The sequence below is a fragment of the Mycobacterium sp. 852002-10029_SCH5224772 genome (assembly GCF_001667315.1).
Taxonomy (GTDB): domain Bacteria; phylum Actinomycetota; class Actinomycetes; order Mycobacteriales; family Mycobacteriaceae; genus Mycobacterium.
On the sequence record NZ_LZHT01000041.1, the window covers coordinates 281,444 to 334,682 of the forward strand.

58 protein-coding genes and 1 tRNA gene (1 of these 59 only partly in view) are annotated in these 53,239 nt (G+C 65.6%); 22 read left to right on the forward strand and 37 right to left on the reverse strand.

Annotated elements, in window-relative coordinates; all coding sequences use genetic code 11:
• Window positions 1–189, forward strand: partial view of a bifunctional 2-methylcitrate synthase/citrate synthase gene (locus A5775_RS09810; protein ID WP_067251245.1) — the end only. The gene continues 939 nt to the left of window position 1, outside the view; 189 of the gene's 1,128 nt are visible here — the last part of the coding sequence; the start codon falls outside the window, past its left edge; its stop codon occupies window positions 187–189.
• Window positions 190–194: 5 nt separating this feature from the next.
• A complete protein-coding gene (locus A5775_RS09815; RefSeq protein ID WP_067251247.1) occupies window positions 195–3,578 on the forward strand; it encodes a pyruvate carboxylase in 3,384 nt (1,127 codons plus the stop codon).
• On the opposite strand, the gene A5775_RS09820 is transcribed toward A5775_RS09815, so the two are convergent.
• Genes A5775_RS09820 through A5775_RS09830 form a run of 3 tightly spaced genes read right to left on the reverse strand, consistent with a single transcriptional unit; the run spans window position 3,575 to window position 7,045 of the window.
• A complete protein-coding gene (locus A5775_RS09820; protein WP_067251250.1) occupies window positions 3,575–4,486 on the reverse strand; it encodes a CoA ester lyase in 912 nt (303 codons plus the stop codon). The two genes, A5775_RS09815 and A5775_RS09820, sit on opposite strands and share 4 nt — an antisense overlap.
• Window positions 4,487–4,503: 17 nt before the next feature.
• Window positions 4,504–5,688, reverse strand: coding sequence for a CaiB/BaiF CoA-transferase family protein (locus A5775_RS09825; protein ID WP_067251252.1), 1,185 nt, complete (start codon window positions 5,686–5,688; stop codon window positions 4,504–4,506).
• A complete protein-coding gene (locus A5775_RS09830) occupies window positions 5,681–7,045 on the reverse strand; it encodes an LLM class flavin-dependent oxidoreductase (RefSeq protein ID WP_067251254.1) in 1,365 nt (454 codons plus the stop codon). Before A5775_RS09830 ends, A5775_RS09825 begins: the two co-directional genes overlap by 8 nt.
• Window positions 7,046–7,113: 68 nt before the next feature.
• On the opposite strand from A5775_RS09830, the gene A5775_RS09835 reads away from it, so the two are divergent.
• On the forward strand, window positions 7,114–7,764 hold the full coding sequence (locus tag A5775_RS09835) for a GntR family transcriptional regulator (protein WP_067251256.1): 651 nt from the start codon (window positions 7,114–7,116) through the stop codon (window positions 7,762–7,764).
• A 13-nt stretch (window positions 7,765–7,777) separates the two neighbouring features.
• Here the strand turns inward: A5775_RS09835 and A5775_RS09840 are convergent, their stop codons facing one another.
• The 5 genes from A5775_RS09840 to A5775_RS09860 form a co-directional block, all read right to left on the reverse strand.
• Entirely contained in the window at window positions 7,778–8,749 is a 972-nt protein-coding gene (locus tag A5775_RS09840; RefSeq protein WP_067251258.1) for an LLM class flavin-dependent oxidoreductase, read from the reverse strand.
• Window positions 8,750–8,765: 16 nt separating this feature from the next.
• Window positions 8,766–9,245: a VOC family protein gene (locus tag A5775_RS09845; RefSeq protein WP_067251260.1), complete on the reverse strand. Its 480-nt coding sequence runs from the start codon at window positions 9,243–9,245 to the stop codon at window positions 8,766–8,768.
• Window positions 9,242–10,480: an MBL fold metallo-hydrolase gene (locus A5775_RS09850; protein WP_067251263.1), complete on the reverse strand. Its 1,239-nt coding sequence runs from the start codon at window positions 10,478–10,480 to the stop codon at window positions 9,242–9,244. Before A5775_RS09850 ends, A5775_RS09845 begins: the two co-directional genes overlap by 4 nt.
• Window positions 10,481–10,494: 14 nt before the next feature.
• On the reverse strand, window positions 10,495–11,766 hold the full coding sequence (locus A5775_RS09855; protein WP_067251265.1) for a sulfotransferase: 1,272 nt from the start codon (window positions 11,764–11,766) through the stop codon (window positions 10,495–10,497).
• Between the two features lie 110 nt (window positions 11,767–11,876).
• Entirely contained in the window at window positions 11,877–12,263 is a 387-nt protein-coding gene (locus A5775_RS09860) for a DUF2237 family protein (protein ID WP_067251268.1), read from the reverse strand.
• A gap of 128 nt (window positions 12,264–12,391) precedes the next feature.
• Here A5775_RS09860 and A5775_RS09865 point away from each other — a divergent pair, with 128 nt between their 5' ends.
• From A5775_RS09865 to A5775_RS24745, 4 genes are all read left to right on the forward strand, one after another.
• Window positions 12,392–12,841 carry an NINE protein gene (locus tag A5775_RS09865; RefSeq protein ID WP_067251420.1) on the forward strand — a complete coding sequence of 150 codons (450 nt, stop codon included), beginning with the start codon at window positions 12,392–12,394 and terminating at the stop codon, window positions 12,839–12,841.
• A gap of 254 nt (window positions 12,842–13,095) precedes the next feature.
• Window positions 13,096–14,229 (forward strand): cellulase family glycosylhydrolase, encoded by a 1,134-nt coding sequence (locus A5775_RS09870; RefSeq protein WP_067251270.1) that lies wholly within the window; start codon window positions 13,096–13,098, stop codon window positions 14,227–14,229.
• A 142-nt stretch (window positions 14,230–14,371) separates the two neighbouring features.
• The gene (locus A5775_RS09875) at window positions 14,372–16,015 is read left to right on the forward strand and encodes a DUF4185 domain-containing protein (protein ID WP_067251272.1); all 1,644 of its coding nucleotides are present in this window, start codon (window positions 14,372–14,374) and stop codon (window positions 16,013–16,015) included.
• A 35-nt stretch (window positions 16,016–16,050) separates the two neighbouring features.
• Window positions 16,051–16,572: a hypothetical protein gene (locus A5775_RS24745; RefSeq protein ID WP_082952944.1), complete on the forward strand. Its 522-nt coding sequence runs from the start codon at window positions 16,051–16,053 to the stop codon at window positions 16,570–16,572.
• Window positions 16,573–16,614: 42 nt separating this feature from the next.
• On the opposite strand, the gene A5775_RS09880 is transcribed toward A5775_RS24745, so the two are convergent.
• From A5775_RS09880 to A5775_RS24750, 4 genes are all read right to left on the reverse strand, one after another.
• Window positions 16,615–17,088, reverse strand: coding sequence for a CAP domain-containing protein (locus A5775_RS09880; protein ID WP_197512481.1), 474 nt, complete (start codon window positions 17,086–17,088; stop codon window positions 16,615–16,617).
• A gap of 131 nt (window positions 17,089–17,219) precedes the next feature.
• Window positions 17,220–18,224 carry a glycoside hydrolase family 6 protein gene (locus tag A5775_RS09885; RefSeq protein ID WP_067251275.1) on the reverse strand — a complete coding sequence of 335 codons (1,005 nt, stop codon included), beginning with the start codon at window positions 18,222–18,224 and terminating at the stop codon, window positions 17,220–17,222.
• Between the two features lie 319 nt (window positions 18,225–18,543).
• A complete protein-coding gene (locus A5775_RS09890) occupies window positions 18,544–19,215 on the reverse strand; it encodes a hypothetical protein (RefSeq protein WP_231995137.1) in 672 nt (223 codons plus the stop codon).
• Between the two features lie 370 nt (window positions 19,216–19,585).
• A complete protein-coding gene (locus A5775_RS24750) occupies window positions 19,586–20,752 on the reverse strand; it encodes a hypothetical protein (RefSeq protein ID WP_231995138.1) in 1,167 nt (388 codons plus the stop codon).
• Window positions 20,753–21,095: 343 nt separating this feature from the next.
• Between A5775_RS24750 and A5775_RS09900 the strand changes: the two genes are divergently transcribed.
• From A5775_RS09900 to A5775_RS09910, 3 genes are all read left to right on the forward strand, one after another.
• Window positions 21,096–21,440, forward strand: coding sequence for an amino acid aminotransferase (locus tag A5775_RS09900; RefSeq protein ID WP_067251279.1), 345 nt, complete (start codon window positions 21,096–21,098; stop codon window positions 21,438–21,440).
• Window positions 21,441–21,571: 131 nt separating this feature from the next.
• Complete coding sequence (locus A5775_RS09905; RefSeq protein WP_082952946.1) at window positions 21,572–22,309, forward strand: serine protease; 738 nt, start codon at window positions 21,572–21,574, stop codon at window positions 22,307–22,309.
• Window positions 22,310–22,428: 119 nt separating this feature from the next.
• Window positions 22,429–23,520, forward strand: a complete 1,092-nt coding sequence (locus tag A5775_RS09910) for a hypothetical protein (RefSeq protein WP_067251283.1) — start codon at window positions 22,429–22,431, stop codon at window positions 23,518–23,520.
• 53 nt (window positions 23,521–23,573) lie between these two features.
• On the opposite strand, the gene A5775_RS09915 is transcribed toward A5775_RS09910, so the two are convergent.
• The 4 genes from A5775_RS09915 to A5775_RS26045 all read right to left on the reverse strand — a co-directional run bounded on the left by A5775_RS09915 (window position 23,574) and on the right by A5775_RS26045 (window position 28,583).
• On the reverse strand, window positions 23,574–24,206 hold the full coding sequence (locus A5775_RS09915; protein WP_067251285.1) for a hypothetical protein: 633 nt from the start codon (window positions 24,204–24,206) through the stop codon (window positions 23,574–23,576).
• Window positions 24,203–24,391 carry a hypothetical protein gene (locus A5775_RS09920; RefSeq protein ID WP_067251287.1) on the reverse strand — a complete coding sequence of 63 codons (189 nt, stop codon included), beginning with the start codon at window positions 24,389–24,391 and terminating at the stop codon, window positions 24,203–24,205. The genes A5775_RS09915 and A5775_RS09920 overlap by 4 nt, the downstream gene beginning before the upstream one ends.
• Before the next feature lie 130 nt (window positions 24,392–24,521).
• Window positions 24,522–28,361: a DEAD/DEAH box helicase gene (locus A5775_RS09925; protein ID WP_082952947.1), complete on the reverse strand. Its 3,840-nt coding sequence runs from the start codon at window positions 28,359–28,361 to the stop codon at window positions 24,522–24,524.
• Between the two features lie 99 nt (window positions 28,362–28,460).
• The gene (locus tag A5775_RS26045) at window positions 28,461–28,583 is read right to left on the reverse strand and encodes a hypothetical protein (RefSeq protein WP_255362111.1); all 123 of its coding nucleotides are present in this window, start codon (window positions 28,581–28,583) and stop codon (window positions 28,461–28,463) included.
• A 106-nt stretch (window positions 28,584–28,689) separates the two neighbouring features.
• Between A5775_RS26045 and A5775_RS09930 the strand changes: the two genes are divergently transcribed.
• Window positions 28,690–28,965 carry a hypothetical protein gene (locus A5775_RS09930; protein ID WP_067251291.1) on the forward strand — a complete coding sequence of 92 codons (276 nt, stop codon included), beginning with the start codon at window positions 28,690–28,692 and terminating at the stop codon, window positions 28,963–28,965.
• A 27-nt stretch (window positions 28,966–28,992) separates the two neighbouring features.
• Here A5775_RS09930 and A5775_RS09935 read toward each other — a convergent pair whose 3' ends face one another.
• From A5775_RS09935 to A5775_RS09965, 8 genes are all read right to left on the reverse strand, one after another.
• A complete protein-coding gene (locus A5775_RS09935) occupies window positions 28,993–29,325 on the reverse strand; it encodes a hypothetical protein (RefSeq protein ID WP_197512461.1) in 333 nt (110 codons plus the stop codon).
• Window positions 29,326–29,503: 178 nt separating this feature from the next.
• Window positions 29,504–30,067, reverse strand: coding sequence for a hypothetical protein (locus A5775_RS09940; protein ID WP_067251293.1), 564 nt, complete (start codon window positions 30,065–30,067; stop codon window positions 29,504–29,506).
• Between the two features lie 25 nt (window positions 30,068–30,092).
• Window positions 30,093–30,446 (reverse strand): hypothetical protein, encoded by a 354-nt coding sequence (locus tag A5775_RS09945; RefSeq protein WP_156660640.1) that lies wholly within the window; start codon window positions 30,444–30,446, stop codon window positions 30,093–30,095.
• A 22-nt stretch (window positions 30,447–30,468) separates the two neighbouring features.
• Window positions 30,469–30,633 carry a hypothetical protein gene (locus A5775_RS25340; protein ID WP_156660641.1) on the reverse strand — a complete coding sequence of 55 codons (165 nt, stop codon included), beginning with the start codon at window positions 30,631–30,633 and terminating at the stop codon, window positions 30,469–30,471.
• Entirely contained in the window at window positions 30,630–30,983 is a 354-nt protein-coding gene (locus A5775_RS09950) for a hypothetical protein (protein WP_156660642.1), read from the reverse strand. Before A5775_RS09950 ends, A5775_RS25340 begins: the two co-directional genes overlap by 4 nt.
• Before the next feature lie 531 nt (window positions 30,984–31,514).
• Complete coding sequence (locus tag A5775_RS25345; RefSeq protein WP_156660643.1) at window positions 31,515–32,318, reverse strand: hypothetical protein; 804 nt, start codon at window positions 32,316–32,318, stop codon at window positions 31,515–31,517.
• Window positions 32,315–32,494 carry a hypothetical protein gene (locus A5775_RS09960; RefSeq protein ID WP_067251302.1) on the reverse strand — a complete coding sequence of 60 codons (180 nt, stop codon included), beginning with the start codon at window positions 32,492–32,494 and terminating at the stop codon, window positions 32,315–32,317. The genes A5775_RS25345 and A5775_RS09960 overlap by 4 nt, the downstream gene beginning before the upstream one ends.
• Complete coding sequence (locus A5775_RS09965) at window positions 32,494–32,706, reverse strand: AlpA family transcriptional regulator (RefSeq protein ID WP_067251304.1); 213 nt, start codon at window positions 32,704–32,706, stop codon at window positions 32,494–32,496. The genes A5775_RS09960 and A5775_RS09965 overlap by 1 nt, the downstream gene beginning before the upstream one ends.
• A gap of 158 nt (window positions 32,707–32,864) precedes the next feature.
• Here A5775_RS09965 and A5775_RS09970 point away from each other — a divergent pair, with 158 nt between their 5' ends.
• Both A5775_RS09970 and A5775_RS09975 read left to right on the forward strand, forming a co-directional pair.
• Entirely contained in the window at window positions 32,865–33,506 is a 642-nt protein-coding gene (locus A5775_RS09970; RefSeq protein ID WP_156660644.1) for a helix-turn-helix domain-containing protein, read from the forward strand.
• Window positions 33,490–34,629 carry a site-specific integrase gene (locus tag A5775_RS09975; RefSeq protein WP_067251309.1) on the forward strand — a complete coding sequence of 380 codons (1,140 nt, stop codon included), beginning with the start codon at window positions 33,490–33,492 and terminating at the stop codon, window positions 34,627–34,629. The genes A5775_RS09970 and A5775_RS09975 overlap by 17 nt, the downstream gene beginning before the upstream one ends.
• 32 nt (window positions 34,630–34,661) lie before the next feature.
• On the opposite strand, the gene A5775_RS09980 is transcribed toward A5775_RS09975, so the two are convergent.
• The 3 genes from A5775_RS09980 to A5775_RS09990 all read right to left on the reverse strand — a co-directional run bounded on the left by A5775_RS09980 (window position 34,662) and on the right by A5775_RS09990 (window position 35,757).
• Window positions 34,662–34,751, reverse strand: a tRNA-Ser gene (locus A5775_RS09980).
• A 29-nt stretch (window positions 34,752–34,780) separates the two neighbouring features.
• Window positions 34,781–35,236, reverse strand: a complete 456-nt coding sequence (locus A5775_RS09985) for a nucleoside deaminase (RefSeq protein ID WP_067251311.1) — start codon at window positions 35,234–35,236, stop codon at window positions 34,781–34,783.
• Window positions 35,233–35,757, reverse strand: a complete 525-nt coding sequence (locus A5775_RS09990) for a tRNA adenosine deaminase-associated protein (protein ID WP_067251314.1) — start codon at window positions 35,755–35,757, stop codon at window positions 35,233–35,235. Before A5775_RS09990 ends, A5775_RS09985 begins: the two co-directional genes overlap by 4 nt.
• 129 nt (window positions 35,758–35,886) lie before the next feature.
• On the opposite strand from A5775_RS09990, the gene A5775_RS09995 reads away from it, so the two are divergent.
• A complete protein-coding gene (locus A5775_RS09995) occupies window positions 35,887–36,831 on the forward strand; it encodes a prephenate dehydrogenase (protein ID WP_231995141.1) in 945 nt (314 codons plus the stop codon).
• Here A5775_RS09995 and A5775_RS10000 read toward each other — a convergent pair.
• Genes A5775_RS10000 through A5775_RS10020 form a run of 5 tightly spaced genes read right to left on the reverse strand, consistent with a single transcriptional unit; the run spans window position 36,794 to window position 40,776 of the window.
• On the reverse strand, window positions 36,794–37,393 hold the full coding sequence (locus A5775_RS10000) for a putative glycolipid-binding domain-containing protein (RefSeq protein ID WP_067251320.1): 600 nt from the start codon (window positions 37,391–37,393) through the stop codon (window positions 36,794–36,796). The two genes, A5775_RS09995 and A5775_RS10000, sit on opposite strands and share 38 nt — an antisense overlap.
• Window positions 37,394–38,110, reverse strand: coding sequence for an ABC transporter permease (locus tag A5775_RS10005; protein WP_067251322.1), 717 nt, complete (start codon window positions 38,108–38,110; stop codon window positions 37,394–37,396). It abuts the gene before it with no gap.
• Window positions 38,107–38,793 (reverse strand): ABC transporter permease, encoded by a 687-nt coding sequence (locus A5775_RS10010; protein WP_067251324.1) that lies wholly within the window; start codon window positions 38,791–38,793, stop codon window positions 38,107–38,109. The genes A5775_RS10005 and A5775_RS10010 overlap by 4 nt, the downstream gene beginning before the upstream one ends.
• Window positions 38,793–39,887, reverse strand: a complete 1,095-nt coding sequence (locus A5775_RS10015) for an ABC transporter ATP-binding protein (protein ID WP_067251327.1) — start codon at window positions 39,885–39,887, stop codon at window positions 38,793–38,795. Before A5775_RS10015 ends, A5775_RS10010 begins: the two co-directional genes overlap by 1 nt.
• 1 nt (window position 39,888) lies before the next feature.
• Window positions 39,889–40,776, reverse strand: coding sequence for an ABC transporter substrate-binding protein (locus A5775_RS10020; protein ID WP_369827812.1), 888 nt, complete (start codon window positions 40,774–40,776; stop codon window positions 39,889–39,891).
• 159 nt (window positions 40,777–40,935) lie between these two features.
• On the opposite strand from A5775_RS10020, the gene A5775_RS10025 reads away from it, so the two are divergent.
• Entirely contained in the window at window positions 40,936–41,280 is a 345-nt protein-coding gene (locus tag A5775_RS10025) for a lipopolysaccharide assembly LapA domain-containing protein (RefSeq protein WP_067251332.1), read from the forward strand.
• Here the strand turns inward: A5775_RS10025 and A5775_RS10030 are convergent.
• Window positions 41,277–42,329, reverse strand: a complete 1,053-nt coding sequence (locus tag A5775_RS10030) for a phosphotransferase family protein (RefSeq protein ID WP_067251334.1) — start codon at window positions 42,327–42,329, stop codon at window positions 41,277–41,279. The two genes, A5775_RS10025 and A5775_RS10030, sit on opposite strands and share 4 nt — an antisense overlap.
• Before the next feature lie 63 nt (window positions 42,330–42,392).
• A complete protein-coding gene (locus A5775_RS10035) occupies window positions 42,393–43,031 on the reverse strand; it encodes a histidine phosphatase family protein (RefSeq protein WP_067251337.1) in 639 nt (212 codons plus the stop codon).
• A 121-nt stretch (window positions 43,032–43,152) separates the two neighbouring features.
• Here A5775_RS10035 and A5775_RS10040 point away from each other — a divergent pair, with 121 nt between their 5' ends.
• The 6 genes from A5775_RS10040 to A5775_RS10065 all read left to right on the forward strand — a co-directional run bounded on the left by A5775_RS10040 (window position 43,153) and on the right by A5775_RS10065 (window position 48,603).
• Complete coding sequence (locus tag A5775_RS10040; protein ID WP_067251339.1) at window positions 43,153–43,815, forward strand: class I SAM-dependent methyltransferase; 663 nt, start codon at window positions 43,153–43,155, stop codon at window positions 43,813–43,815.
• A 68-nt stretch (window positions 43,816–43,883) separates the two neighbouring features.
• Window positions 43,884–44,942: a phosphotransferase family protein gene (locus tag A5775_RS10045; RefSeq protein WP_067251342.1), complete on the forward strand. Its 1,059-nt coding sequence runs from the start codon at window positions 43,884–43,886 to the stop codon at window positions 44,940–44,942.
• A gap of 1 nt (window position 44,943) precedes the next feature.
• The gene (locus A5775_RS10050; RefSeq protein ID WP_067251345.1) at window positions 44,944–45,708 is read left to right on the forward strand and encodes an SDR family NAD(P)-dependent oxidoreductase; all 765 of its coding nucleotides are present in this window, start codon (window positions 44,944–44,946) and stop codon (window positions 45,706–45,708) included.
• Window positions 45,709–45,747: 39 nt separating this feature from the next.
• On the forward strand, window positions 45,748–47,031 hold the full coding sequence (locus A5775_RS10055; protein ID WP_067251347.1) for an acyl-CoA dehydrogenase family protein: 1,284 nt from the start codon (window positions 45,748–45,750) through the stop codon (window positions 47,029–47,031).
• Complete coding sequence (locus A5775_RS10060; RefSeq protein WP_067251349.1) at window positions 47,012–47,635, forward strand: TetR/AcrR family transcriptional regulator; 624 nt, start codon at window positions 47,012–47,014, stop codon at window positions 47,633–47,635. The genes A5775_RS10055 and A5775_RS10060 overlap by 20 nt, the downstream gene beginning before the upstream one ends.
• Window positions 47,635–48,603, forward strand: coding sequence for an NADPH:quinone oxidoreductase family protein (locus A5775_RS10065; protein WP_067251351.1), 969 nt, complete (start codon window positions 47,635–47,637; stop codon window positions 48,601–48,603). Before A5775_RS10060 ends, A5775_RS10065 begins: the two co-directional genes overlap by 1 nt.
• A 13-nt stretch (window positions 48,604–48,616) precedes the next feature.
• Here A5775_RS10065 and A5775_RS10070 read toward each other — a convergent pair whose 3' ends face one another.
• A complete protein-coding gene (locus A5775_RS10070) occupies window positions 48,617–50,533 on the reverse strand; it encodes an alkyl/aryl-sulfatase (RefSeq protein ID WP_067251353.1) in 1,917 nt (638 codons plus the stop codon).
• 137 nt (window positions 50,534–50,670) lie between these two features.
• Here A5775_RS10070 and A5775_RS10075 point away from each other — a divergent pair, with 137 nt between their 5' ends.
• Window positions 50,671–51,159, forward strand: a complete 489-nt coding sequence (locus A5775_RS10075) for a lipoprotein LpqH (RefSeq protein ID WP_067251356.1) — start codon at window positions 50,671–50,673, stop codon at window positions 51,157–51,159.
• Here A5775_RS10075 and A5775_RS10080 read toward each other — a convergent pair whose 3' ends face one another.
• A complete protein-coding gene (locus A5775_RS10080) occupies window positions 51,160–52,674 on the reverse strand; it encodes a cell wall metabolism sensor histidine kinase WalK (protein WP_067251358.1) in 1,515 nt (504 codons plus the stop codon). It abuts the gene before it with no gap.
• The coding region (locus A5775_RS10085) for a response regulator transcription factor (RefSeq protein ID WP_067251430.1) at window positions 52,652–53,239 on the reverse strand (588 nt) is incomplete at its 5' end. The genes A5775_RS10080 and A5775_RS10085, both read right to left, overlap by 23 nt.

The window sequence follows — 53,239 nt, forward strand, 5'->3', positions numbered from 1 at the left end:
CCGAACCTCGACTTTCCGACCGGGCCGGCCTATTACCTGATGGGCTTCGACATCGGGGCCTTCACGCCGATTTTCGTGATGAGCCGCATTACCGGGTGGACGGCACACATCATCGAGCAGACCGCGTCCAACGCGTTGATCCGTCCGCTCAGCGAATATGTCGGACCGCCGCAGCGCGCTCTATCGTAAATACCGTGCTGACGAAAGTCCTGGTCGCCAATCGCGGCGAGATCGCGATCCGCGCCTTCCGCGCCGCCTACGAACTGGAACTGGCCACCGTGGCGGTCTATCCCTACGAGGACCGCAATTCGGTGCATCGGCTCAAGGCCGACGAGTCATACCAGATCGGGGAGGAGGGCCACCCGGTCCGCGCCTACCTGTCGGTCGACGACATCGTCGAAACGGCGCGGGCGTGCGGGGCGGACGCGATCTACCCCGGCTATGGCTTCCTGTCCGAGAACCCGGACCTGGCGGCGGCGTGTGCGGCGGCCGGGATCACGTTCGTCGGCCCGAGTGCGGAGGTGCTGGAGCTCACCGGCAACAAGTCGCGGGCGATCGCGGCGGCCCGGGCGGCGGGACTTCCGGTGCTGGCCTCCTCGGCGCCCTCGACATCGGTGGACGAGCTGGTCACGGTCGCCGAGTCGATGACGTTTCCGCTGTTCGTCAAGGCGGTCGCCGGTGGTGGCGGCCGCGGGATGCGCCGGGTCACCGACCCGGCGGCGCTGCCAGAGGCGATCGAGGCCGCCAGCCGCGAGGCCGAATCCGCCTTCGGGGATGCCTCGGTGTTTCTCGAGCAGGCGGTGATCAATCCGCGTCACATCGAGGTCCAGATCCTGGCCGACAATCACGGCAACGTGATCCACCTCTATGAACGGGACTGCAGCGTGCAGCGGCGCCACCAGAAGGTGGTCGAAATTGCGCCGGCACCCAACCTGGATCCACAACTGCGCGAACGCATTTGCGCGGACGCGGTGGCGTTCGCGCAAGGCATCGGCTACACCTGTGCGGGCACGGTCGAGTTCCTGCTCGACGAACGCGGCAATCACGTGTTCATCGAGATGAACCCGCGCATCCAGGTGGAGCACACGGTGACCGAGGAGATCACCGACGTCGACCTGGTGTCCGCCCAGCTGCGGATCGCGTCCGGTCAAACGCTGGAAGAGATTGGTCTGAGCCAGGATTCGATCGCTCCGCACGGTGCGGCGCTGCAATGCCGCATCACCACGGAAGATCCGGCGAACGGCTTTCGTCCGGACACCGGCCGCATCACCGCGTACCGCACCCCGGGCGGTGCGGGAATCCGCTTGGACGGCGGTACGACGCTGGGCGCGGAGATCAGCGCGCATTTCGACTCGATGCTGATCAAGCTGACGTGCCGGGGCCGTGACTTCCCCACGGCGGTGCGCCGGGCCCGACGGGCGGTCGCGGAATTCCGGATTCGTGGTGTGTCTACCAACATTCCCTTCCTGCAGGCGGTTCTGGATGACGCGGATTTCCAGGCCGGACGTGTCACCACGTCATTCATCGAGCAGCGCCCGCAGCTGCTCACGGCGCGCAGCTCCGCCGACCGCGGCACCAAAATTCTCAGCTACCTGGCCGACGTCACCGTCAACAAGCCGCACGGCGAGCGCCCGTCGACGGTGTACCCGCACGACAAGCTGCCCGACATCGACCTGTCGACGGATCCGCCCGCGGGCTCCAAGCAGCGTTTGACCGAACTCGGGCCGCAGCGATTCGCGGCCTGGCTCCGCGAGTCGCGCGGCGTCGCCGTCACGGATACCACGTTCCGCGACGCGCACCAGTCGCTGCTGGCGACTCGGGTCCGCACCACCGGCCTGATCAAGGTGGCGCCCTACCTCGCGCGGACGATGCCGCAATTGTTGTCGGTGGAGTGCTGGGGCGGTGCGACTTACGATGTGGCGCTGCGGTTCTTGAAAGAGGACCCGTGGGAACGGCTGGCCGTGCTGCGGGACGCGATGCCCAACATCTGTCTGCAGATGCTGCTGCGCGGGCGCAACACCGTCGGCTACACGCCCTATCCGGAGACGGTGACGACGGCGTTCGTCGAGGAGGCGACGGCCACCGGCATCGACATCTTCCGGATCTTCGACGCGTTGAACAATGTTGACTCGATGCGGCCGGCCATCGACGCGGTGCGCGACACCGGCACGGCGGTGGCCGAGGTGGCGATGTCTTACACCGGTGATCTGTCCGATCCGGACGAAAAGCTTTACACGCTCGACTATTATCTCAAGTTGGCCGAACAGATCGTCGACGCGGGTGCGCACGTCCTGGCGATCAAGGACATGGCCGGATTGTTGCGCGCCCCGGCCGCCGCGACCCTGGTCTCGGCGCTGAAATCCCGATTCGACCTGCCGGTGCACGTGCACACCCACGACACCCCGGGCGGACAGCTGGCGAGCTACGTGGCGGCCTGGCACGCGGGGGCCGACGCCGTCGACGGCGCCGCCGCACCGCTCGCGGGGACCACCAGCCAGCCCGCGCTGTCGTCGATCGTGGCCGCCGCTGCCAACACCGACTACGACACCGGCTTGTCACTGCCGGCGGTATGCGACCTGGAGCCGTACTGGGAGGCGCTCCGAAAGGTGTACGCGCCGTTTGAATCCGGGCTTCCCTCCCCGACGGGCCGGGTCTACCACCACGAGATCCCGGGCGGCCAATTGTCGAACCTGCGCCAGCAGGCCATCGCGCTGGGCCTCGGCGACCGGTTCGAGGACATCGAAAACGCCTACGCCGGCGCCGACTCCATCCTGGGGCACCTCGTCAAGGTGACGCCGTCGAGCAAGGTGGTCGGCGACTTGGCGCTGGCGCTGGTCGGAGCCGGCGTCAGCGCGCAGGACTTCGCCGACGACCCCGCGCGTTACGACATCCCGGACTCGGTCATCGGCTTTTTGCGCGGCGAACTCGGCGACCCGCCGGGCGGCTGGCCGGAGCCGTTGCGTACCAAGGCGTTAGACGGTCGCGGGCCGGCGAAACCCGAGCAGCCGCTGACGGCCGCGGACGAAAAGGCGTTGGCCGCACCGGGCACCGGCCGGCAGGCGGCGCTGAATCGGCTGCTGTTCCCCGGGCCGGCCAAAGAACTCGAGGACCACCGCGAGACCTATGGCGACACCTCGGGACTGAGCGCCAACCAGTTCTTCTACGGATTGCGCCAGGGGGACGAACACCGCGTGGAGTTGGAGCGCGGTGTGGAGCTGCTGATCGGTCTGGAGGCCATCTCTGATCCCGACGAACGCGGCATGCGCACCGTGATGTGCATCCTCAACGGTCAGCTGCGCCCCGTCGTGGTGCGTGACCGCAGCATCGCCAGCGACGTGCCGGCGGCCGAGAAGGCCGATCGCGCCAATCCCGATCACGTCGCCGCCCCCTTTGCCGGCGTCGTCACGGTCACCGCCGAGGCCGGGGACCAGGTCGAAGCCGGACAGACGGTCGCGACGATCGAGGCGATGAAGATGGAGGCCGCCGTCACCACCGGCAAGGCCGGCAAGGTCGCGCGAATCGCGGTGTCGCGCACCGCACAGGTCGAGGGCGGCGACCTGTTGGTGGTGATCGACTAGCGGCTGCCGTTGATCAGGGCGGCGCGGGCCAGTGTCTGCTCCGCCTGCTTCACGTGGGCGGCATCGACCAGTACGCCGCTCACCCCGACGGCGCCGCGGCCCTTGGCCTCGGCCTCCCGGTAAGCGGCGACATTGGTCTCGGCGCGGGCGATTTCGTCGGGGGTCGGGGCATAAACCTCATTGGCGACGGGCACCTGGTCGGGGTGGATCGCCCATTTGCCGGTGTAGCCGAGCAGCGACGCGCGCCGGGCGTCGCGCTCGTACCCGGAGAGGTCCCGGTAGTCGGGGTACGGCGCGTCGATGGCGTCGATGCCGGCGATGCGCGCGGCGACGATCACCTTGTTGCGCGCGTAAGCCCAGAATTCGCCGGGATACTCGCCCAGCGGGACGAAGTTGGTGTCCACCCGGGCGCCCTGGGACAACGAGAAGTCACCCACCCCGAAGATCAGGGCGTCCAGGCGCGGGCTGGCGGCCGCGATCTCCTCGGCATTGGCCAGGCCTTCCACCTCTTCGATCAGCACCTCGAGCCGAATCTGCTTGCCCAGGCTCAACTTCGATTCCAGTTGCGTGAGCAGAACGTCCACCCACCACACGTCGCGGGCTCGGCACGCCTTCGGGATGATGATGGTGTCGAGGTTGCGGCCGGCCCTGGTCACCACCTCGATGACGTCGTCGTGGCACCACCGGGTGTCCAGGCCGTTGATCCGCACCGCCCGCGCGGTGCGTCCCCAGTCCAGGTCGTTGAGGGCGCTGATCGCCTTACCGCGCGATTCCTCTTTGAACGCCGGGGGCACGGCATCCTCGAGGTCGAGGAATACCAGGTCGGCGCCGCACCCGGCGGCCTTGTCGAACATGTTGTCGTTGCTTGCGGGCACCGCGAGCTCGGAGCGGCGGAGAAGATTCGTCATCGTTCAATGTCCTTCTGTCACAACACGCCTCGGGCGCGTAGGTCGTCTATTTCGTCGAGGCTCATGCCGAGCAGCTCCCCGTACACCTCGGTGTTGTGCTGGCCGAGGCGAGGCCCCAGATGCCCGACCGTCCCGGACTCCGCCGAGAAACGCGGAACGGGAGCCTGCACCGTCATGGGCCCGAGTTGGTGGTCGTCGACGGAGATGAACACCTCACGATGCGCCAGCTGCTCGTCGGCGACCAGATCGCTGATGTCATAGACCGGGGCCGCGGCCACCTCGTGGGCTTCGAACACTTCCATCGCCGCCGAAAGCGTCTTGGTGGCAACCCATTCGGCGACCACGGCGTCGACTTCGCGGGCCCGCGCCAGCCGTCGCTGCGGGTCGGTGAAGTCGGCGTCGTCCAGCAGGTCGTGCCTGCCGATCGCCCGGAACACCCGCAGCGCCAGCGCCGGCGAACTGCCGGACATGGCCAGCCACCTGCCGTCCGCGGTGCGATAGGTGTTGCGCGGGGCCGAGATGTCCCACCGGTTGCCGGCCCGCTCTGGCACCAGGCCCAACTGGTCATAGCCCAGCAGCGTCTGCTCCAGCAGCCGGGCCAGCGGGTCGATCAGGTTGACGTCGATCAGTTGGCCCGGCCCGCCGTGCACGTCACGGTGATACAGCGCCATCATCACCGCGTAGGCGGCATTGAGCGACGCGACACCGTCGGCCAACATGAACGGCGGCAGGGTGGGCGGCGCGCCGGCCTGGCCCGTGATATGCGCGAATCCGCTCATCGCCTCGCCCAGCGTGCCGAAGCCCGGGCGCTCACTCTTCGGCCCGCTCAGGCCGTAACCGGTGATGTGCAGCATGACGATCCGGTCATTGACCGCGCGCAGGCTCTCGTAATCCAGTCCCCACTTGCGCAAGGTCTGGGGGCGGGTGTTGAAGATGGCGACGTCGGCGTGTTCCACCAGACGGCGCACCAGCGCCTGCCCCTCCGCGCACCGCAAGTCCAGCGTGACCGACCGCTTGTTGCGCGCGATCGACTTCCACATCAGGCCCACGCCGTCGCGCTGGTTGCCCCAGCCGCGGATCGGGTCGCCGTGCCGTGGTTCTTCGACCTTGATCACGTCGGCGCCGAACTCGCCTAAATAGGTGGCCACCAGCGGCGCGGCGGCCAGCGTGGCGAGGTCGAGTACCCGCAGCCCGTCAAGCATGGGCACCGGCGGCCACCCGGGTGTTCGACGGACGCTGCAGGCCGAGATGCCCGCGCAGCGTCGATGATTCGTATTCGGTGCGGAACAACCCGCGGCGTTGCAGTTCCGGCACCACCATGCGCACGACGTCTTCGAAGGCGCCGGGCAGATGCGTCGCGGCCAAGACGAATCCGTCGCAGGCGCCGCTTTCGAACCAGTCGGCCATCTGATCGGCGACCTGTTCGCCGGTGCCGACGAAGCGGGGTCCCTGCAGGAGGGTGGCCCGATGGCTGGCGAGGTCGCGCAACGTGACCGTGTCCCCGCCGATATGGGTGCGCAGGTTCTGCACCAGGCCGCGGATACCGGAGACCGAGGCGAGTAGCTCGTCGGTCACCGGGTCGTCGAGATCGTGTTGGGCGAAGTCGTAATTCATCAACTCCGACAACAGTGTCAGCGACGCCATCGGGTGCACGAGATCGTTGAGGAACATCGCCTCGCGATCCTTGGCGTGGGATTCGGATTCGCCCACCACCGCGTAGGCCATCGGGCAGATGCGGACGGCGGCGGGATCGCGGTCGGCGTCCGCGATGCGGTCTTTTTGATCGGCGTAGTGGCTGCGCGCCACCTCGATGCCGGGGTCGCCGGTGAAGATCAATTCGGCCCAGCGAGAGGCGAATTCGCGGCCACGTCCCGACGACCCGGCCTGAATGATCACCGGTCGGCCCTGCGGGGAGCGCGGCACCGTCAACGGGCCGCGCGCGGAGAAGAACTGGCCGACGTGTCCCAACTCGTGCACCTTGGCGGGATCCGCGAACTGACCGGACACCCGGTTGTGCACGACGGCTTCGTCCTCCCACGTGTCCCACAGGCCGGTCACCACGTCCATGAATTCGTCGGCGCGGTCGTACCGTTCGTCGTGGCCGAGGTGCGCGTCGACACCGAAGTTCTGTGCCTCGCTGTCGTTGACCGACGTGACCACGTTCCACGCCGCGCGACCGCCCGAAAGGTGGTCGAGCGAGGCGAACGTGCGCGCCACGTGGAAGGGCTGGTAATAGGTGGTCGAGTAGGTGGCGCCCAGCCCTATCTTCGACGTGGCTTGTGCCAGCACCCCGAGGATCACACTGAGGTCCAACTTGACGGGGCGGGCGCCGTACTGGACCGCCTCGCCCACCGATCCGCCGTAGACCCCGGGCATGGCCAGGCGGTCGTCGAAGAACATCAGGTCGAAGCAACCCTCTTCGAGCTGGCGGCCGATCTTGGCGTAGTACGACGCGTCCAGGTAGCGGTGCTCGGTCGCGGGGTGCCGCCACGACCCCGCGTAGACCGAAGTGCTGCCGGCCTGCATAAAGGCGACGAGGGCCATCTTGTCGGTGCGCATGGCTTGAAACGTAACATCTGATATTTCAGATTTCAAATGCTAGACCTGTCGTTTGGTATTATGCCCAGGTGGCCGCGATCGACATCTCCGGAACGGTCCGAGAGCGCGCCGCCCGCGAGCTCCGAGACCGCATCCTCACCGGTGTCCTGCCCGCCGGCTCGCGGGTCGACCTCGACGCCATCACGGCGGAATTCGCGACCAGCCGCACGCCCGTGCGAGAGGCGCTGCTGGAGCTGTCGTTCGAGGGCCTGGTCCAGGTCGCCCCGCGCAGTGGTGTGACGGTGCTCGGCATCAGCCCCGACGACGTCCTGGACAGCTTCACCATTCTCGGGGTGTTGACCGGACAGGCCGCGGCGTGGGCCGCCGAACGGATCGAGCCCGCGGAGCTCGAAACCCTGCGAGAGCTCGCAGCCGATGTGGTCGCGCGATCCGGTGACGACAGCATCGGCGAGGCCAACTGGCATTTCCATCAGATGATCCACCGCGCCGCGCACTCGCCTCGCCTGCTGAACCAGATCAAGCAGGTCGCGCGCGTGGTGCCGAGCAACTTCCTGACCCTGTTTCCCGAGCACGAAAAGCATTCGCTGGACGAACATCAACAGCTTCTCGACGCGCTCGGCGACAAGGACGCCGAACTTTCCCGCACGATCGCCGAACGACACGTCTTGGATGCCGGCCGCTCGCTGGCCGAATGGCTCGAGCAGCGCCGCGAGGGTTAGCGGCGGGCCGGCGTCAGGCCAGGGCGGGCAGCACCTTGTCGGTGAGTAACCGGACCGACTTCCACGCTTCGTCGACCGGCATCCCACCGACCAGGGGGTGCATGACGAGCGGTCCGTAGTTCTCGGCGTCGCGCACCTCCTCGATCAGCTGATCCGGGGTCAGGAAGCGGTATCGCCCCGATGCCCTGACCTGGTCCAGGGTCGCAACACCCGGCAGGTGCATGAGCGAGCGCTGATCCGTTGACCATCCGCCGTAAGTGACCGCCTCCCACAGGATGTGGTCGCCGAGTTCCGCCCACGCCCGCTCGGGATCTTCGTGCAGATAGATCATTCCGCGATTGATGGGTCCCGGCATCAGAATGAACGGCGCCATGTCGGCCTCGGCGCACAGCTCGCGGTAGTAGGCGGCAATCTCGGGCAGGTGATCGGCCAGGCTGAGCGGCAGCCGGAACCGGGCTGCCCGGCGTGCCGTCGCGCGCGCACCGCCGCCGACGTACAGCGGTGGATGCGGCCGGGTCCACGTACCGGTGCAGATTCCCGCGTCCGGATCATCACCGGACCAGACCGCCAACATTCGCTCCAGCAGGGCGTCCATCAGTGCGCCCCGCCGAGCGAAATCGGCTCCCAGCGCATCATATTCGACGGTGCGGTATCCCAGGCCCACCGTGGTGTGCAGCCGGCCGTGGCTCATGTTGTCGACGAGCGCGATGTCTTCGGCGAGCCGGACCGGGTTCCACAGCGGGCCCAGCGCACAATCGACGCTGGCGATCAGCGTCGAGGTCCGGGCCAAGAACATCGCGGCGGCCATGATCGGATTGCAGCTCCACCCGTGACCGGTGGCGTGATGCTCGTCGACACTGATGGACGTGATGCCGTGCGATTCACCCCACTGCGCCAATTCCAGTGCAGCGGACAGCAGTTCGCCCTGCACGCGCGGATCCCCTTGTGGGGAGGCGAAGTTGAAACGCAGCACCGTCAAGAGCATGCCCGGCCCCGCCCCACTATGCTTCCGGCCCGGCCGCCGCCTGCAGGAACGCGGGAAAGTCGGGGAACAGTGTGCGGTCGACGATCTCGATGCGGGTCCCGGCCGCATCGACGTAGTAGGCGAACAGCGCGAGGTTCGGAGGGGCGGTGTCGGCGGTCGCCTCGAAGGCAAAGCCGTTGTCTTCCAACCACTGTGCCGTCCCGGCCAGGTCGTCGGTCCAGTAGCCGAGGTGGTGGATGGCGTTGCCGGGTGCCGCGACCCAGGGGGTTCCGGGCACCTCCTGGACCAGCTCGAGGTGCGGAGCCTGCAGCGAATAGACGAACCTCGACGTCATCTCCCGGGTTCCACTCGCGGTGCGAAAGGGCAGGGTGTAGCTCATCGGAGTGATCCACCGGTAACCGGCCAGCGCACTCAGCCGGGCCATCGCCGCCTCCAGGTCGGGCACGATGATGCCGGTGTGGTAGAAATCCTCGGGCCGTAGTGCGAATTCCGTCATGAATTCCTCGCTATCTCGTTGCGCAGCCAGGCACTTTCCCAGAAGTTCGTGCTGCTGGCGAGAAGTTTTTCATGGGCGTGCCGCAGCACATCGCGAGCCCCCGGATGCTCGGCGGGCACGAGTTGTGCGAGGTGAATCGCGTGCAGCGCACGGTCAGCGGCCAGGTGTCCCCGGGCGCGATCCAGCAGCGCATCGGCGCCGGCAAGCTCGACGACGTCGGCGGTGACGGCGTCGAACCCGACCGGGTACAGCTCGGTGGTCGACTCATGGTGGAACCAGCCGGAGTAGTTCTCCCAAACGGCCCGCACGTCCCAGGCGACCTTCCCATAGCCCTGGCCCACTTCGTATTCCGCGGGCAGGGTGATCTCGCGCATCAAGGTGCGGACATCCTTGCCGGCGTTCATTCCGGCGACCGTCTGATCGTGGATGTATTGGATGGCGTTGCGCAGCCGGGTCAGTTCGGCGTCGATGCGCTCGGCCCCCGCGATGGGCTCGAAGTGACCCGTCACCAGCAGCTCGGGCTGCAGGCCGCGCACCCGCTCCACCGAGGCAATGGCCGCCAACGCATCGCGATAGCGGTCGCCGCGCATGGTGACGAGGTTGGGGATGTGCCCGATCAGCGGGCCGAAGGTGTTTCCGCACAGGCAGATTCGCTCCTCCGGCAGCCAGACCACCAGCGAGTCGGTGGTCTCCCCGCCGGGCACCGAGATCAGTTCCATCCGTCGGCCGCCGAGCTCCACCGTCAGCGTGTCCTCGAATTCGAGGTCAACGACGGGCACGCTCTGGCCCGCCAGCCGCGTCGTCCCCAGACGCCGTCGGATCGCTTCGATGCCGCTGGCCAGCGTGTCTTTGAACGCGAAGGCGCTGCGGTTCGCGCGGTACGGGATCAGACGATCGTTGTCGTCTCGCCACGTCGTCCAGTTCGCTTGCGCGACAACGGTCGTGTCGGGGTCGCGCACGCTGTCCAGTCCGCCGACGTGATCCACGTGGCCCTGCGTGAAGATGATGTAGCGCACCGGTGACGAATCCACCGCGTCGAAGTTCGCGCGGTGCACCGGACCCTCGAAACCCATGCCGGTGTTGATGATCACCCGACCCTCGGGTGTGGTGAGCAGGTACGCGTTGGACAGGCCGGGCGAGCACCACAATCCCGGGGCGATCTCCTCGGCCTTCTGCGCGGACGCCGGGCGCATCGCGTCGGCACCGGGCCTGCCGCGGTAGACAGGTTCGGACATCGCTGCTGACTCCTTCATTCGGAGCGGACGTCGAACTTGTCGAAGTAGAAGCCGAATCGGCCGCGCAGCTCGTCGGCGGAGATGCCGAAGTGCCGTTGCAGGTCGTAATGGATGCGGCCATGCTTGCCGCGGGGATTGCCGTCCAGGTAGCGCTGGAAGCGGTCGCGCACCTGCTGCGGTAATTCGACAGCGCCGCACCGGTACAGCCGTTCGAGCACCGGCATCTCGTTGCCGCCCAACTGGTGGAAGCTGACGTCGATGCTGCGGTCGGCGGCCACCAGGTCGCGGTCGCGGACGCACGCGCTCAGCAGCCGATGCACGCGGTCGCCCCAGTACTCCAGCAGCCAGTGCGGGTCAATGCTGTTACGGCGCAGCCGATCCGAATAGGCCATCATGGTGATCGCGGATTGGATCACCGCGGCGGGGTCGCGGTGCGTGAAGGCCACCGTCGCGTCGGGGAAGGTCGCCATCAGCGGGCCGACCTGCTCGCAGTGCTGTGGACTCTTGAGAACCCAGGTCCGCGGTCCCCGCAGAAAGGTCAACGCCTGCAGCACCCGCTTCATGTAGGCGTAGTGGCGGGTTTGGTCGAGGCTCAGGTAGTAGTCGCGCCAGTCTGGTACCCGCGCATGCCATTCCAAGACATAGGAGGCCAGATCGAGGTCGAGGAGTTCCACCTCCTCCTCGATCGCCTCGGGGAACCGGTCGTGCATGGCGGCCACCACGGGCGCGCTGGCCATCAGCGCTTCGTGTTCCGATTTGGCTCGCGCGTAACGGGGGTCGACGCCGAAGATGTCGGGGCCCTGCCCGCGGGCGGGGATGGGATCCTGGCTCTCCCAGTACGGCAGCGCGCGCCGACGCGGGTCGGAGGCAATGAGATTCACCAGATGCGTGGTGCCCGAACGCGGCATCCCGACGACGATGAAGGGCCTCTCGATCGGGATGGACTCGATCTCGGGATATCGCGTGATCAGCTCGGTGAGCGACACCCGGTTGCGCAGCAGGCGGACGATTCGCTGCCGCAGCGAGCCGCGGGTGAGCTGGCGCAGTCCCTCGTCGGCCTCGATCGCCGCGACGTGCGCACGCAGGCGGTCAACGAAGCCGTCGGTGTCATCGAGATGGGTGGCTCCGGCTTCCAGACCGGTCTGTTCGATGGCCTCCGCAAGCATCCGGTCGATGTCGAAGGCGACGGCGTTGGCCTCGGTGAAATCCAGGATTTGACGCTGGACGTCGGTCAGCTGGGGTGCGGTCAGGTCGTCGAAGTCGATGTCGTCAACCGCAGAACCCACCGGAACCCCTCTTCGACGCATCGGGTGAGAAATATGACACCGAGGCTAGACGCGGCGGGATTTCTCGGTTCACCCACCTCGCCGGCGGACAACCCGCCCCCGCCCGGTGCCTACAGATTGGCCAGATCGTCGGGAACGTCGACCATGTGTTCCTGCAGCGCCGCCAGGGGCACCACCTCGAGGGTCCTTTCGTGCGTGGACGCCAGCACCACCGGCGCCGCGCAACCGTCGTGGTGAGCCCGCAGCCAGTTCAGCGCGGTCACACACCAGCGATCGCCGGGCAGCAGGCCCGGGAACCGGTACTCGGGAACAGGCGTCAACAAGTCGTTACCAATGGAACGCTGGTGCTCGAGGAATTCGGCGGTCATCACCGCGCAAATCGTGTGCCGCCCGAGGTCCTGAGGGCCGGTGGAGCAACAGCCATCGCGGTAGAAGCCGGTCAGCGGTTCTGTGCCGCACGGTTCCAGCGGACCGCCCAGCACATTTCGATCAGGCACCCGTCCAGTATTGCGCTCGCGGGGGTGAAGTTTGAAGTGATTTCCCGACTGCACCCAAACGATTTTCCCCTCGGCGCCCTCAGCGGCCGATGTCGACGGCCCGACGTAGGCCGTGTTAACTCGAAATGATGTCGACGCCGCCCAACCAACCCGGGGATCCCTCCGGCGAGCCGCCATGGGGATGGCAGCCGCCCGGTTACGGACCACCACCGAATCCGCACTCCCCGCCACCGGGATACCCGGGCTATCTGGGCTACCCGGGCTACCCGGGCTACGTCGACCCGCAGGCGCCGTTCGGCCGTGATCCGGCGACCGGGTTGCCGTTGTCGGATAAGTCCGCCACCACCGCCGGCCTACTTCAGCTCTTCCTCGGCCTGTTCGGTGTCGGCCGGTTCTACATCGACTCGACTCAGATCGCGGTGGCGCAGCTGTGCCTGGGTCTGTTCGGAATCCTCTTCAGCCTGTTCTGTTTTCTGGGATTTCCGGTACTGCTCGGCGGCATCGTCTGGGCGATCATCGACGCGATCTTGATCTTCACCGGCAGCGTCAAAGACAACCACGGTCGCAAGCTGCGCTAGCCGCTCCAAGAGCGGACAATGGTTTCGGTTGTCCCACAATGAGTCTGACGCACAGGCGGGACCCATTTTAACCGCCTTGGCTTTCACGAGGGCTCGGGCGCGCCGCCGTCGATGATTACGGATTGGTCACGATGACGAGTGGGGGCCGACGTTCGGCGGCGCCGATGAAGGCCCGGTAACAATTGTTATCTCAAGCTCTCGCGACGCGCTGAGCAAATCCCAGGGAAATCGTCCCGGAAACTTATCGTCACATCGTGGAACGACGAACGGCCCTGAAACTCCCTCTGCTGCTGGCGGCAGGCGCCGCAGTTACCCGGGTCCCCCGGGCCTCCGCGGAGGAAGCGGGCCGGTGGTCGCCCGATCGCGCCAACCGGTGGTATCAAGCGCAGGGCTGGCTCGTCGGAGCAAACTACATTCCCGCGAGCGCCATCAACCAGTTCGAGATGTTTCAGCCCGATACCTTCGATCCCCGGCGCATCGACACCGAGCTCGGCTGGGCTCAGTTCTACGGGCACAACACCGCGCGGGTGTTCCTCCATGATCAGCTCTGGGCTGCCGATCAGCGCGGATTCCAAACGCGGCTGGGGCAATTCGTCGACATCGCAGCCCGCCATCGCATCAAACCGCTGTTTGTGTTCTTCGACTCCTGTTGGGATCCGCAGCCCCGGGCGGGTCGACAGCGCGCGCCGCGCCCCGGCGTGCACAACTCGGGCTGGGCGCAGAGCCCCGGCGCCGAACGCCTCGGCGACTCTCGCTACGTTCCGGTCATGCGTGACTACGTCACCGCGGTGATGACCCAATTCCGCAACGACAGCCGGGTTCTGGGGTGGGACCTCTGGAACGAACCCGACAACCCTGCGAGCCAATACCGCAAAACCGAACGAAGCGACAAGGAGCAACTGGTCACCAACCTGCTCCCCCAGGTGTTTCGGTGGGCACGCGCGGTCGACCCCAGCCAGCCGCTCACGAGCGGCGTGTGGCGCGGCGACTGGGGACAACCCCAGGGCCGCAGCGCAATCAGCGACATCCAGCTCGCCAACTCCGACGTGGTCACCTTCCATTCCTACGCCGAGCCCGCCGGGTTCGAGTCCCGGATCAACGAGCTGACCCCGTTGGGTCGGCCCATCCTGTGCACGGAATACATGGCTCGGCCCCGGGGCAGCACCGTGCAGGGCATCCTGCCCGTCGCGAAGCGCCACAACGTCGGCGCCATCAACTGGGGCCTGGTCGCCGGCAAGACCCAGACCTACTTCCCCTGGGATTCCTGGGATCACCCGTACACCGCGGTTCCGAAAGTGTGGTTCCACGACTTGATTCGGCCCGAGGGACGACCGTTCCAAGACATCGAAGTTCTGACGGTTCGCAAGCTGGCCGGTAGCCAGGCCTGAAATACAGTGGCGGCCTCACCGGCCTGCCTTGGCTTCGTTCATTCGCAACATCGCCTCGGCCGCGGCCTCCCAGTAGTAGGGTTGTAGCAGCTCAGAAGGGGGCGGCGATGATCGTCGGTGTTGGCCATCTGCCCGCGACGCCATGACGCTGACAAACCTGAGCGAAGCGGAACTGATCGCGTCGGCCGGCGGCGATCCGTGGGCGATCAATCAGAGCTTGCAGGCGGGTAGCCCGTTTCAGATCTCGCAGTTGGCGGAGGCCTTTCACGGCGCGGGTCGACACACCGCCGAAGCCGACCACGCATTCGAGGAAGCGCGAAAACGCTTCGCCGCGGCGTGGAACCATCAGGATGGTGGCCACCCCATCAACGACTCCGCTGAAGTACAGCGGGTGACCAAAATGCTTGGTGCGCAGTCCGAACAGTTGCCGAAGATCGGTGCTGAATTGGAAACGATCGCCGCCGCGTTGGCCGATGCGCAGAAACAAGGGGCTCGAGAGATCGCCCTTCTGGACAGTGAGCTCCGCGGCCTCGACAGACTCATGACCGCCATCAAGACAGATTTGACGTTCGATCTGCCCCAGTCGGAACGCGAGAAGCTGCGGAGACTGTACGAAGACGCGCACGCCGATGCCGTGGACGACGTCCGTGATGCCGTCAAGCAAATGACGTCAATTCGCAACAGGTACTCCGATACTCTCCGTAAAGCCATGGGCGCCCTGCATGCCGACGGTTACGACCCACCGAAAGCTGTAGACGAGTGGATCGAGAGCCCGCTGAAACCGGGTGAGGTGAGAGATCTCGGGCCGATCGCCGGTACCGGCGGGATTCCCGGAATCCCAGGTATCGGTGCGGCGGATCTAGGGGAAGTAGTCGAGGTGCCCGGGCAGCCCGGAAAGTATCTGGCGATCTTCGGGGATTCGTTCTCCGGCAATAAAGTCGGCGAGGGCGAACATTATCGCTCTGTGGCCGTGCCGGTGACCTTCGACGCCGACGGACGTCCACATTTCGGTGCGCCACTAACGGGACCCGAGAATAGTGGCCACGAGCTCTTCACCATGCCGGGGGAGGCGATCAAGGCCGGAATCAGCGACACGCTGCCAGCCGGGACGATCACCCTGGGAGACAAAACGTACATGATGGTCACCGGCACGACGGGGAACCTTAAGCCGGCGGCTTCGTGGCTGGTCGAAGTCAGCGGCGATCCGGGCAAAGGATGGACGATGGTGCCAGGCTCATATCGGGCTGCCAGCGAGGCGCCCACCCAGATCAGTGGATACAAGGGTTCGGACGGCAAGGTCTATATCGCTGCGGATTCCTTCGACCGCAGCCGAGGCATCACCATGTACCGCGCGGATCCCGGGAGCGTATTCGATCGTTCAACCTGGCAGCCGTGGAACGGGAAAGACTGGGGCAAGCCAGGACAACAGGCCATACAGCTCACCACCAATCGCTACGGCGAGCTCAGCTTTCGGGAAATCGGTGGGAAGCCCGTCCTGTCAGGTTTCGATGTAGATGCGCACCAAGGAAGTATCGAAGTGCGGGTAGGTGCCAATCCAACCGAAATGTTCGGCTCGAACGTGCCGACGACTCTGGTCGCGCAGAATGGCGATCCAGCGGCTCCTAAATTCATCCCTCAACCGTACGGCGGGTATATCTTGCCGGGATCAACGCTGGACGATTTGAAATTATTTGCCAGTCAATGGAATACGCTCAAAGATGCGAACGGCGTGCCGTTTGGCACCCCGTACAACACCCGAGAGTTCCAACTCAGCCCCTATCACTGATCGCATCACAGAAAATCTGAACCGATAGGAAGCATATGGTCATCAAGAAGCTGGCCGGCATCACCACCCTGGCCGGCGCTGCGATCTCAGTTGCATGCACGGCCCACGCTGAGCCGCCAAAATTTCCGGATCTGAGCGCAGACGACCCGGTGAACGTCCGCGACTACACGATCGATGTTCCCAACCCCGGTCGGCCACCCCTGCCAACGGTCTATTTCCTCACGCCTGACGGCATCGTCTGCAACTTCGCGTCTGATCAAGCACAGTGCAGCGGGAATAACCTGCCCGCGGTACCCCCAGCGCCTTCAAATCCCAATGCCGGAATCACGGGTGTGAATTGGATCGGAACCACTACCGGACTAAAGCAGACGAATGAGGGCGAACCGTCACGCGTGATTCAAGGACAAGCCGTAAAACCGCTTCCACCGGGTCATTCCATCACAGTGAACGGCATCATCTGCGGAGTCGACAACTCAGGCACGACTGCATGCAAAGACCCACAAGGCCGCGGATTCGTGCTGTCACCGCATGGCTCCGGTTGGCTGCCTCACGTGTGATTGCCGGCGATTGCGATCCGAAAATGCTTGGTAGGGCATAGATTACGAAACCGCGAAGTCACCGACCACGGTCATCTTGTTGCCGTCCCGTGCGGTGGCGAAGCCGCCCGCGTTGAATGCGCAATTCAGAATGATCGCCCGATGCGGGGGACTTTGCATCCACATGTCGAGGGCCTCGCGGGGATTCGCAGCGGATCCGGTGCCCCAGAATACGATTTCGCCCGTGGAGCGGCTCCGATAGCCCGCCTGCGCGATCCGCGCCTGCGGCGACGAGCCGTCCGAGCCAATGTGTCCACTCACCCCGTTGCGCAGCATGTCGTCGGCGTGCCGCTGGGCCGCTTCGGTCAAACGAGGGTCGTCGCTGATCGGCCCGCATCCCTGGCGAAGCTGGTTGATGCCGCTGTACACCGCGGTCCCCGGATCGTCCGCGCGCGCAACGAACCCATCTGCACCGGAAACAGTGATGAAGGCAGTGCAGATCGAGAAGACTGCGAAGAACGCAACTTTCCTCGTCATGTTTGCCTCGTACCGCATACTTGGCTTATCTGTTTTCGATAACGAAATGTTACCCATTTGCAACCATCGAAGGTCGCGAATCCCGAATCCGTTCGGGTGCTGCCGGTGGCGAGGTTAGGCCAAAGCCCCTGCTAGTGGCCCGCGTTGCGGGCCAGATCGACGGCGTACTGATTCACGAAGTTGCCCGCCGGGGGATCACCCTTGCCGCACGTTCCGTCGGATTCGCCCGGACGTTTGATCCACAAGTAAGCGTCGGCGTGCGCGCCCGCGGTAGCGGCGGTGGGCGGGGTGCCCAACGCTCGGCCGCTGGGATTACACCAGTTGAGCCCGGAGTCGGGCGCCGGCCCGGCACCGTTGCGCGACGTGTCGATCACGTAATGCGAACCGTTGGTGAGCCCGGAAATCGCCTCGCCGTAACCGATTTCGTCCTCGGTGGTGAAAAAGTTCGCGGTGTTGACGCTGAAGCCCCGCGCGTGGCCGACACCGGCCTGGTTGAGCCTGGCAGCCATGTCCTCAGCGCTGTGCCAGCGCAAGTGACCGGCGTCGACGTATACGGCCGCGTTCGGATCCTTTGTCAGCGTGTCGACGGCGTAGTGAATCAGGTCGAACCGTTCTTGGCGCTGATCACCCGACAGGCAGTCGGCCATGGCGAGCGCATCGGGTTCGACGATGATCGCCACCCGCGAGGCGCCCACACCGCCGGCGATGCCATCGATCCAGCTTCGGTAGTCGGCGCCCGACCCCATGCCGCCCGCAGCGAAGCTGCCACAGTCGCGATGCGGGATTCCATAAATGGTGAGAACGGGGATGGCGCCGGCGGCGGCCGCGTCGCCGACGTACTTCCCGACCGTTCCTGCGGAGCCGCCCGGGACGATCCAGTAGGCCTGCGGCGTATTGGCGATCGCGGTCAACTCGGCACTCGGCGGATCGGCGCTGCTCGCGGCACGCATGGCCGCCGACGTGGGGTTGACGTAGAACGGGGCCCCGTCCAACGGGTTGCCGTCGGCGGCCAAACGCACCGTCGGGGCGGGACGGACCTGCACCGGGTCGGCAAGTTGACCGATGCCGGCAACGGCCGCGACCGTGAACAAGGGGGCGACCCAGCGCGCGACGGCGCCGGTAGCTGAGAACGTCACCCCAGGAAAATTAGTGGTTCGCAGCCATTCAGCGCCAATCGGCGGGGACGGCGGTCCTACCCGCAGTAGCCAGAGGGCGGCAACGGGGCGTCACGCGGAACCACCGTTTGATTACAGAGGCCTGATTCTGAGTGCGGGTTTTGGGGTGCGGTTGGGTTTGGCTGGGGGGTGTTTGGCGGCACGGGGTCTGCGTTGGCTACGGCCGCGGTCAGCCCCATACCAGCCAGCCCCAACCCGGCGGCGAGAACGGTTCTGGCGGCCAATTTCGTCAGTTTGAGCGCAGCGCTGCGGTCGAGGCGATCGGTGGTGGTCATGAGGTTCAGTACTCGAGCCCATATCCGCCGCGCAAGTCCTTGTGCGCGGCCTCCAGGGTGCGGTCACATATGTCCACGAGTGCGTCGAGGTCGAGACCCGATTCCCTGCCCAACCTGTCCAGAAACACCGTCTCCTGCTTCCTCAACTCGGACCACTTGAGTTCCCCCTCGTAGTACACGGTGGCGTCCTCCATTGGGGCAGCGCAGGCCGTAGTCTGCGCCAATTGCCGCTTGCACGAATCCAATTGGGTCAGTGAGTAGCCGTGCTCGCGGAACTGACGATCCCATTCGGCGAGTAGCAGGTTTACCAGGTCGCGCACCAGTGGTGCGGCGTAGACCAACAGCTCGGCTACCCCGTCGTCGAGGCCCAGACGCATGCGGAAGTCATAGAGCTCTCGGATGGCCTCGGCGCGCCGCTGGTTGGCGATCTCCTCGGCGGTGCCAGTGCCCTCGTATTGGGCCGCGCGTTTGACGTACATCGTTGCGGAGATCAGCGATTTCAACACGGCCTTCTTGTCCTCGGCCGCCCGCTTCTCGAAGTCGAGCACTCGTTCGTGGCGCCGGTCTTCCGCCTTGTTCTTGGCGTCGATGCGCTTCGTCCAGATCGCGACGGTGGCGCTCGAAATCACGGACGCAAGAGGGACGAGCGCAGTGGCGACTAACGTCATCCAGTTCATTCGTCGACCCTAAGCTCACGATTGCCGCTCCGCACGAGAACCGACGACGAGCGTCCCTCGGATCGGGGTGGGAATACCTCGGCAAAAACTGTTGGAGCTTTGGCGGTGGCGGAGGGATTTGAACCCTATTCATCCCCCACGTCATCGTCCCGAAATGGCTTCTAGCAGCATAAACACATACCTGTTGTTCACGCGAAATGCATCTGAATAGCCGGTAACTGTGGGCACGATGTGGGCACGGGGAGGTTCTCGGCTGGCCCGAGCGGCGCACTGCGACGCAATGCCGCGACGTGGCCGCGCCCGGCCTCGGATCTCGCTGGCGCAACCGGGGCCGGCAAGGCCGCATCAGATCTATGACACACAGAGCCTGCTATGACGAGAAGGTGCGCGGAGCCTCCGACTCGTTGTGGTTGCGTAGTCCAGTCACAATCTCGAACCTCGCTACGGAATCACCGACTACCAGCGGTCCGGTCAGTTCGGAAGTTACGCTCATCGCCTTCGATGTGAAACCGATCATCCGAATAGCTTGAAGCCCACGCAGTTTCGGAGCGTCGCAACTACCGGCGATGGTTCTCAGCATGTAGTCCGTCGTGTCCTCCTCTGGCGGTGTGGACGGTGACTCGACGGTCGTTGATCCCTCGGGCAACGAACCGTCTTCTCGGCTCATTTCCGACGCGTCGGATGCGAAAAGGGTGGCATCGGTGAGCAGCGGGTCGGCTAACATCGCCCATCCGTGTCTGTAGAGGAAACTGCGCCGAGCGCGCACGCCGAGATGCTTCTCGTTGAACGCTCTGATGTAGTCCCACAACTTTCCCAACGCTTCGATCAGCTCTGCCCTTCGTGCTTGATCCTGCGGCAAAAGGTATCCCCGGCCACGGTCCGGCTTCGCGTGCATCAGCCCCGACCGCTGCGCCTGGTACATGTTCTTGTAGATCCACTTTCGATGGTTCGTCACATTCGAGGGCGTCAGGGACGCAAGCGAAGCCAGTTCGTGCGCCTCGCTCAGCGCATCCATGAACCATTGCCGTTCGCTCTCCCATCTCTTCGGTGGTGGACCGCCGCGCCGCAGTACCTTCCACTTCCACCATTGCCAGGACCGTCGCGACTCGATCTGACGCGGCGGGCGTATATCACTCAGTAGGCACTCGAACGCCAGAAACAGGTTCCGATACGAGTCATACAGATCATCAGATGTTCGGCTTATTCGCATAAACCTGAACGCATCGTGGACCATTGGAGTTGGCGGTGGTGGCGAAGGAACCACGTTGCCGTCCGCATCCGTTACCGTCACGATCGGGTCGTTAACGCCTGCCCGCATCGTGTGGATGAACTTGGATCGCATGACAGTTCCGTCGCGGCCGGACCACCAAACGATGCAGTCGTCGAGTGCGTCACGGATCGCGCAGTGGGCCGCAGCCGTGGCCGATAGATAGTCCAAGCCTCGGTTGGCAGCACTCAAAGCCTCGTTAAACGCTGCTTCGAAGGTAGTCGCTGTCGATGGGCCGCAAGTCACGACGGCCTTGGTGCCTTCGACCACGCTCGTGACCCAACCGTCTAGCGATACCGACACCGACCGCCGGGGTGCCTCACGCAGCACAAAAACGGCACCGTTCCGCCACGTATCGCCCGAATCCTGCAGTGGGACGCCCGCATATTCACCTACCGGCACCCCGCAAGTATCCGTCACGTCCTTCCCCAGGAGCGCGAACCGCGCATCAGGTACAGCATTCGTGGCACGGTCGCGGCGTGATCGGTCGGGGGTGGCATTGGCGCCTCTCCAGGCATATGCGTAATTCCGACCACTTGCGCTGATTGCGACATATGTGCGACTTATGTTGCGACACTTGGTAATTCAATATATCTGCGGCTAGCTTCGGTGTATGGCATCCCCTATCAGCAACCCACCCGCCAACTCTGAATCTGCCGCGCTCGACCTCATCGTCAACGCCGCGGAAGCCGCTACGGGCAGCACCGCGTTCCGCGCCTTGTTGCAAGACCTCGCCGGTCTACTCCACGCCGAAGGCGCTCTCGCCGGCCTCAAGTGGCGCGCCGCTCGACTGGTCGCCAGCACGGTGTCATTCGACGTCTGCACTGAGGCGGATCCCGTCGGGTCGCTGCGCCGTCGTGCTGCCTCGGTGCGCGCTGGCCGCGGTCCCTGTTGTGCCGACCCGGCCGGCGTCGCCCAGGCGCTCGACCTCGCTGCGACCGTGCTGGGCATGATGTGAGCGGGCCCGCGCGGCGACCGCTCCCGCCGGCATGGGCCGGCCTGATCGGCGCGTACCTCGCCGCCGAAGCCGGCGCTGGCCGGTCACTAGCGATCCTCTCAAGAGGCGGCATTGCTCGATAGCCTAGTGCCGTGACGGACGGCGACTTTCACTCTTTGAATCCGCGAGACGTTGTCGTGCCGATCTTCGCGGCGCAACCAAACGGGCGAGCGGGGCCGTTCCTCGGCACGGGCGCTGTCGTCGGCGATGGCTCAATACTCCTCACCGCGAACCATGTCATATCTGCATGGGAAGGCTCGCTCGGCATCCTGCCAATGAGCGATCTGTCCCGTCCGCCGTACCCGATCGCGTTGATTGACCGCGAGCCGCAGCACGACTTAGCGCTCCTGCGCATCACCGAGTACCGACCGCCGCGTCCTTTGAAGCTGGAATTCGACAGGTCGGCCCTCCGGGAGAACACCAACCTGATGACCTACGAGTACGGCACCACGCGCCGCGAGGGCAACAGGATCATGCTCAATCCCGCGACAAGGATGGGGCACATGACGCGTCGGCTCGGTCGCGGCGATGGCCTGGAACAGATCGGGGTCGAAGAGGCGATAGAGCTGTCATTTCCCGCGTTGCGCGGGGCGAGCGGCGCACCCGTGATGATCAACGAGCCGACGATGTACTCATTGCTGGGCAAGGAATCGCTCGGCGTGGTGGCAGTCGTCATCGCCAACGCCGCATACCACCTGGCGCCGGCGCAGATAGAGGAAGTGATTAACGCCGATAACACTTCGTACGGCGAAACGCGCTTCATGCTGCCGCAGGGCCTTGCGGTGAGCGTCGACCACATTCGCGATAAGTACGAGCTCGCATTGAGCTAGGCTCGGCCGCCGAACACGGGATCCGCGGCGATCTGTGCGACGCAGTTACGGCACTGCGCCGGAGTGACACGCTGTGGCGATTGTCGAGAGCCGGCCGGACTCGCGGTTATCTTCGGCGCATGACGACGTTCGCCGAATGGCTCAGGACCATTCCCGCGGGCATCTGGGGCGCCCTCGCCGGCGCAGTGACAGCGCGCCTGCTGACGTGGCTCGCGGAGCGCAGACGCAACCGCGACGCGTATCGGGCGCCGCAACGGGAGACGATCGGCGCGATCATTGCCGCGGCCAACGACATGAAGGTCAGCTTGTCCGATGCGCTCGAACACATGGGACTCACCGGCCGGAAGACAACCGACGACGCCGCCGTCGCGAGCCTAAACACCTTCTTGCGCCGTCTGCTGGCACTCGATGAGCAGTTCTCGATCGGACGGTTGACGGTGGTCGACGGACCATGCCGGGACAAGATGATGACCGCCTACGTTCGTTTCTCCGAGCTGCGGAAGCTCGCGAACGATCCGGCGGTCGCGACGCCGGCCGGCTTCGGCGAGTTCGTGCGGCAGATGAACGACACGTCCAACGCACTCGACACCCTGCTCGCCGAGCTGGTCGACCTCGCCGAACGGCGTTTGTCGCCAGCGCGGCCGCTGCTGTCGCGCCGGCCAAAAGTCAAGGTGGCGAGCAACAAAGCGCGATCGCAGCCGAAGAAGCGGCGCGTGAGCCTGCGGAAGCCAGCCGAGCCGACGCAGCTCGATGCAGCGCTACCGCACGCGGATGCACCGACGCCGGCCGCGGGAGCAGCACCGGACGCCCGCGAAGGCGAGACTCCGGCCCAAAATGCGGCGGAGCTTCGCGACGCTGAGCGGCAGCCGGCCCCGCACACGCCACAGATCGACGAGCGCGAAGTCGAAGTCGTCGGAGAGCCAGACGCGCGGGCACGGATCCGGACCGAGCTGATCAAGGGCGAGCAGCTGACACTGCAGCACGTCGGCCGGCTGGTCACCGAAGGACGAGACGGCTACAACATCATGGGACGGATCCTCGACCTGACGCCGGTCATCACGGACACGGCCGGATCATGGCTCGTCACCGTTCACTGGGCGGCGCTTCCTGGGCAACGGCCGCGCGTCGACCGCCGGCGGATCCGCTTCAGCGATGACGTTGAGCTGGTCGAGATCATCGAGGACGACGACACTGAGCCGGAAGCCGAGTAGGGACCGGGGTCGACGCCGACGAGATACGGCCGCGACGATGGCTGCGAGCGTGCTTACTCGTCTGGTCCGCCGTCGGGGGTCTGAACATCTCCGTGGCGTAAGTACTCGGCCAGCTGACGTTGTGCGTTGCGACGCTGGCGACGACTGCGACGAGACTCCGCAGGAGTGACACGTTCGTTGGCTGTCTTCACCAGTACGGACACGGCTGCGCGCAGCTGGTCGGCGCGCTCCCCGATCCGAGCGACGAACTGCTCCGCGGCGTCGGCGGTCGAAATCTCTCCGCCGTTCGGCCCTTCGTCGAACCGAGAGAATGCGGCAGCCACGACGACCATTTCCTGCCAGCAGCGCACGTCGACCACGGTTAGGGAGCCGACCTCTAACGCGCGGCGCATTTCCAACAAGGCTGCCGCGTAAGCACTTTCAGTCTCACGTATCTGGGCGCTGATCGCCGGCAGGTTGTCCGCGCGGTCCTGTCGAATCTCTTCGATCAGGTCCGTCAGCACGCGACGCCAGTTGAGGACGCGCAGTTGAAGCTCGTGGGCCGCGGCGAGTATGTCGCCGATCGCCTGCCGTTGCGGGGCTCGGTATGCGTCTTGCATCCGCTTGTGCTCGCGCCACCAGGTGAACGCGTAGGTGAGCGAGCTGCCGACAGCGCCGCTGACGAACAGTTGCCAGAAGGGGGTCATGTGACGCGCCCTCGAAAGTACGTCTGCATTCCCGGCCCGCTGTTGATCCGCACCCGCAGGTTCCTGGCGTACCCGCGCTGCCACAGCTTCGCGAGGACCAGCGATCGGCCGGAATAGGGGTTGCGGTCGCCTGGTTCAGCCAGTGCGCCGGCGTAGAGCGCGAAGGTGTATTCCGCGCGCGTCATTGGCCAATCATGCGGGCACGCGGGCCCGCGGCGGCGGATCCCACGCCGACGACAAAATACGCGTGCTTCGCAGGAGCCAACACTTCATCCCATAGGGACGCTGCTATCCCATAGGGACGCTGCTTAGCAACTACCGATTGGGCTTGGGTGCCCTGCCGTCCCACACCCAGCCGGGCAACTCCTCCAGCCGTTTGCGTCGTTCCGGCGGCATGACGTCAGCGAGTGCATCGCGCCGTTGAACCGAAACCCAGATTCCTAGTCGTATCCCCTGCTCGACATGCTTTTGCGGCACTCGTGTGTGGCCCTCACGCGCGGCGAACTTCTCAAGGAGTGCGCACCGTTCCTCCCAAACGTCCTCCGAAAGGGTCCACGTCCACCCCGGCAGCTTCTCCAACCTGCGTTGCCGTTCGGAACTCAACGTGCCCTTCCTGTAGGCGCCTTTTTGCGTACCTATCCACGACGCGACTTGGATCCCGTCGACGCAGTAGCGGTAGGGAACCCGAGCAGTGCCATAACGATCCGCGTACTGCTTGAGGAGTTCGTATGTCCGCTCCCACTGGTCGGCTTTCGTGTCCCAACTCCAGCCGGAAAGTGCCTCCAGCCGGCGCGCCCGATCGTCTCTCAGTCTTCCTGCCCTGTAGGTGGTGCGTTGGGTACCCACCCAGGAACCCAGCGAGTAGCCACCTTGCCGGTACCTTGGCGGGGGTGTGGCGCCGTCGTGGTCCTTCATGTAGTCCACGAGATTTCGGAAACCTTCGTCCCACTTCGACTCGATGACGTCCCAGACCCAGCCGGGCAGCGACTCCAATCGCTTCGCGTACTCGGGCCTCAGTGTCCCCTTCGAGTAATTCGTGCGCTGGTTGTTGACCCAACCGCCGAGCCGGTATCCGTCTTGCACAAGGGAGTGCGGCACGATGCAGTCGCCATGAACTGCGGCGTACTCCCGGATCTTCGTGAAGCCTTCCTCCCACGCGGCTTCGTGGGGGTCCCACACCCACCCCGGCAAAACCTCCAAACGGGTGATCCGGTCGTGTCGTAGAGAGGCTTTGGCGTACGAGGTCCGCTGTGTCTGTACCCAATTCGCCAACTGATCGGCCCGGTCGGAGCCGCGATCGGAGCGTGGTACGCGAGCGCTCCCGTTCACGCGGACGTAGTCCTCAAGTGCCGAATACCAGTAGTCCCATCGGGAGTCACGCGGATCCCAGGACCAGCCGGCCAGTGCTTCCAACCGCGCCTGACGTTCCTCGCCCATATCGCCGTCGCGATAGACCGTGCGTTGAATGGTGACCCACTGCCCGAGTTTGTAGCCGTCGGCGGACCTAAATGACTGCGACACGAGGGCGTCGCCATGCTTCTGCACATACTCCTGAAGGTGACGGAATCCTTCCTCCCACTGGTCGGTGACAGCGTCCCAGATCCAGTCGGGGAACTTCTCCAGTAGGCGAACTCGCGCTGGATCAACGTTGCCCTTATTCCGGTGGTATCGCTGTTGCGCCACCCACTGCCCAAGTCGCACTCCGTCATACATCTCCAACGCGGCTAGTCGCGTGTGGCCGTGTTCGGCGGCGTACTTCTTCAGTAGCGCGTACTGGAAGTACCACTTGTCGCTTCTCGTATTCCAAGTCCAGCCAGGCAGCGCCTCTAACCGCTGTATTCGGTCCGCGCGGAGTTCCCTTCCCGAGTGCGCGGAACGTTGCGTTGTGACCCACGCGCCGACCGGGAATCCGTCGAAGACACAGTCCTTAGGAAGGCGAGCAGTGCCGTTCTGCGCGACATAGTCCTGAAGTCTCGCGAAACCCTCCTCCCATAGGGCGTCACGCGGAGTCCACGTCCAACCAGGCAATTGCTCAAGCCGCTGTTGCCGTTCTTGAGACAGCCTCCCGCTGCTGTAGTGGGATCGCTGCTTCGCTACCCAGGCCCCGAGCCGGTTGTCGCCAACGCTAAACGTGTACGAGGGACGGGCATGACCGTGTTCGGCGACGTAGCCTTCCAATAGCCCGAACCAGAACTCCCACGGCGCGGTGGTCGCATCCACCACGTGCACCCGGAAGGCGTTTACAAAGTCCTTGCTCACTGTGGCTGGCACATCGACGTGAATCTTGCTCGGTAGCTGGGGCCTGCCGCCGTTGCGGCCCATCTCCCGTCGTAGGGCGTCGAGCTGCTCACCGAGCTCAGTGTCGTGCGCCCGGAGGGCCTTGATGACATCCCACACCGGCTTGAAGGCCGAGGAGTCCAGTGCCGCGTGGGGATCCTCCTCGGTGTTAATGAATACGGGGATGATGACGGTGCCGATCGTTTTGGTTTCGGACTTGCGGATGGCCCGTCCCACCGCCTGCACGATGTCCACTTCGGCGCGGCGCGGGTCGATGAAGGCAACCCCGTCGAGGGCGGGGACATCGACGCCTTCGGCCAGGCATCGCGCGTTGGCGAGCAAGCCGCGTTCCCCGTCATCGAGTCTCTTGAGGTGCTGTATCAGCATGGCGCGTTCGCCGGCAGACATCTCTCCGGACGCATACTTCGACGACAGCGAGCCTTTGGGGCGATGTCGGGCGGGCATCCAGTCCAGTACCGCAGGCATCGACGCCGCGAACTCCCGCGCGGCCTTGACTCGGCTGTGGAAGCTGATCACCCGGTGCAGGTCGAACTTGCGCATGGCCTTCGCCAAGCCGATCTGCCCGGCCAGTGAGCGGGCGTCGATGATTCTCTCGCCGTCTGGGGTCACCAGGGTGCCGCGCCTAGCCCAGTCGAGGTAGGTGGCGTCGTCCACGCCGATGATGGCCACCTGGTAGTCGGTGAGCAGCTTGCGGTCGATGGCTTCACTGAAACTCAGCCGATGAAACACATCGCCGAATCGGGTGTGGTCGTCCATGGAAGCGATCTCATAGTCGGCTTCTTTGGCTTCGTGCAATATCCGCCCGGTGAAGTAACGCGGCGTCGCGCTCATAAACAGCCGCCGGTGCGCCCTGATTTTTTCTGGGTCTAGAACCGTGGCGAAGTCTGATGACACTGGTCCGGCGCAGCGGTGAGCTTCATCGGCTATGACCAGATCAAACTGTGGCGCCCGGCCCAGCCTGAACGCTGCGGCAATCTGGGGAGAGGACTGGTAGGTGGAGAACACGACGCGTGGGCCGGATCGCTTCCGTAAGAACTCGGCGATCACCGCTGGGTCGGTGGTCACCGGCACACCCATATCGCTGGTGTGCGACACCGCCGCGTCTTCGCCGAGAGTGCCGACAGTCTCGTCGCTGCACACAGGCAGTGCAGCGAAAGACCTCCTCGGATTAGCGGTCTGCCACTCCCGCATGGTCTGCTTCAGAAGCGACAGCGAGGGCACCAAGACCAGAACCCGTTCAGCCTGAAGTCTTTCGGTGATGAACCAGGCGGTCAGAGTCTTGCCTGTGCCACAGGCCATGATGAGTTGGCCGCGATCGCCGGTCTTGAAGCCCTTCACAACGTCATTGATGGCGGTGCGCTGGTAGGCCCAGGGCGTCTTGGGTTTCGGCGGCTTCGACGGCCTTAAGACAGCCGGGGTGCTGGGCCAGTCGAGGTAGTCGTCGGCTTCGCGCAATTGAGTTAGACCGATGAAGGGGATTCCGAGGTCATCCATCAGGCGCGTGGCGATGTGATGGCGCTTGTCGGTTGTGGCAATCAGCAAGCGGTGGGTGAACTTCGACCGGCTGGACTCGGCGACGAACTTGTCCACGTCACGCTTGCTGATGCTGTGCGACGATGCGTACGCCTTGGCCTGGATCGCCCACAACTTGCCGTCGTTGTCCTCCGCGACCAGGTCGATGCCGGCGTCTATGCCCCTCCGGCCCGGCCAGTCGTCCCACAGCCACACCCGCCGAAGAAGCGGCCGGTAGGTCGGATCATTCTCTAGGAACCACTTGCAGACGTCCTCGAACTGCTTTCCACGCCGTCGATCATCGTCGGGGTCGAATTTCGCCCTGAGACCACTAAATGTCCCCACGGCACCGAGACTAGAGGCCGCGGATTTGCCGTACGCCTCGAATCGGGTCAGCCAAATGCGCGGATGCGCGAAAACGGCAGACTTGCCGCAGAGCCGCGGCTAGAGCCGAGCATCCTCGGCCTGGCGAGGACTGAGCGACCGGACGGCATACGGGTTGCGGTCGCCGGGATCGGCGAGTGAGCCCTCGTACGGGGCGCGCGTCGCCTCCTGCCGCATCGTCACCCGCCAAGCATGCAGGCGCGGGCTGGGAACGTCGAACACACGCCGGATTGGTCGATTCTCGACAGCTTAGAAAGCGCGGTCCGTGAAGATCGGGCACGCTTGTCCTATGAGCGATTGGCACCCGAATGGACTCGACGGCCTTGGACTACAAGGTGTTGACGGGGAGTACTACAAGATCGAACCGATTAAGACCCCCGACAATCCCAGCGAGGTCTGGCTGTTGAAGATCGAAGCTAATGACGAGAAAGGAACCGTCACCGAGCTTGGCCGCTTCGATGACCTCGGCAGTGCCAAGCTGCACGCCGAGCAGGATTACGCGGAGAAATTCGTGACACCAGGCGACTTCGACCCTAGCGAGCTTCTGGGCAAGCCTGACGAATAGGCAGAAGGAGCACGGCACGGCCGGCGCTCAGATCATCGACTCGTCCCAGGGCTCGTCGGGCGTCGTAGCGATCGCCGACTTCGAACCCGAGGTCGACGAGGCGGCTTCGGAAGCGAGGTCGAACGCATGAATCTCGGCCGCAATGTCACGCTGCTGCTTGATCAACGCCGCGAACGCCGGACCGACGGTCTTCGGGTCGTCGATGGCCTTCGCGATCCGATACTGCAACGCGACGAGCAGCTGCCGGCGATCACCGCTCCTGGCCGCATCCACGACCGACTTCGGCGCCGCCTTCCGCGGAGCCCGCTTCGCCGGCGCCTTCTCGCCCGCCCCCACAGCGCGCAATCTGCGCTCAGTCACGTCGGGATTTCGTTCTCCTCGTTTTGAAAAAAATCGGGGCGGAGGGGGAGGCGCATATGCCGCGAGGTGCAGCGACGGGGCGCGGTGGGGGTCACCCCCGGTAGGGGTTGGGCCTCGCGGCGGCGCGGGCACGGGTGACGGGAACTCCGTTCGCGCCGGCCGCGAGGCCGTCAGGTGGCTACCAGCCACCGCGGAATGACGGGCTCAGGGTGGCGTAGGACAAGTTCGCGCCAAACGAGTCGTAGTCCTGAACCTTGGCGAGGTCGTCGAGTTGCTCTTTGGTGCTTGGGTTTTGCTTGATGTATTCGGCGACGATGCCGCTCCAACCGGCGTCGAGTGCTCGCCCAAGTATTGCGGCGGCGAGGGTCTTGTCGTTGGCGCGGATGGCTGCCGCGAATACCTCGCCCGCTTCGTCGGCTTGGGTGAGTCGCGCTGCGCGGTCTTGTGCGTCGCGATAGGCGATGATCTGGCCGGGATCGCTGCTCGTCAGGCTGGAGAGCCCGAACAGCGACTTCTCAAGTGACTGCCGCTTGGCGGTGATGAGCTCCTTCTCCTTCTTGCGGAGGTCGCTGAGTTTGGCGCTCACCTGTGCGTGCTCGCTGTCGAGCTTGGCCCGCTTCCCGGTGTCGGTGAGGGTGTCGTCGGCGTCGAGTAGGTCGGCGGTGCGCGCCCATCGGCTCTGAATGTTCGCGGCCTGCTTGCGCAGATCGTCGATCTGGGATTCGAGCTGTGCGAGAGACATTGCGTGCGTTTCCTTTCGGGGTGGGTCAGGCCGAGGCGCGGCCGGTGATCAGGCTCCATAGTTCTTGGACGGTGGCCGCGATTGGGTGCTCGCCGTCCCAGACTTTGATGAAGGCTTCGACCACAGAGGCCCATCGGTTGTCGACAGCTACGCGCAAGATTTCGACTTGCATGAGGTTGCTGTCGGCGGACTGTAGTAGCTCGCGCGCCGCGTTCTCGGTGTGGAGAGCCGCCACAACTCGGTTAGGGACGACCCTTCCGAAAAGGCGGGAGTACAGGAATTTGATGCGTTCCGCGGCGGCTTGCGCAGCTCGGTCCCTCTCGGCGCGCTTGACGGCCGCGTGGTCGACCTTCGCCATGCAGCGTTCGACGACGGTCATACGGGGCAACGCGCCTGTCATGTTAGTTGCCAGCGCTGAACAGGTTGCGCGCGAACGACGCTCGGTCGTCGCCGGCCGGCTTGTCGTCGGGTGGGCGCACCCGCTGAATAAGGTTACTGAATTCGTCGTCGGGCAGTTCCCGGAGGTACTGCTCGACGCCTAGGCGTAAGTAGTCGGTTGGGTTCACTTGTGGTGACCTGCCTTTCGTTCGGCGTATTGGACGACGGTTTGTCGCGGGAAGACGTACCGACCGCCGATGTCGCGGCCGCCGAGTTCGGCTCGGATACGCCGGACCCATTGTGGTGAGCGGTCGATAATCGCTGCCGCTTCGGCCGTGTCGATGAGTTCCTCCTCTGCCGAGGATGCGGAGTGCGTCTGCGGCGCACAAGTTTTGGTTTCGCGGACGAAACTGACGAGTCGGGCTTGCAGGGTGTAGAAACGGCGCGGCAAGGGCCTCTTCTCGAGCCCGCGGCGGGCGATGAAGTCGCGAAGGGCGTAGTGCGCGGACTGGGCTTCCGTCGCCGTGAGGCCGATCACGATCGGTTCTGGGTCGCTCACGGATTGACTCCGCCGGCCCGTTTCAGACCGGATCCGGTCGTCATCTGTCGCTCGCGGCCGGCCCTGGGCTCTGGCACGACGTCGACGCGCGTCACGCTGTGCACGCCAACGCACAGCGGGCCGCATGGGGTGAGTTCGGCCTCGGCCTGTCGTGCTTGCCCGGCGCTCTCCCAGTAGGTCCACTCGACCGTGATGGGCCCAGTCTGAGTGCAGCGGTAGCAGATCAGCGCGGCGAGGACGCTCACTGCTCGGGCTCGGGTTGGTGGATTGGCTCGGAGAACGATCGAGTCGGGTGGGCGGGCGAGGCGTGCCACTCGACCTCGGGCGGGGTCAGCGGGCAGCGTCGAATGCGGCCGGCAGACGAGGCAGCGATGCGCATACGGGCGATGCACGGAATCGGGCGGGTCTCACCGTTGGGCCGTCTACACCACCTGTGAGGCGGTGCCTGGCAGTTCGGACACTCCCGGTCCATCGCTGCGTCGGCGTAGATCTCTTCGAACACTCGCGACGTCACGCTGGTCTCCGGGATCGGGCCAGGCACGGGATGCGCTTTTGCGAGCCGTCGTCTCGCCGACACCACTCATGGGCATCGGCGCGGCAGTTCGGGCACTGGTGGTCCATATCGGCGTTGACGTACAGCTGCTGAGCGAGCATGTCGAACTGCGCCGGCGCGCTTTCGCGGCTGGCCCCTGGTGACGTACCCCCGCCACGAAACCTCAGATGCTTTTCGTCAGAAGGTTTTCGCGCAGCGTCAGGTGTTAACCCGTCAAGTGTTAAACCGTCAAGTAGGTCATCCCGGGTGACCTGTTCGGTCTCTGATTTGACCCGTTCGGCCCCCGGATTTGACCCGTTCGGTCCGGTCTCATGACCCGTTCTGTCCGAATCGAGGTCCAGCAAATCGCTTGTGGCGGTTCCGATTGGGTCACCTTGGGTGACCCGTTCGCCTATCCCCGAATGGGTCACCATGGATGACCAGTTCGTGTCACGTGGCGTCCGCGTGATGTCCGCCCGGACAGGCATCGCGCATAACTCGTAGACCGGTGCTGCTGACCTGCCTTGTTGATTGTTAAAGCCGCGCTTGATCTTCCGAAGGTAACCAGCATCTTCAAGTTCCTTGACGGCCCGCTTCGCGGTAGACAGCGATGTGCCGTACTGGACGGCCCGAATGTGGTCCCAGCGAACTGATGCTTGCCGGGTCTTGGTGTTGGCCTTCTCGGCGATCGCAATCAGCGCTTGGAACCCGCGCTCGGAAACGCCGCGAGCTCGTAAGGTCTCCGAGGCGACGATCACTTCGCCGACAAGTTGGCCGCTCACGTCCCCGCGGTGCGTGCTGTAGTGGCAGCGTCGAGCAGTTGGCCGGCCAGCCCGACGGCGAACTCGGGCGTGACGCTGTACGGGTCGGATCCGCTGCCGATCGCGACGAGCACCAGCCCCGGCCTCGACGCGTTCGCCGCTACGTGAACGGCGGGCTGATCAGGTGGCTTCCCCATTACGCAATCCCCCGCGGACCGTCGGTGCGCTGAACGGTGTTCGCGTCGAGGTACGCGTTGACGTCACTCCATCGGTACAAGACCTTCCGGTTGACCTTGATGAACTTCGGCCCCATGCCGCGATAGCGCATCTGCGCAAGTCCTTGCTCTGTCGTATGAAGCACTGCTGCAACCTCTTTGGGGCCAGCAGTCTCGGGCGGCGATGTGTTCAAACTGGCTGGGTTGACGCTCGCGTTCAAGGTGTGTGCCTCCGGTGAGATTCTCAACCCATGCAAATCACGGGCTTGTCGTTGACACTGCATCGCGCGTCGCCTGCTGTCAAGCCTTGCGAAACCGGGGTATGTTTCGTGTCGTGACGGAAACGGTCGACTTGGCGGCGGTGATGGGCCGCAACGCGCGAGAACTACGTGGTGACGCGAACCTCAACGACGTAGCCAAGGCGGCGCGGGCATGCGGCTTGAACTGGGGCACCGGGCGAGTCTCAGACCTAGAACACGGCAAGGTATCGCCGACACTGCCGACGTTGGTTGCCTTGGCTCTGATCTTCTCAGAGCTACTCGACCGGCCCGTATCGTTGGGCGACCTCGTTCGCGGGGACGACAACATCGCTGTCACACCAAGAATCAGCGTCTCAACTAAGGAACTGCGCCGCTACCTGTCGGGAGACGCCGTGACGGCGGCGGGCCGGTACCGACGCGAGGCCGGCGCCGCGTTGCAGTCAGTCGTTACTGACGACTACCGAGATAACTGGCCGGCCCGCCTTCAGTCGGTGTCGAAAGGTGCCACGATGCGGATGCTCGGACAGATCGGCGAGCCCGAGGAACGACTCGCGCGGGAGTTAGGGCTCGACCATTCGCGGCTCGCCGCCGAAATGTTGGCCCAATGGGGCAAGTCGTTTAGCGCCAAACGCGACGAACTCGCCGGCCCGGAAGCGAATGCCCAGAAGAAGGGGCGCATTGCTCGCGCGCTCAAGGCCGACTTGAAAGCGGTGCTCGATGGCGACGATCAATAAGTATCAAACCGCAAGCGGTGCAACCCTTTACCGGGTCCGCTACCGGACGCCGGACCACAGACAGACCGACAAGCGCGGGTTCAGAACCAAGCGTGACGCCGAGGCATTCGCGGCGACCGTAGAGGTCAAGAAACTGACCGGTGAGTTCATCCCGGAGGCGGCGGGCCGCACCATGCTGGCCGAGCTGGCGCCAGATTGGTTGGCGCGCAAGCAACAGGCGACTGCACCGTCGAACTATCGGATGATCGAATCAGCCTGGCGCATCCACGTTCAACCGAAGTGGGGTCACTGGCAGATCGCCAAGGTTTCGGTGCCCGATATCGAATCTTGGATTGCCCAAATGATCCGCGAGGGCCGCGGAGCGACGACCGTGCTGCGTGCGCACGGTGTGCTATCCGGGATTCTGCAAGACGCGGTTAAGGCGCGGCGGTTGGCGTCGAACCCGGCGCGCGGAATCGAGGGGTTACCGCGCAAGACAACGCGCCGACACATCTACCTGACCGCCGACGACGTACACCGCCTAGCAGCGGAGTGTGGCGAGCATCGGCCACTGGTGTACGTGCTCGCCCTATGCGGACTCCGCTGGGGCGAGGCGATCGCGCTGCGGGTGCGTGATGTCGAGTTCCTGAAGCGCCGCCTGGTCGTCGCGGACAACGCCGTCCAGCTCGGCGTCGAGCACGCCGTCGGGCAGACCAAAGGTCGCAAGGTCCGGTCAGTGCCGGTTCCGACATTCGTCCTCGACGAGCTCTCCCGACTGTGTGCAGACAAGAGCACAGAAGATCTGCTGTTCCCCGGCCCCGACGGAAAGTACCTACCGCGCCCGAAGTCGACTCGAGGGTGGTTCTCGGGCGCTGTGAAGCGTTCGAAGGTTCAGGCGATCACTCCACATGACCTTCGGCACACCGCGGCGTCGTTGGCAATCTCTGCAGGCGTAAACGTGCTGGCACTACAGCGGATGCTCGGACACAAGTCGGCGAAGGTCACTTTGGACACCTACGCGGACCTGTTCGACACCGATCTCGATGCCGTCGCGGTCACTCTTCACAACTCGTACTCACCTGTGACTGTGGGCAAAGTGTGGGCAGCAGGTGGGCAGACCAACAGTCAGCAAACAGAGAAATAGCCCCCTTACCTGCATTGCAGGGGTTGGGGCTATGGCGGTGGCGGAGGGATTTGAACCCTCGGACGGTTTTAGCCGTCACACGCTTTCGAGGCGTGCTCCTTAGGCCGCTCGGACACGCCACCGCCGAGCAGCTTACCGAACCGAATGCCTCTCACCCCAATCGCTGGTGGGCGAAGAAGGCCTCCAGCGGCGCGGCGCACTCCTGCGCCAGCACACCGCCGCGCACTTGCGGGCGGTGATTGAGCCGCCGGTCGCGGACCACGTCCCACAGCGATCCGACGGCTCCGGTCTTGGGCTCCCAAGCCCCGAACACCAGCCGGGCGATGCGCGACAGCACCAGCGCCCCCGCGCACATCGTGCACGGTTCGACGGTGACTGCCAGCGTGGCGCCCTCGAGCCGCCACCCATCCCCGAGCACTTTGGCGGCCGCCCGCAGCGCCAGGATCTCGGCGTGGGCCGTCGGGTCACCCAGGGCCTCGCGGGCATTCACCGCACGGGCCAATTCGGTTCCGTCGGCGCTGACCACGACCGCGCCGATGGGCACATCCCGGGGACCCGCCGTCGCGGCGACCGACAATGCGGAGCGGATCAGCTCTTCGTCAGTCACCGACCGAGGCGGTCAATCACCGCCGACAGCTGATCGGCAAAGCCCATCTCACGGGCGATGCGGCCCAGCTGCTCGTCGGCGTACAGGTCGGCCTCGTCGAGGATGACCCCCAAAACCGCCTCGGGCAGCCCGATGTCGGACAGCAGGCCCAGGTCTCCCTCCTCGAAGGGATCCGAATCCTCGAGGTCGTCGGGATCGATGTCGGCGTCGAGCTTGTCGAGCACTTCCGCGGCGATGTCGTAGTCCAGCGCGGCGGTGGCATCCGAGAGCAACAGCCGCGTCCCCGACGGCGCGGGCCGCACGATAACGAAGAATTCGTCGTCGACGTCAAGCAGACCGAAGACAGCCCCTGCGCTACGCAATTCGCGCAGCTCCGTCTCGGCGGCCGACAGGCTCATCAGCGACTTACGGGCCATCGGAGCACAGCGCCACTGTCCCTCTTCGCGCACGACCGCGACGCCGAAGCCGTCCGGTGTGTCCGCGGACAGGCCCTGGGCAGAGGCCCGTTGTTGTGCTCCCATGGCCGCTTACGGTAGTCCCTGACCAGGCCCCTGACCAGATGGAGCCTGGTAGGGGCGACGTCTGACAGCAACGTTTCCGACCGGATGTGCCAACCTTGGAATGTGGCAAGCCGTTCTTCTAAGACACCGGTGTGTGTGCTCGGGCTGGGGCTGATCGGTGGCTCGATCATGCGAGCCGCCACCGCAGCGGGCCGCGAGGTGTTCGGCTACAACCGCTCGGTGGAGGGCGCGCAGGCCGCGAGCGCCGACGGCTTTGACGCCACCACGGATCTGACTGCGACCCTGACCCGCGCCGCCGGCGCCGATGCGTTGATCGTGCTGGCCGTACCGATGCCGGCGATGGCGGGCATGCTCGCCCACATCAAGGCCACCGCCCCGGCGTGCCCGTTGACCGACGTCACCAGCGTCAAGAAGGCGGTCCTCGACGAGGTCGTCGCGGCAGGTCTGCAGGAACGCTTCGTCGGCGGCCACCCGATGGCCGGCACCGCGCATTCGGGGTGGGCCGCCGGCCGCGCCGGGTTGTTCACCGGGGCGCCGTGGGTGGTCAGCGTCGACGATCATGTCGACCCGACGGTCTGGTCGATGGTGATGACGCTCGCGCTGGACTGTGGCGCGGTGGTGGTCCCGGCCAGATCCGACGAACACGACGCCGCCGCGGCCGCCATCTCACATCTGCCCCACTTACTTGCCGAGGCGCTCGCGGTCGTCGCCGGCGACGTGCCGTTGGCGTTCGCATTGGCCGCCGGGTCATTCCGCGACGGGACCCGGGTGGCGGCCACCGCACCGGACCTGGTGCGGGCGATGTGCGAAGGCAACTGCGACCAACTGGTGCCCACCGTCGACCGCTTCATCGAGCTGCTGGGTCGTGCCCGCGAATCGCTGGCCCACCACAACTCGGTCGCCGACCTCATCGAAGCGGGCCACGCCGCTCGAACGCGCTACGACAGCTTTCCGCGCGGCGACGTTTTCCACGTCATCGTCGGCGCGGACAACTGGCGTCAGGAATTGGCCGCCGCGGGCCGCGCGGGCGAAGTGATCAGATCCGCTCTGCCAAGCCTGGATAGTCGACGATGAATCCTTCGTCGTCGACGCTCACCGTGGCGCCGGCGATCGGCGTGCGCACCTTGATCTCGTGGCGACTGCCCGCGCTGCTGTAGCTCACGGTGTCCGCGATGATGGACATCTCCGGCATGGTCACGTAGACCACGGGCAGCGTGACCGACGCCGCTTGCTCTTGTAGGCCGAGCCGACGGATCGGCAGCGCGTTGAAGAACGGGCTGAACTCCACGTCGACGTCCAGGGCGCCGTTGTAGGCCGCGCGGTGCTCGCCCTGATGGTCGGTGACCAACCACATGTTCTCTTCGTCGCGGGCGAAGGAGAAGACACGCTCACGCTCGGCCAGGGTGACGGTCATCCCGAGCCGCTTGGTGGCGCCGGTTTCATCGGTCTGCAGATCGTAGTAGGCGCCGAACGCCGGGTTGGCCTCGGTGGCGGCCGCAACGATGCGGCCGTTGGCCTTGATTCTCTTGCCGGACACCTGGAGTCGTACCGATTCCATCCGGGAGACGTCCTGTGCGCGCCAGGTGAGCATCGCCTGCCACACGCGGCGCGACGGATCGGAGGGGGCTGCGTTCACTCATCTACCGTAGGACGTCCCCGCGAACCGCTGCGGAAGTGTCCGGTAAGTGCGTCGCAGTCGACCGGTGCCCGGCACTGACGCCCACACCAGTAGCGCCAGCAGTCCGTCGAGCATCAGCGCCAATGCGGCCACCATCAGCGCCCCGACCAGGGCCAGGTGAAACTCGCGTTCCTTGATCCCGTCGATCAGGTATCGGCCCAGACCGCCGAGGCTGGCATAGGCGGCCACCGTCGCGGTGGCGACCACCTGCAGCGTCGCGTTGCGCAACCCGCCCAGGATCAACGGCAGCGCATTCGGCACCTCGACGCGCAGCAGCACCTGGGCCTCGGTCATGCCCATCGCGCGGGCGGCGTCGACGACCGTCGGGTCGACGTTGGCGATCCCCGCATAGGTGCCGGCCAACAACGCCGGCACGCCCAGCAACATCAGGGCCACCAGCGACGGTCCCAGGCCCAGACCGAACAGCAGCGTCCCGAACAGCAGGACACCCAGCGTCGGCAGGGAGCGCAGTCCGTTGACGGCGCCCACGACCAGCAGGGTGCCGCGCCCGGTGTGCCCGATGACGAGCCCGACGGGAATCGCGATCAGCGCCGATGCCCCCACCGCGATCGCGGTGTATTCGAGGTGCTCGAGGATGCGTGCCGCGAGCCCGACCGGCCCGGTCCAGTTGTCGACGGTCAACACGTAGGCGATCGCCCGGTCCACGAAGTTCACCGCGCGCCGCCTACGACGGGCGCGACGACCGAGCGGCGCCCGGGAGTACGCACGGCGTGGACCCAGGGTGTGGCCAGCCGCCCGGCGACCACGATGAGCACATCGATGACGACCGCCAGCGCGAACAGCGCGATGATGCCGGCCAGGATCTGATCGCTCTTGTTGGTCTGGTACCCCTGGGTGAACCAGCTGCCCAACCCGCCGATGCCGATGACGGAGCCGACCGAGACCATCGCGATGTTGGTCACCACCACCACCCGCACCCCGGCGATGAGCACCGGAACCGCGAGCGGCAGATCGACTTTCAGAATGCGTGTGATCGGCGGGTAGCCGACCGCCGTGGCGGCGTCGCGAATCTGGGCGGGGACCGCGTCCAACGCCTCGAGCACCCCCCGCACCAGCAGCGCGGCGGTGTAAGCCGTCAAGGCGACGACGACGTTGGCCTCGTCGAGGATGCGTGTCCCGATGATCATCGGCAACACCACGAACAGCGCCAGTGACGGGATGGTGAACACGACGCTGGCGGCCGCCGTCGTCAGCCCGCGGGCAATTCGTGTGCGCTGCACCAGCATGCCCAGCGGCAGCGCGATCGCCAATCCGATCAACACCGGTACCAAAGACAGCCGCAGATGCACGATCGTCAGCCACCAGGCGTCGTCGAGATGGGTGAGCAGATAACGCATTACCGGCTCCCCCGTTGGGATTCCACCGCGGCCAGTACGTCGGCGGCCAGGACACCGCCGATTACCTTGCCGCCGTCGTCGACGGCGATGCCGACGCCCGACGGCGACGACAGCGCGGCGTCGAGCGCCTGGCTCAGATTGCCCCCCGGCCGAAACAGCGATCCCGCACCGCTCATGCACTCCGACAGCGGCGTGCCGTCGCGGTGCCGACGCACGCCGTCGGCGTCGATCCAGCCCAGCGGCGCCCCGATGGCGTCGACCACGACCACCCAGCCGTCGGAAAGCCGTTCCCCGGAAAGTGTCTCGGCTGTGACCTGCGGGACATCGTGCAGCGGCAGTCCAGCCGCGTCGATGAGTTGCAACCAGCGGTATCCGCGGCCCAGGCCGATGAATCTCGACACGAAATCGTTGGCCGGTCGCGACAAAAGCCGGGCCGGCTCGTCGTACTGCTGTAACTCACCGGCCTTGAACACCGCGACCCGTTCGCCGAGCCGCAGCGCCTCGTCGATGTCGTGCGTGACGAAAACGATCGTCTTGTGCAATTCGCTTTGCAGCCGCAGCATTTCGTTCTGCAGCTCGTGACGGACCACAGGATCAACGGCGGAAAACGGCTCGTCCATCAGCAAGATCGGCGGATCGGCGGCCAGCGCACGCGCCACGCCGACCCGCTGCTGTTCGCCACCGGAGAGCTGCGCGGGATAGCGACGGGCGAGTTTGACATCCAGCCCGACCCGTTCGAGGACCTCGTAGGCGGCCTTGCGGGCGGCGCGGCGGGGCTGTCCCCGCAACACCGGAACCGTTGCCACATTGTCGATCACCCGCTGGTGGGGCATCAGGCCCGCATGCTGGATGACGTAGCCGATTCCCAGGCGCAGTTTCACCGGGTCGAGGGTGGATACGTCGACTCCGTTGACCGTGATGGTGCCCGACGTCGGCTCGATCATCCGGTTGATCATGCGCAGTGCCGTGGTCTTACCGCTGCCGGAGGACCCGACGAACACGGTCAGCTTCCCACTGGGCACCGTCAGACTGAGCCGATCCACGGCGGTGGTTCCGTCGTCGAAAGCCTTGCTGACCTTGTCGAAGATGATCAAGTCATCCCCCGATCGGGTGATGGAAGTCGTTGTCCCGTATCCAGTTTCGGGCAGCATCGTCGGGATCGATACCCGAGTTTCCCGACACCGCGGCGTTGAGCCCGGCAACACCGGAGGTGCTCAGCTTCGCCGACACCGCGTCCAATACGGTTTCCAGCCGGTCGGACTTTTTCCGTGAATTGACCAGCGGCACAATGTTTCCCGCCAGGAAGTTGTGTTTCGGGTCGTCGAGTGCCACCAGGTGGTTCTGCGGTATCGCCGGTGACGTGGTGAAAACGTTGGCGGCGTTCACCCTTCCGTCGACCAATGCGCGCACGGTGACCGCGCCGCCGCCGTCGTCGATGGCGACAAAGTTACCCGGCCGGATGTCGAGCCCGTACTTCTGCCGCAGCCCCGGCAGACCCGCCGGCCGGGTCGCGAACGCCGAGGGCGCCCCGAACCTCACGTCCGCCGAATGTGCGGCCAAATCGGCGATAGTCGTCAAGTTCCACGCGTTCGCCGTCTGACTGGTCACGCTGACGGTGTCCGTGTCGGTCGCCGGTGCGGGTGTCAGGATCGACAGGTCGCCCGGGAGTCGCTGGTGGAGCTCCAGCTCGACGGCATCGAGCGTGGTCGCCGCCGAGTGCGGCGCGAAATAGAGCAGCAGATTGCCGATGTACTCGGGTACCAGATCGATGGAATGGTCTTTGAGCGCAGGCATATACGTCTCCCTGCTGCCGATCCCCATTCGCTTTCCGACGTCGAACCCGTTGGCCTGCAAGGCTTGTGCGTAAATCTCGGCGATGATCTGCGATTCCGGGAAGTCCCCGGAGCCCACCACGATGGACATGGGGCTTGAAACCTGCGCTGCGAGTGGATCGGAATTGCTGCACGCCGCAACAACGCACATCGCCGTCACCAGCGCCGCCGCGTGCGCGATCACGCCGTGCGGCCGCCACAGGAGCGTCATACCGCCGACCCTAACGCCCGGGAGGGGAACACGCTGGCGCGCGACGATCGGTTGCCCGAATCGGTTTCATTCTGGGCCGAATCGGGCAAAGATGACACTATGAGCAGCCATGCGTCGCCCGGCCAGCCATCGCCCAAGCCCACCCCTGGGGACAAGACCGGCGCATCCACCAAAGAACCCGCTATCGGGTTCACCCGCGCCGGTGCGCTGTGGTCATCGCTGATCGCCGGCTTTGTGATCCTGATTCTGTTGCTGATCTTCATCACCCAGAACACGGTGCCGACGGACTTTCGGTTCTTGGGCTGGCACTGGAGCCTGCCCCTGGGAGTGGCGATCCTGCTGGCCGCCGTTGTGGGCGGGCTGATCACGGTGGCGGTCGGCACCGCCCGGATCTTGCAGCTGCGCCGCGTGGCGAAAAGGCACCACACGGGAACGGCGGGCTAACCGGGCAGCTTGGCCAGTTCGGCCAGACCCCGGGAGATCAGCGGCGCCACCACCTCGGGTGCGTGCTCGGCGGCGTCGCCCATGCCGCGGGCCTGATCGGACATGCGGCGGCGAAAGTCGATGCCCGCGGCGATGATCGCGAGTTTGAAATACGCCAGCGCCATGTAGAACTCCCAGTGCGCCAGCGGCAAACCGGCCACCAGCGAATACCGGTCGGCCAGCTCGTCGGCCGTCGGCAGCAGCGGTGACGTCCACGCGGCCTGCGCGTTGACGATCAAATCCAGCGCGGGATCCCGGTACACGCACATCAGGGCCGCGTCGGACAGCGGATCCCCTAGCGTCGAGAGCTCCCAGTCCACCACGGCCCGAACCTTTGTCGGGTCGTCGGCGTCCAGGATGGTGTTGTCGATGCGGTAGTCGCCGTGCACGATCGACGTGCGGCTCTGCTGCGGAATGGCCTTGCCCAGACCGGAATGCAGCCGCTCCACGTCGGCATCGCGGCGGTCGTCCGGCAATCGCACCAGGGCCCACTGCGAGCCCCATCGCCGCACTTGACGCTCCAGATATCCGCTGGGCTTGCCGAAGTCGGTCAGGCCGACGGCGTGGGGATCGACGTTGTGCAGGTCCACGAGCACCCGGATCAACGAGTCGACGCAGCCGCCGATGACGGTGTGGCTGAACGATTCGAGTTGGGCGCGGCGGCGCACCACCTGGCCGGCAACGAATTCGACGATCTGGAACGGGGCGCCCAGCACCGAGTCGTCTTCGCACAGGCCGATCGTGCGCGCCACCGGAACCGGGGTGTCCTGCAGCGCCGCAACCACCCGGTACTCGCGGGCCATATCGTGGGCCGACGGCGTCAACCCGTGCAGCGGCGGCCGTCGCACCAGCCAGCTGGTCGCGTCGTCGTAGACGCGGAACGTCAGATTGGAGCGGCCACCGGAAATGAACTCCGCCCGTAACTCGCCGTCGCGCCCGATCCCGAGTGAACGCAGGTAGGAGTCCAGCGAGGCCAGGTCCAGCCCCTCGAGTTGGTCAGCAGAAGTCACCGAACTTGTCTACCATCGCCGACCGCGACCGGGTTCACCACCTGCGATTTGCCCGTTTCCCGGTCAGGGAGTTCCACGGCCCGCATCATCGTCGAGCAGCCTCTGGTTTCGCGGCAACAGATCCCAGACGTGTTCGGTGGTGTTGACCGCGGCCACCGTCGCCTGCCCCGACCGGGAGAACAACAGCCGCGTGACCGACGCGTAGTCGACGGGAAAGGACAACAGTCGCGCCGTCCCGAGAATCTCGTGCAGCAGCACGTTGATCACCCCGCCGTGACTGAAAACCGCGACGGTGTCCTCGGGGTCGGCGCTCGCGACAAGGCCGTCGACCGCGGCGCGCACCCGGGCACGAAACGCATCCTCGTCAACCGCGCTGGGCAAATGCCCTTGGGCCAGGCGCGCCCACTCGTCGGGCATTTCCGCCCTGATCTGCTCGACGGGGATGTACACCGGAAGGTCGCGGTCATACTCGGCGAAGCGGTCGTCGATCTCGACGGTCAGCCCGCGGTCCGCCGCCACCGGTTCGGCGGTCTGGATGGCGCGGCGCTGCGGGCTGCTCACCACCCGCGAGATGGGAAACCTGGCGAGCGCCTTGGGTAGTCGCTCGATTTGGGCCAGCCCTTCCTCCGACAGGTCCGGGTCGGAACCTTGGCCGTGCTCGCTGCGCAGCGGCAGCGCGTGCCGGACCAGAAGCACTTGCATATTTCTTCCTGTCTTTCGGTGGGGCCGGTCCGAAGTCTCTCATCGCCCCGTGCGAGCCGTTCAAGGCGTGCACAATCGCTCTGGGTAGCTCTGGGTTGCCCGAAGCCGAGGAGGAGTCCCCATGACGCAGCCGGATAGGGATTGGGACGCCGCCTACCGGCAAGCGGCGCCACCCCCGTGGAGCATCGGCCGGCCCCAGCCGGAGTTGGCGCGTCTCATCGATCAGGGCAAGGTCCGCAGCGAGGTGCTGGACTCCGGCTGCGGGCATGCCGCCCTCGCGCTCGCGCTCGCGGCGCGCGGCTACACCGTTGTCGGGCTCGACGAGAGCGCGACCGCGGTCGCCGCGGCGGGCGCCGCGGCGGCCGAGCAAGGTCTGAAAACCGCGAGCTTCGCTCAAGCCGACGTCACCAGCTTTCGGGGCTATGACGGCCGCTTCTCCACCATCCTGGATAGCGGACTGTTCCACGCGCTGCCGCCGGAACGGCGCCAGGATTATGTGCAGTCCGTCTTTCGGGCCGCCGCCCCCGGCGCCGCCCTGTACATCCTGGCCTTCGCCGCCGGGGCGTTGGATCAGGCCCACCCGGACCGGCCGGGCCCGCCGGGCTTCACCGAAACCGAGTTGCACGACGCCGTGTCGACGCTGTGGCAGGTCGATGACGTTCGCGTGGCCAAGGTCTACGGCAACGACGAGTCATCGGAGGGTTCGCTGGCACACCTGGAGCACGACCACGAGGGCCACTTCATGGCACCCGGATTCCTGCTGAGCGCCCACAAGCGGGGCTGAGCGGCGTCAAAACCTTGCCCCTACAGCGGAGAATGCTATTCTCCGTACGGAGATTGGGGTGTGCGGAGATGGTTGAGCACGTGACTGACGGCGGCGAATCGGGGCTGGACGCCGGCGTCCTCGCCCGTTGGCTGGACGCAACCGACGCACCGGGTGGTGGCGAACGTCCCCGGCTGACCCAGCTGAAGGGCGGGTCGCAGAACACGCTTTATCTGGTGGAGCGCGGCGGGCAGCGGATGGTGTTGCGGATGCCCGGCGCCCGGGCCGACGCCGCGCGCATCGACGGCCTGCTGCGCGAGATCCGGCTGGTACGGGCGCTGTCCGGCACCGATGTGCCGCACGCGGCGCTGATCGCCGCCGACGACACCGGCACCGTGCTCGGCATGCCGTTCTACGTCATGCAGGCAATCGACGGGTGGAGCCCGATGGACGGCGGCTGGCCGTCGCCGTTTGACACCGATCTCGGCGCCCGGCGCGGTCTGGCGTTCCAACTGGTCGAGGGCGCCGCCAGGCTGGGCCGGGTGGATTGGCGCGCGCAAGGCCTCGAAGGCTTCGGCCGCCCGGACGGTTTCCACGAGCGGCAGGTCGATCGTTGGCTGGCGTTTCTGGACGCCTACAAGGTCCGGGAGCTGCCGGGCCTGCACGAAGCCTCGGGCTGGTTGCGCCGCAACCGTCCGGCGCATTACCGGGCGGGCATCATGCACGGCGATTACCAGTTCGCCAACGTGATGTTCGCGCACGGGGAGCCGGCGTGCTTGGCCGCGATCGTGGACTGGGAGATGACGACCGTTGGCGATCCGCTGCTCGATCTGGCGTGGTGCCTACTGGGTTATGACGGTGAAAACCCGCGCGAGGACGGGTTTTATCTCGACATGCGTGGCATGCCCACCCGCAGCGAGCTGTTGGAGCACTACGAGTCCGTCAGTGGATTGTCGACCGAGAACATCGACTACTACCTGGTGTTGGCCAACTGGAAGCTCGGCATCGTGCTAGAGAAGACCTATGCCGCCGGCGTGCGTACTGGAAAAGTTGACCCCAAGATCACCGACGCGTTCGGGCCGATGATCCTTCAGCTCATCGCCACCGCCGCCGAGCTCGCGCAGTCACTGCCGACCAAGGGACGCTGAAATGGGTTATGCCGATCAGCTTTTCGACCTGACCGACCGGGTCGTCCTGATCACCGGCGGCAGCCGCGGCCTGGGACGTGAGATGGCGTTCGGCGCGGCCCGCTGCGGCGCGGACGTGGTGATCGCCAGCCGCAACATGGACAACTGCGTCTCCACCGCGGCGGAGATCGAGGCCGAGACCGGCCGTTCCGCCATGCCGTATCAGGTGCACGTGGGCCGCTGGGATCAGCTCGACGGCTTGGTCGATGCGACATACGCGCGGTTCGGCAAGGTCGACACGCTGATCAACAACGCCGGCATGTCGCCGCTGTACGACAAGCTCACCGACGTGACCGAGAAGCTGTTCGATGCCGTGGTCAACCTCAACCTCAAGGGCCCCTTCCGGTTGTCGGCGCTGGTGGGTGAGCGCATGGTGGCGGCGGGCCGGGGTTCGATCATCAACGTGAGCACGGCCGGATCGCTGCGGCCGACGCCGGACATCATTCCCTACGCCGCGTCCAAGGCCGGGCTCAATGCGATGACCGAAGCGCTGGCCAAGGGTTTCGGGCCGGCGGTGCGGGTCAACACGCTGATGGCCGGGCCGTTTCTCACCGACGTGAGCAAGGCGTGGAACCTGGATGCGGCCAAGGGCAACATGTTCAGCCATCTCTCGTTGCAGCGTGCGGGTGACCCGCGTGAAATCGTCGGCGCGGCACTGTTTTTAGCCTCCGATGCGTCCAGCTTCACCACCGGCTCGATCCTGCGGGCCGACGGCGGCATCCCCTGACGTGGCGATCGTCCACCAATCAACCAGAGGAGCGTTCGAATGTCCTGGGATTTTTCTACCGAGCCGGAGTTCGAGGAAAAACTCGAGTGGATCCGCGGCTTCGTCCGTGACGAGGTGGAACCGCTGGAGGTGCTCTTCGGAGGCTGTGAATTCCTACCGCTGAACGACGAGCGGCGCAAGATCGTTGACCCGCTCAAACAGCAGGTGCGCGACAAGGGTTTGTGGGCACCGCATCTGGGCCCTGAGCTCGGCGGGCAGGGCTTCGGTGCGGTCAAGCTGACGTTGATCAACGAGATCCTGGGCCGCAGCCCGTGGGCGCCGATCGTGTTCGGAACACAAGCGCCCGACACCGGCAACGCCGAGATCATCGCCCGCTTCGGAACCCAGGAACAAAAGGACCGCTACCTGGCGGGCCTGCTGTCCGGGGAAATCTTCTCGTGCTTCTCGATGACCGAGCCGCAGGGCGGCGCGGATCCGCGGGTCTTCACCACCCGCGCCGTCCGTGACGGCGACGAGTGGGTCATCACTGGGCGAAAGTATTTCTCCTCCAACGCCTCCGTCGCCTCCTTCTTCATCGTCGTCGCGATCACCGATCCCGACGTGCCGGTCCATACCGGGGCATCGACGTTCCTGATCCCGGCCGGCACCGAGGGGCTGGTCCTGGAGGCCAATCACCACCTGGTCGGCGCGGACCCGCACGAACCGGGCCATTCCCTGGTGCACTACAACGACGTGCGGGTGCCCGCCGACGCCCTGCTGGGCGAGCCCGGTCAGGGTTTCCTGATACTGCAGACCCGGCTGGCCGGCGGGCGGCTGCACCACGCGATGCGCTCCATCGGGATGGCCCAACGCGCCGTCGAAATGATGTCGCGACGGGCGAAAAGCCGTTTCACCCAAGGCAGTCTGCTCGCCGACAAGCAACTGGTGCAGGAGTTCGTCGCCGACTCCTACACCGATCTGATCCCGTTCCGGCTGACCGTGCTGCACGCCGCCTGGCTGATCGACCAGGGCGACGAGCGCGCCGCCCGCGCGGAGATCGCCGCCTGCAAGATCTTGGCCTCGCAGGTGCTCAAATCGATTGCCCTGCGGGCCATCCAGGTGCACGGCGCGCTGGGGCTCACCGACCAGCTGCCACTGGTCAACGTGTTGCTCGGCGGCATCGCGCTCGGCCTGGCGGACGGCCCGACCGAGGCGCACAAGGTCAACCTGGCGCGGATGCTGCTCAAGGGGTATGAGGCCGAAGAAGGTGACTGGCCCAGCGAGATGCTCGACGTGCGGCGCGCGGCCGCGCGCGCCAAATACGGTGACCTCGTTGACCTCTGACAGGGTGAGCGCAGCGGTCGAGCGGGCGCTGGATGACCGTCAGCGGGAGGCCACCGAAGAGGTGGAACGCATTCTGGCCGCGGCGGTGCGCGTCATGGAACGGGCGGCCCCCGAGCCACCCCGGGTCAGCGACATCGTCGCCGAGGCGGGCTCGTCGAACAAGGCGTTCTACCGCTATTTCGCGGGCAAGGACGATCTGATCCTGGCCGTCATGGAACGCGGGGTGGCCATCGTGGTGTCCTACCTCGAACACCAGATGGCCAAGGAATCCAAGCCGCACGACAAGGTGGCGCGATGGATCGAAGGCACGCTGGCGCAGGTGGCCGACCCGCACCTGATCAGCATGACCCGAGCGGCGGCCGGGCAGATGTCGGCGGGCACGAGCTGGCGCGCGGTCGACCAGGAAATGATGCGGCCGCTGCGCGAGCTGCTCGTCGAACCCGTTGCGGCGCTGGGGAGCAGCGACATCGAGCGCGACGTCGAGGCGGTGTTCAGCTGCACGGCGGCGACCCTGCGCCGCTATGTGGGCTCGGCCGAGCAGCCCGGGGCCGACGACATCGCACACGTGGTGCGGTTCTGTTTACGCGGACTGGGAGCCAATTGATGCGTGCGGTGATCTGTCGTTCCTACGGCACACCCGAGGACCTGGTGATCGACGACGTGCCCGACCCCGTTCCGGGGCCCGGCCAGCTGCTGGTGCGGGTGCGCGCCGCCGCGGTCAACTTCCCCGACGTGCTGTTCATCGCCGGCAAGTACCAGGTGAAAATCCCGCCGCCGTTCATCCCCGGCAACGAGATCGCCGGCGAAGTCATCGCCGTCGGCGAAGGCGCACGGTTCGGTCCGGGACAGCGTGTATCCGGAACTACCTTCGGGGCGTTCGCCGAGCAGGCGCTGCTCGACGCGAGCCAGGCGGAGCTCGTGCCCGACGACGCCGACTTCGCGTCGGCCGCGGCCTTCGGCGTGACCTACCGCACCGCCTATCACGCGTTGCGCTCGACCGCCGCTGTGACAGAGGGAGATTGGGTCGTCGTGCTCGGCGCCGCGGGTGGCGTGGGGCTGGCCGCAGTCGATCTGGCGGTGGCGATGAAGGCCCAGGTCCTGGCCGCGGCGTCGAGTCCGGAGAAGCTGGAGCTGTGCCGGCAGCGCGGCGCCGAAGCAACCGTTGACTACGACCGGGAAGACCTGAAGTTGCGGATCCGCGAGCTCACCGGTGACAGCGCCCGCGTCGTCCTGGACCCGGTCGGCGGTTCGTATTCGGAGCCGGCGCTGCGCGGGCTCGCGCGTGGCGGCACCTTTGTCACGCTGGGGTACGCGGCCGGCACGATCCCGGCCGTTCCGCTCAATCTCATTCTGCTCAAGGACATCTGCGTGCGGGGGATGGAGATCCGCACCTTCATGAGCGATTACCCCGATGAGGCCGTCCGCGACATGGCGGAGCTGTCGCAGATGTTCGCCGCCGGAACGGTCCGGCCATACATCGGCGCGCGATTCCCGCTCACCGAGACCGCCGCCGCGTTGCGGCATGTGGCCGACCGCAAGGTGCTGGGCAAGGTGGTGATCGACGTCGGGTGATGCGGCCCGCGTCTTACGGCGTGATGATGTTGAAGTTCGGGTCCGGACCGTCGAGCACTCCCAGAACAGCCTGCAGCGCGCCCTGGTCGCCGATGAGCTGCAGACCGGGAGAGGTGAAATCGCCCAATGCCACGGCGAGCAGCCGAAGCTTGCCGGCCAGCTTGACGGTAACCGTTGCCGTCGCGGGGTCCGGCGCCGCCTTGCGGTGGACGAGCACCCCGTTGCGCAGGGTGAGCCGATAGCCGGCGGCCGAATCGTCGAACGTGACATCGAGGGCGATGTCGAGATCCCAGCTGCGCGGGCCGTTGACGCGGATGGCCAGGCCGTCGAAGATCTGCTCCGGCGTCAGTTGGGACAGCAATGTGGGCGAAGCGACCTGACCCGCGGTGCCGAAGTTGCCGTCGCGCAATTCCATTGCCCCGCTCAGGAAGAAGTTGCGCCAGGTGGCGTTCTCGGCACCGTAGGCCAGTTGCTCGAACGTATCGGAGTACAGTGCCCGAGCGCCGGGATGCGCACTGTCGGTGAAGATCGCGTGATCCAGTAGGGTTGCGGCCCAACGATAGTCACCGGAGTCGAATGCTCCCTTGGCGAGGTCGACCACTCGCTCGATGCCGCCCATCGCCTCGACGTAGCGCGGCGCAAGCGCCTCAGGCGGATGGGGCCACAGCCGGGCCGGGTTGCCGTCGAACCAACCCATGTAGCGCTGATAGATCGCCTTGACGTTGTGGCTCACCGAACCGTAGTAGCCGTGCGTGTGCCAGGCCCGCTCGAGTGCTGGTGGCATCTGGAACATTTCGGCGATCTCGACGCCGGTGTAACCCTGATTCAGCAATCGCAGCGTCTGGTCGTGCAAGTACGCGTACATGTCGCGCTGCAGCGACAAGAACTCGACGATGTTGTCTTTGCCCCACGTCGGCCAATGGTGGGAGGCGAACACGACGTCGGCACCCTCGGCGAAGGTGTCGATCGCCTCGGTGAGGTAGCCGGACCAGGCGTGCGGGTCGCGCACCAGCGCGCCGCGCAGGGTCAGCAGGTTGTGCAGATTGTGGGTGGCATTCTCGGCCATGCATAGTGCGCGGAAACGTGGGAAATAGAAATGCATTTCGGCGGGTGCCTCCGTGCCGGGTGCCATCTGGAACTCGATCTCCACACCGTCGATCGTGTGCGTTTCGCCGGTGGTGCGGATGTCGATGGTGGGGACGATGACGGCGACCTCGCCGGTGGAGGGCGCCTGGCCCAGCCCGCAGCCGACCTGGTCCATGGGTCCGCGCGGCAGCAGGGTGCCGTACATGTAGGTCGCTCGCCGCGTCATTGCCGGCCCGGCGTAGACGTTTTCTTGGACCGCGTGCTCGATAAAGTCCTCCGGCGCCAGCACGGATACCGCACCGGCATCCACGTCGGCCTGCGACGTGACGCCCAGTACGCCACCGAAGTGATCGGCATGGCTGTGGGTGTAGATCACCGCCACCACGGGCCGGTCGCCGCCCCGATGCGTGCGATACAGCGCCAGCGCCGCCGCGGCCACCTCGGTGGAGATCAACGGATCGATGACGATGATGCCGGTGTCGGTTTCCACGAACGTGACGTTGGAGATGTCGAGGCCGCGGACCTGATAGATGCCCGGCACCACTTCGTAGAGGCCTTGTTTGGCATTGAGGATCGATTGGCGCCACAGGCTGGGGTGCACCGACGTCGGCGCGGGCCCGCCCAGGAAGCCGTAGGCATCGTTGTCCCACACCACGCGTCCGTCGGCCGCTCGAATCACGCACGGCGACAACGCAGCAATGAATCCACGGTCCGCGTCGCGGAAATCCGCGTCGTCCTGAAACGGCAGCGCCTGCTCGCGATGGGCCGACTCGATGACGGTACTGGGGGGCTTGTGATCCACCACCGATACGTTGCCATTGATGCGATCGTGCGCGAAAGGCATTCCGGCGGTATTTCCCCGACGAAATAATGAATACAGCAACAATTTCTTCCGTTCTGGATTCTCGATCCAGTTAACCCGCATACTGCCCAGACGGCCCTCAATGCCGAGGACCGCAACAATCGGGCAAAGGAGAACATGTGAAGCGTCAATTGACGGTCGCGGTGGCCGGAGCGGCAATTCTTGCCGCAGGAATTTCCGGTTGTTCGGGCGGTAACAAGTCGGGTACAAGCAGCAGTTCCGCCAGTAGCTCGGGTACCAGCGCGTCGGCAAGCACCGGCGGTGCCGCCGGTACGAAGGTGACCATCGATGGCAAGGATCAGAACGTCTCCGGTTCGGTCGTGTGCACAAACGCGGGTGGCACCATCAACATCGCGATCGGTGGCGCGGCAACCGGTATCGCCGCCGTGCTCAGCGACGGCAACCCGCCCCAGGTGAAATCCGTTGGGCTGGGCAATGTCAACGGCGTGACGCTCGGATACACCTCGGGCACCGGCCAGGGCAATGCCACCGCCAGCAAGGACGGCAACAACTACAAGATCAGCGGCACCGCCACCGGGGTCGACATGGCCAACCCGATGCAGCCGGTGAACAAGCCGTTCGAAATCCAGGTGACCTGCAACAGCTAGTCAGGCCGATGCGGGCGGTTGCCATCCGTTGGGTGGCAACCGCACCGTGAACTCGGTGTGGCCCGGTGAGCTGTTCACCGCGATCGTCCCGTTGTGCGCCTTCACCACAGCCGAGACGATCGCCAGGCCCAGCCCGGTGCTGCCGCCCTTGCGCGAGCGCGAGGAATCGCCGCGGGCGAACCGTTCGAAGACCTCCGATTGCAGCGCCACCGGGATGCCGGGTCCGTTGTCGATGATCTGCAGCACGGTGTGCGACGGCTCGGTGCTCAACCGCGTCGTCACCACGGTGCCCGCGCCGGTGTGCACGCGGGCGTTGGCAAGCAGATTCGTCAGCACCTGGTGGAGTCGCGCGGCGTCACCGGTGACCACCACCGGTTCTTCGGGCAGGTCGAGTTCCCACTGATGGTCCGGTCCGGCGACGTGAGCGTCGTTGACCGCATCCACCGCCAACCGCGACAGATCCACCGATTCGCGTTCCAGTGGCCGGCCGGAATCCAGGCGGGCCAGCAGCAGCAGGTCCTCGACGAGGCGCGTCATCCGCTCGGTTTCGGACGCCACCCGGCTCATCGCCTGCGCCACCGCCTCGCGGTCGTCACCCATCCGTTGCGTGAGTTCGGTATAGCCGCGGATCGCGGCAAGGGGGGTGCGCAGTTCATGACTGGCGTCGGCGACGAACTGGCGGACGCGCGTCTCGCTGGCCTGCCGCGCCGAAAGCGCCTCCGCGATGTGGTCGAGCATCCGGTTGAGCGAGGCACCGAGCTGTCCCACCTCGGTGGAGGGATTGGCGTCGGATTCGCGTACGCGCACGGGCAGTTCGACCTCACCGCGCGACAGCGGCAGGTCGGCGACGTGGCCCGCGGTTTGGGCGACCCGGCGAAGCGGTGCCAGTGCCCGCCTGATGATCACGACCCCGGCGATCGTCGCGGCCGCCAGCGCGATGGCGGTGACGATCCCGAAGGTGACCAGCATCCGGATCAGGGTCGCGTCGATGTTGGACATCGACAGGCCGGTGACGATGATGTCGGTGCCGTTGCGGCTTGGAGCCGCGACGACGCGGTAGCGGCCAAGGCCGTCCAGGTTCAGCGTGACCGGTGCGCGGTCACCGGCGATCTGTTCCAGCTGGGTTTGGGCTGTCGGGGTCAGGTCGTCCCGCGTACCGCTGCCGGTCAGGTAGCCGGCGTCAACCGTTTTGCCCTGGTTGACCACCGCCGCCACCATGCCGGCCGGTTGGCCCGGGGCATCCAGGAACCGAGGACCGGGGCCCGGCCTCGGATAGTAGGAATGCTGGTGGCGGTGCCATCCCGGGTGGTTGGGTTCGGGGTACATCAGCGCCGAGCGGAACGAGGTGCCGGCGAGCTGGCCGTCGAGCTGCTTGACCAGGTGATGGTTCAGCGCCAGTTCGGTCACCGCGGTCATGCCGACGCACACGATCGCCAGGACGACGATCTGTCCGACCAGCAGCCGCAGCCGCAGCGACCAGACCCTCCGCGGGTCAGCGGGCCGGCTTGAGGACATAACCCGCGCCGCGCAGCGTGTGGATCATCGGATCACGACCGTTGTCGATCTTCTTGCGCAGGTAGGAAATGTAGAGCTCGACGATGTTGGATCGCCCGCCGAAGTCGTAACTCCATACCCTGTCCAGGATTTGGGCCTTGCTCAGCACCCGCTTGGAGTTGCGCATCATGAACCGCAGCAGCTCAAATTCCGTCGACGTCAACGAGATTGGCTCGCCGGCGCGGCTGACCTCATGGCTGTCCTCGTCGAGCACCAAGTCCCCGACCACCAGCTGCGCACCGCTGTCCACCGTCGTCACCCCGGTGCGCCGCAACAGGGCACGCAAACGCAGCACGACCTCTTCGATGCTGAACGGTTTGGTGACGTAGTCGTCGCCGCCGGCCGTCAGCCCCGCGATGCGATCTTCCACCGCATCCTTGGCCGTCAGCAGCAACACGGGAAGCTGCGGGATCTCCTCGCGCAGTTTGTGCAGGACGTCGAGGCCGCTCATGTCGGGCAGCATCACGTCGAGAACAACCACGTCCGGACGCTGGGTGCGGGCGGTCGCGACGGCAGATTCCCCATC

Bases quoted from the DNA above. Each gene is read 5' to 3' on its own strand.
- A5775_RS09820 (WP_067251250.1), bottom strand. From the start codon at position 4,486: ATGACGAATCTTCTCCGCCGCTCCGAGCTCGCGGTGCCCGCAAGCAAC.
- A5775_RS09825 (WP_067251252.1), bottom strand. From the start codon at position 5,688: ATGCTTGACGGGCTGCGGGTACTCGACCTCGCCACGCTGGCCGCCGCG.
- A5775_RS09830 (WP_067251254.1), bottom strand. From the start codon at position 7,045: ATGCGCACCGACAAGATGGCCCTCGTCGCCTTTATGCAGGCCGGCAGC.
- A5775_RS09840 (WP_067251258.1), bottom strand. From the start codon at position 8,749: ATGCTCTTGACGGTGCTGCGTTTCAACTTCGCCTCCCCACAAGGGGAT.
- A5775_RS09845 (WP_067251260.1), bottom strand. From the start codon at position 9,245: ATGACGGAATTCGCACTACGGCCCGAGGATTTCTACCACACCGGCATC.
- A5775_RS09850 (WP_067251263.1), bottom strand. From the start codon at position 10,480: ATGTCCGAACCTGTCTACCGCGGCAGGCCCGGTGCCGACGCGATGCGC.
- A5775_RS09865 (WP_067251420.1), top strand. From the start codon at position 12,392: ATGTCGACGCCGCCCAACCAACCCGGGGATCCCTCCGGCGAGCCGCCA.
- A5775_RS09875 (WP_067251272.1), top strand. From the start codon at position 14,372: ATGACGCTGACAAACCTGAGCGAAGCGGAACTGATCGCGTCGGCCGGC.
- A5775_RS24745 (WP_082952944.1), top strand. From the start codon at position 16,051: ATGGTCATCAAGAAGCTGGCCGGCATCACCACCCTGGCCGGCGCTGCG.
- A5775_RS09880 (WP_197512481.1), bottom strand. From the start codon at position 17,088: ATGACGAGGAAAGTTGCGTTCTTCGCAGTCTTCTCGATCTGCACTGCC.
- A5775_RS09890 (WP_231995137.1), bottom strand. From the start codon at position 19,215: ATGAACTGGATGACGTTAGTCGCCACTGCGCTCGTCCCTCTTGCGTCC.
- A5775_RS09900 (WP_067251279.1), top strand. From the start codon at position 21,096: ATGGCATCCCCTATCAGCAACCCACCCGCCAACTCTGAATCTGCCGCG.
- A5775_RS09910 (WP_067251283.1), top strand. From the start codon at position 22,429: ATGACGACGTTCGCCGAATGGCTCAGGACCATTCCCGCGGGCATCTGG.
- A5775_RS09915 (WP_067251285.1), bottom strand. From the start codon at position 24,206: ATGACCCCCTTCTGGCAACTGTTCGTCAGCGGCGCTGTCGGCAGCTCG.
- A5775_RS09920 (WP_067251287.1), bottom strand. From the start codon at position 24,391: ATGACGCGCGCGGAATACACCTTCGCGCTCTACGCCGGCGCACTGGCT.
- A5775_RS09930 (WP_067251291.1), top strand. From the start codon at position 28,690: ATGAGCGATTGGCACCCGAATGGACTCGACGGCCTTGGACTACAAGGT.
- A5775_RS09940 (WP_067251293.1), bottom strand. From the start codon at position 30,067: ATGTCTCTCGCACAGCTCGAATCCCAGATCGACGATCTGCGCAAGCAG.
- A5775_RS09945 (WP_156660640.1), bottom strand. From the start codon at position 30,446: ATGACCGTCGTCGAACGCTGCATGGCGAAGGTCGACCACGCGGCCGTC.
- A5775_RS09960 (WP_067251302.1), bottom strand. From the start codon at position 32,494: ATGGGGAAGCCACCTGATCAGCCCGCCGTTCACGTAGCGGCGAACGCG.
- A5775_RS09975 (WP_067251309.1), top strand. From the start codon at position 33,490: ATGGCGACGATCAATAAGTATCAAACCGCAAGCGGTGCAACCCTTTAC.
- A5775_RS09990 (WP_067251314.1), bottom strand. From the start codon at position 35,757: ATGGGAGCACAACAACGGGCCTCTGCCCAGGGCCTGTCCGCGGACACA.
- A5775_RS10010 (WP_067251324.1), bottom strand. From the start codon at position 38,793: ATGCGTTATCTGCTCACCCATCTCGACGACGCCTGGTGGCTGACGATC.
- A5775_RS10020 (WP_369827812.1), bottom strand. From the start codon at position 40,776: ATGTGCGTTGTTGCGGCGTGCAGCAATTCCGATCCACTCGCAGCGCAG.
- A5775_RS10025 (WP_067251332.1), top strand. From the start codon at position 40,936: ATGAGCAGCCATGCGTCGCCCGGCCAGCCATCGCCCAAGCCCACCCCT.
- A5775_RS10035 (WP_067251337.1), bottom strand. From the start codon at position 43,031: ATGCAAGTGCTTCTGGTCCGGCACGCGCTGCCGCTGCGCAGCGAGCAC.
- A5775_RS10040 (WP_067251339.1), top strand. From the start codon at position 43,153: ATGACGCAGCCGGATAGGGATTGGGACGCCGCCTACCGGCAAGCGGCG.
- A5775_RS10045 (WP_067251342.1), top strand. From the start codon at position 43,884: ATGGTTGAGCACGTGACTGACGGCGGCGAATCGGGGCTGGACGCCGGC.
- A5775_RS10050 (WP_067251345.1), top strand. From the start codon at position 44,944: ATGGGTTATGCCGATCAGCTTTTCGACCTGACCGACCGGGTCGTCCTG.
- A5775_RS10055 (WP_067251347.1), top strand. From the start codon at position 45,748: ATGTCCTGGGATTTTTCTACCGAGCCGGAGTTCGAGGAAAAACTCGAG.
- A5775_RS10065 (WP_067251351.1), top strand. From the start codon at position 47,635: ATGCGTGCGGTGATCTGTCGTTCCTACGGCACACCCGAGGACCTGGTG.
- A5775_RS10070 (WP_067251353.1), bottom strand. From the start codon at position 50,533: ATGCCTTTCGCGCACGATCGCATCAATGGCAACGTATCGGTGGTGGAT.
- A5775_RS10080 (WP_067251358.1), bottom strand. From the start codon at position 52,674: ATGTCCTCAAGCCGGCCCGCTGACCCGCGGAGGGTCTGGTCGCTGCGG.